This window comes from Pseudomonas sp. B3(2017) (assembly GCF_002113595.1).
Taxonomy (GTDB): domain Bacteria; phylum Pseudomonadota; class Gammaproteobacteria; order Pseudomonadales; family Pseudomonadaceae; genus Aquipseudomonas; species Aquipseudomonas ekonensis.
The window spans coordinates 114,168-171,522 of sequence record NZ_NEIU01000013.1 but is presented as its reverse complement, the minus strand read 5'-3'; the positions used below and the strand labels follow the sequence as shown (position 1 = coordinate 171,522).

Sequence of the window (57,355 nt, the reverse complement as noted above, 5' to 3'; positions counted from 1 at the left end):
AGCGCGGATGACGCCAACCGGGCGAAAACCACCTTCCTGGCGACCATGAGCCACGAGATCCGCACGCCGATGAATGCCGTGATCGGCATGCTCGAACTGGCGATGAAGAAGGCCGACCAAGGCGTCATGGACCGCTTCGCCATCGAGGTCGCCTCGGGGGCGGCGAGGGGCTTGCTGGACCTGATCGGCGATATCCTCGACATCGCGCGGATCGAGTCCGGCCGGCTGTCCCTGACCCCGCAACGGGCCAGCCTGCGCGAGCTGGTCGAGTCGGTGGTGCGCATGTTCGAAGGCGTGGCCCGGCAGAAGGGCTTGAGGCTGCTGCTGGACTTCGACCTCAAGGCCAGTCGCGACGTGCTGATCGACCCCCTGCGCTTCAAGCAGATCCTGTCCAACCTGCTGAGCAACGCCATCAAGTTCACCGACGAAGGCGAAGTGCGCCTGAGCGTTCAGGCGGTGCTGGGCGCGTGCGGCGAACGCCTGAGGATCCACGTTCAGGTGAAGGACTCCGGCATCGGCATTTCGCCCGAAGACCAGGCGCTGCTTTTCAACCCGTTCGGCCAGGCCCGCAACAATCATCAGTCGGCGCGGGGCGGTTCGGGCTTGGGCCTGGTCATCAGCCGCACCCTGTGCGAAATGATGGACGGGGAGCTGCACCTGACCAGTGCTCCCGGCAAGGGCACGCAGATCGACATCTGCCTCGATCTTTTGATCCTGCAACCGGTGCCGGCCACCGAGCTGCCGGCGGCCGAGCTCACGGACCAGGCAAGCGTGCTGAACATCCTGGTGATCGACGACTACCCGGCCAACCGCTTGTTGCTTTCCCAGCAGCTGTCTTACCTGGGCCACAGCGTCAGCGACGCCGAGGACGGCGCCCATGGCCTGCGCGCCTGGCGCAACGGCCGTTTCGATGTGGTGATCACCGACTGCAACATGCCGGTGATGAACGGCTATGAATTGACGCGGGCCATCCGCGACGAAGAGCGATCCACGGGGGCCGGGCCCTGCTTGATCCTCGGACTGACCGCCAATGCCCAGCCGGAGGAAAAAGACCGCTGCCTGGCGGAGGGGATGGACGACTGCCTCTTCAAACCGATCAGCCTGGGTGACCTGAGCACCCGGCTGGCGTCGGTGCAGTCCGCGGCGCAGTCACCCGCGCAGGGTGCCGTGAGCCCTGCGGCGGAAGGCGACATCAACCTGAACAGCCTGCAGCAGTTGACCCGGGGCGATCAGGGCGCCGTCAGGAAACTGTTGGGGGATCTGGCCAGCAGCAACGAAGAGGACATGTTGCGGCTCATCAAGCTGTTCGGCGAACACGACCTGTCGGGGCTTTCCGACCTGGCCCACCGGGTCAAGGGCGGGGCGCGGATCATCAAGGCGGGCGGCCTGATTCAGTGCTGCGAGCAACTGGAAGCCATCTGCATGGGCGCCGATGCGGCCGCCCTGACCGAGGCGGTGGATGCGTTGCAGCAGGCGATGGAGCGCCTGGCGCACACGCTGGAGCACCGGATCGGCGATCCGGGCACGGTGGAGTCTTGAGTCCTCTGTCGTGAGCAGTTTGGATGCCCTATCGGTTTTCGGAAATTTCCTACATTCAAAAGGACGTTTCCTAGAGATACCGGTGGATCAACGCCGGACAATGGGCTCATTCCTTCCAGAGTGAGCCTGCTTCCATGCCCATGCTCCCACTTCGCGTCTTGGTTATCGGCGACAACGCTTCCCGCACGTTGAGGGTGGCCAACAGGCTGCGCCAGGGCGGATGCCGGGAGGTTCTGGTGGTCGCGGATGACCGTCAGGCGTTCGCCGACCTCGAACAGTTCGGCCCGGTGGACGTGACGCTGTGCGTGCTGAGCCAGGGACGGCCGAATGTTCCGGGCCTGTTGCAGACCCTGGGACGTTCCGGGCAGGGAGGGGCGATCATCATCAGCGATGGCCTGGCGGCCGAGGCGGGCAGTGTGGCGGGGCAACTGATTTCGCTGCTGGGCATGGCGCTGCAGGAGGATGCCGGCAAGCTGTCGCAACCGCAGGCCTTGCAGCTGCTGCTGGCCAGGCACCTGAGCGACCTCGACAACGAAGCGGAGGCGCTGCCGGTCGTGCCGGCCTCCGAGGAAGAGGTTCGCCAGGCGCTCGCCGACCATCAGTTGCACACCTACTTTCAGCCCAAGTTCAATTTGCAGACCGGTGACGTGTGCAGCATCGAAGCGCTGGCCCGCTGGCACCATCCTTTCAAGGGGGTCTTGCCGCCGTCCGTGTTCATGCCGGTCATCGAGCGTTGCGGGCTGCTGGACGAATTGCTGTTCCTGCAACTGGAACAGGGGCTGAGGCTCCAGCGCCAGGCCCTCGATCAGGGCGTCGCCCTGAATGTCGCGTTCAACCTGCACGCCGGGCAACTGGTCAACCCGGCGCTGACCGGCCGGATTCAGGCGATGTTGGCGGCGCACGGCCTGCCCGGTTCCGGGCTGACCTTCGAACTGACCGAAACAGGCCTGCTCGAAGCCCCGGCGATCAGCCTGGAAAGCCTGGTGCGCCTGCGGATGATGGGCTGCAGTCTGTCCATCGACGACTTCGGCGCGGGGTTCTCTTCGCTGCAGCGGCTGTGTCAGTTGCCGTTCAACGAAATCAAACTGGACGGCGAGTTCGTGCGCGGGCTCAGGCATGAGCCGCGTCGCCGGGCCGTGATCAGCAGCACCCTCGCGTTGGGTGAGGCATTGGGCATGTCGGTGGTGGTCGAAGGGATCGAAACCGAAGAGCAACGCACCGTGCTGCTGGAACTGGGGTGTACCCAAGGGCAGGGTTATTTGTGCGCGCGGCCGATGTCGGCCGCCAGTCTGTTGAACTGGCTGGACCTTCAGCGGGGGATTGAGGCCAGTGGTTGAACTGTATGTGTAAATTCATTTGCAAGTGCAAAACGCCAAAGACAGTTATTCATGTTCTTTGGCGTTTTTTTATGGGCGTTTAAATGAGTTTATTGATGTTCGTTACTTGGGAAATTTCCTACAAACAGCAGGAAATTTCCTAACTGAATCCGCGAGGCAAGTCGAGACAATACATTCACTTGATTCCATTGTGATGCCTGTTCGCTATGTCAAACGAAGTTTGAATTCCCGTCGGTCAATGACGTGATTCGATGTTTGTCGGCAAAGCTCCGTATCCGCAATCGAGTTGAAGGCGGAAGTCATCACGCCATGGATGACGCGGGTTTCGGAGGCTGGCTTGAGGCCAGTTCAGTGATGAACAGAATATTTTCGGTGGTTTGGAATACCTCGTTGCGCTGCTGGGTAGTGGCGTCAGAACTGGCCGACAAGAAGACCCGAAGCGGTCCGGCGCCTCAGCGAGCGACAATGGCCGCTGTGGTGGTCGCATTGTCGTCGGGCACCCTCAGCCCTGGCGCAATGGCTGCCACCAACCTGGGTGGCGGTTCCAGTGCGGCCGACTTCTCCATTGCGATCAGCGGGGGATCAACCACCACCGCCAGTAACATCAGTATCGCGATAGGCGATGCCGCCGTGGCATCGGGCAGCAACTCCATTGCGCTTGGGCGGCAGATCAACGTCACGGGCAACAACGCCACCGGTATCGGTTACGGCGTTGGCGTGGCGGCCACGGACGCGACGGCATTGGGCGCCAACGCATCGATAACATCGGCGGGCACAGCCGGCCTGGCGCTGGGTTCCTCTGCCTCGGTGACTTCCGCCAACGGCGTGGCGCTGGGCTCCAACTCGTCCGCCACGGGCACGACACTCACCAATGCGGCTTACGGTGTCGGCGGCACGGCGACGGCGGGCGGCGAAGTGAACATCAACAACGGATCCAACGGCCGCCGCATCACCGGCCTGGCCGCCGGCTCCAGCGGAACGGATGCCGTCAACGTCAACCAACTGAACAAGGTCGGGCAGGATACGGCAACGGCCCTGGGCGGCGGTGCGGCACTCAATGCGACCACCGGTGCATGGACGGCGCCGAGCTACTCGACCAACAGCATCAGCGCCACGGGCGCCAATACCGGCCCGCTGGTCAGCACCAACGTCGGCGCAGCCCTGAGCAACCTCAACACCAGCGTGACCAACACCGCCGCCGTAGCGGTGAAGTACGACAATGTTGCGACCAAGACTCAGGTGACCTTCAACCCGGCGGGTGCGGCGGTCAAGTTGACCAACATCGCTATCGGTGCACTGAACGCCACCAGCACCGACGCGGTGAACGGTTCGCAGTTGTTCGCCAACAGCCAGAACACGGCGTCGGCCCTGGGTGGCGGCGCGGCGGTCAATGCGGCAACCGGTGCGTGGACAGCGCCGAGCTATTCCACCAACAGCATCAGCGTCACAGGGGCCAACACCGGCCCGCTGGTCAGCACCAACGTCGGCGCAGCCCTGACCAACCTCAACACCAGCGTGACCAACACCGCCGCCGTGGCGGTGAAGTACGACGATGCCGCGACCAAGACCCAGGTGACCTTCAACCCGGCGGGCACGGCGGTGAAGCTGACCAACGTCGCGGCCGGCGCGTTGAACGCCACCAGCACCGACGCCGTGAACGGTTCGCAGTTGTTGGCCAACAGTCAGAACATGGCGTCGGCATTGGGCGGCGGCGCGGCGGTCAATGCGGCAACCGGTGCGTGGACGGCGCCGAGCTATTCCACCAACAGCATCAGCACCACAGGGGCCAACACCGGCCCGCTGGTCAGCACCAACGTCGGCGCAGCGCTGACCAACCTCAACACCAGCGTGACCAACACCGCCGCCGTGGCCGTGAAGTACGACGATCCCGTGACCAAGACTCAGGTGACCTTCAACCCGGCGGGCACCTCTGTGAAGTTGACCAACGTCGCGGCCGGCGCCTTGAACGGCACCAGCACCGACGCCGTGAACGGCTCGCAGTTGTTCGCCAACAGCCAGAACACGGCGTCTGCCTTGGGCGGCGGGGCGGCGGTCAACGCGACCACCGGCGCGTGGACGGCGCCTAGCTATTCCACCAACAGCATCAGCGTGACGGGCGCCAATACCGGCCCGCTGGTCAGCAGTGATGTGGGCGCCGCGCTGAGCAACCTCAACACCAGCGTGACCAACACGGCCGCCGTAGCGGTGAAGTACGACGATGCTGCGACCAAGACCCAAGTGACGTTCAACCCGGCCGGAACTGCGGTGAAGCTGACCAACGTCGCGGCCGGTGTGTTGAACGCCACCAGCACCGATGCGGTCAACGGCTCGCAGTTGTTCGCGACCAACCAGACCGTCGACAACCTCGTCAGCAACGGCGCGGGCATCAAGTACTTCCACAGCAACTCGACTCTGGCTGACAGCAGCGCGACCGGCCCGGACAGCGTCGCCATCGGCCCGCTCGCGAGCGCGACCCTCGCCAATGGTGTGGCGCTGGGCTCCAACTCGTCCGCCACGGGCGCGACGTTGGGCAACGCCGCTTATGGCGTCGGCGGGACGGCAACGGCGGGCGGCGAAGTGAACATCGCCAATGGCGCCGACGGCCGCCGCATCACCGGCCTCGCCGCCGGCTCCAGCGCAACCGATGCCGTCAACGTCAGCCAACTGAACAAGGTAGGGCAGGACACCGCGACCGCGTTGGGCGGCGGCGCAACGCTGGATGCGAACACCGGAACCTGGACGGCGCCGAGCTACTCGACCAACAGCATCAGCGCCACGGGCGCCAACACCGGCCCGTTGCTCAGCAACAACGTCGGCGCAGCCCTGACCAACCTCAACACCAGCGTGACCAACACCGCCGCCGTGGCCGTTAAGTACGACGATGCCGCGACCAAGACCCAAGTGACGTTCAACCCGGCCGGAACTGCGGTGAAGCTGACCAACGTCGCAGCCGGCGCCCTGAACGCCACCAGCACCGATGCGGTGAACGGTTCGCAGTTGTTCGCCGACAGCCAGAACACGGCGTCGGCATTGGGCGGCGGCGCGGCGGTCAACGCGACTACCGGTGCGTGGACAGCGCCGAGTTACTCGACCAACAGCATCAGTGTGACGGGCGCCAATACCGGCCCGCTGACCAGCAGTGACGTGGGCGCAGCGCTGACCAACCTCAACACCAGCGTGACCAACACCGCCGCCGTGGCGGTGAAATACGACGATGCCGCAACCAAGACCCAAGTGACCTTCAACCCGGCCGGCACAGCGGTGAAGCTGACCAACGTCGCAGCCGGTGCCCTGAACGCCACCAGCACCGACGCGGTGAACGGCTCGCAGCTGTTCGCGACCAACCAAACCGTCGACAACCTCGTCAACAACGGCACAGGCATCAAGTACTTCCACAGCAACTCGACTCTGGCTGACAGCAGCGCGACCGGCCAGGACAGCGTGGCCATCGGGCCGCTGGCGAGTGCGACCCTTGCCAACGGTGTGGCACTGGGCTCCAACTCGTCCGCCACGGGCGCGACGTTGGGCAACGCGGCTTATGGCGTCGGTGGGACGGCGACGGCGGGCGGCGAAGTGAACATCGCCAATGGCGCCGACGACCGCCGCATCACCGGCCTCGCCGCCGGCTCCAGCGCAACCGATGCCGTCAACGTCAGCCAACTGAACAAGGTAGGGCAGGACACCGCGACCGCGTTGGGCGGCGGCGCAACGCTGGATGCGAACACCGGTGCATGGACGGCACCGAGCTACTCGACCAACAGCATCAGCGCCACGGGCGCCAACACCGGCCCGTTGCTCAGCAACAACGTCGGCGCAGCCCTGACCAACCTCAACACCAGCGTGACCAACACCGCCGCCGTGGCCGTTAAGTACGACGATGCCGCGACCAAGACCCAAGTGACGTTCAACCCGGCCGGAACTGCGGTGAAGCTGACCAACGTCGCAGCCGGTGCCCTGAACGCCACCAGCACAGACGCCGTTAACGGCTCGCAACTGTTCGCGACCAACCAGACCGTCGACAGCCTCGTCAACAACGGCGCCGGCATCAAATACTTCCACGGCAACTCGACCCTGGCCGACAGCAGCGCGACCGGCCAGGACAGCGTCGCCATCGGCCCGCTCGCGAGCGCGACGATTGCCAACGGTGTGGCCCTGGGCTCCAACTCGTCTGCCACGGGCGCGACGCTGGGCAATGCGGCTTACGGTGTCGGCGGGACGGCGACGGCGGGCGGCGAAGTGAACATCGCCAACGGTGCCGATGGCCGTCGCCTCACCGGCCTTGCCGCCGGCTCCAGCGCAACCGATGCTGTCAACGTCAGCCAACTGAACAAGGCAGGGCAGGACACCGCGACCGCACTGGGCGGCGGCGCAGCGTTGGATGCGAACACCGGTGCATGGACGGCACCGAGCTACTCCACCAACAGCATCAGCACCACGGGCGCCAACACCGGCCCATTGGTCAGCACCAACGTCGGTGCGGCCCTGACCAACCTCAACACCAGCGTGACCAACACCGCCGCCGTGGCGGTGAAGTACGACGATGCTGCAACCAAGACCCAAGTGACCTTCAACCCGGCCGGCACAGCGGTGAAATTGACCAACGTCGCAGCCGGTGCCCTGAACGCCACCAGCACAGACGCCGTGAACGGCTCGCAACTGTTCGCGACCAACCAGACCGTCGACAGCCTCGTCAACAACGGCGCCGGCATCAAATACTTCCACGGCAACTCGACCCTGGCCGACAGCAGCGCGACCGGCCAGGACAGCGTCGCCATCGGCCCGCTTGCGAGCGCGACGATTGCCAACGGTGTGGCGTTGGGTTCCAACTCGTCCGCCACCGGCGCCACGCTGGGTAACGCCGCTTACGGCGTCGGTGGCACGGCAACGGCGGGTGGCGAAGTGAACATCGCCAACGGCACCGACGGCCGTCGCATCACCGGCCTTGCCGCCGGCTCCAGCGCAACCGATGCTGTCAACGTCAGCCAACTGAACAAGGCAGGGCAGGACACCGCGACCGCACTGGGCGGCGGCGCAGCGTTGGATGCGAACACCGGTGCATGGACGGCACCGAGCTACTCCACCAACAGCATCAGCACCACGGGCGCCAACACTGGCCCATTGGTCAGCAACAACGTTGGCGCAGCGCTGACCAACCTCAACAACAGCCTGACCAACACCGCCGCCGTAGCGGTGAAGTACGACGATGCCGCGACCAAAACCCAGGTGACCTTCAACCCGGCCGGCACGGCGGTGAAGCTGACCAACGTCGCAGCCGGCGCCCTGAACGCCACCAGCACCGACGCGGTGAACGGCTCGCAACTGTTCGCGACCAATCAGACCGTCGACAACCTGGTGAACAACGGCGCCGGCATCAAGTACTTCCACAGCAACTCGACCCTGGCCGACGCGCAAGCCAACGGTCAGGACAGCATCGCGATCGGGCCGCAATCCATCGCCGCCGGCGTCAATTCATTCGCGGCCGGTTCCGGCGCCAGCGCGAGCGCGGACGGTGCTCTCGCGCTGGGCCGTCTGAGCCAGGCGCAGGTGGCGGGCGGTATCGCGCTGGGCGAAGGTTCGGTCGCCGACCGGGTCCTGGCACCGACCACCGGCTCGATTGCCGCCGGCGCCGGGACGATCATCTACGACACCTCGGATGCCACCTTGCTGGGCTCGGTGTCGGTGGGCAAGGCCGGCAGCTACCGGCAGATCACCAACGTGGCGGACGCCACCGAAGACCACGACGCCGTGACCCTGCGCCAGCTGACCGGCGCGATGGGCTCGCTGAGTTCGACCGGTACGCTGTACTTCCACGCCAATTCGACCAACCCCACGGACTCGCTCGCCAGCGGCGCGGAATCGGTCGCCGTCGGCCCCGGCACCGTGGTCAACGGCGACAACGGCATCGGGCTCGGCAACCAGGCCAACGTCAGTCAGGCCGCCGCCGGCGGCATCGCCATCGGCCGCAACACGCAGGTGCTGCTGGCGTCAGGCATTGCGGTGGGCAGCGCGGCGCAGGCGGCGGCGGAGCAGGCGGTCGCGCTGGGCGCTGGCGCCAATGCCAGCCATGCCATGAGCGTGGCGCTGGGTTCGAGCTCGCTCACCACGGTCGGTGCCGAGACGGGCTACAGCGCCTATCGGCTGGCCGGCCCGCAGACATCGGTCGGCGAGGTCGGCATCGGCACGGCCCTGGGCAGCCGCAAGATCACCGGGCTGGCGGCCGGCACGCAGGACAACGACGCGGTCAACGTGGCCCAACTCAAAGCGGTCGGCGACCAGGTCGACCAGAACACCACGGACATCACGAACCTGGGCGGACGAGTCGGCGGGCTTGAAACTCTGATCGGCGCGGGAGGCGGCATCAAGTACCTGCACGTCAACTCGACCCGGGCAGACTCCAGCGCCACGGGCACCGACGCCATGGCGTTGGGCGCCCAGGCCCAGGCGTCGGGCACCGGCTCGGTGGCGGCGGGCAGCGGCGCCACGGCGACCGCCGCCGGCAGCGTCGCGCTCGGCAGCGGCGCCAGTGATGGCGGACGCGGTGCCGAAACCTACAGCGGTCAGTATTCGGGGGCGAACAACGTGACGTCGGGCACCGTATCGGTGGGCAATGCCGCGACCGGCGAGACCCGCACGGTCAGCAACGTCGCCGACGGCAAGAACGCCAACGATGCGGTCAACGTGCGCCAGCTCGACGGCGCGGTGGCGGAAGCCAAGCAATACACCGACGACTCCATCGCCAACCTGGGGGCCAACGCCGGTCAGCAGGACGGCCGCATCACCTCGGTGGAGGGGGATGTCGCCAACATCAAGAACGGCACCGACGGCATGTTCCAGGTGAGCAACGGCAGTGCGGCGGCCAAGCCTAAAGCCACGGGCGCCGATTCTCTCGCCGGGGGCGCGGGGGCGGTGGCGTCCGGCAAGAACAGCGCGGCGGTCGGCACGCGGTCCCAAGCCAGCGGGGAGAACTCGGTGGCACTGGGCAACGGCGCCAAGGCGTCTGCCAGAAATGCCACGGCGCTGGGCGCCAACTCGGTGGCGGACCGCGACAACAGCGTTTCGCTCGGCAGCAGCGGCAACGAGCGCCAGCTCACCAACCTCGCGGCGGGCACCCGCGGCACGGATGCGGTGAACCTCGACCAGCTGAACAGCAGCGTGGCGGACATCACCGCCAACGCCAATGCCTACACCGACTCGCGCTACATGGAACTGAAGAACGACCTCAAGCAGCAGGACGAAATCCTCAGCGCGGGCATCGCCGGTGCGATGGCGATGGCCAGCCTGCCGCAGTCGTATTCGCCGGGTTCCAGCATGACGGTGGCCGCTGCGGGCACTTATCGCGGCCAGTCGTCGCTGGCCTTCGGCGTATCGCACATGTCCGCCAACGGCCGCTGGGTGACGAAGCTGCAGGGCAGCACCGACACCCAGCGCAAGGTCGGGGTGGCGGTGGGCATCGGTTATCAGTGGTGACCCGCAGATGGGTCTTGTGCAGGTCATGATCAAACTCTTGAGGCAACAACCATGAACATGAAATCCGTTTTCGTCGCCATTCTGATCCTGCTCGTGGCCCTGGCCGGCTACGACAAATTCCTCAGCGGCAAGCCGGCCGACGCGCCGCGCATCTGGTTGCGCACGCCGGCGCTGCCGGTGATCCAGGAGGCGGTCTTCCAGCTGTCGCCCAGGTTCGACGAGCCGCGCCAAACCCTCATGATGGAGCAGCTTTGCGGGCTGGCGCGCGGCGAGGCGAAACAGGAACAGGTCAACGCGTTCCTCACGCAGCAGGGGATCGACGCGCAGACGTTGCCCCGCCAGGGCAGCCCGCTCTCGTTGCTGATCAACGGCGACCGGGCCGGACAGGCCTCGGCTTGCGCGGCGTACCTGGCGACGACGGTGCTGTCGACCGTCAACGTGGCCGAGTTCATGCGCCCCGTCACCGTGCCGGCCGCCAACGGCCAGCCTGAGAAGTCGTCGCTGCAGATCGACAACGCGCTGCTGACCTCGACGCTGGCGGTGAAACTGGCAGTGGCGCGGGCCAATGCCGATGTCTTCGCCTTGATCGCCGTGGAGCTGCAGCGCAGCCCTGGCCTGACGATCCCGCAGTACCGCGAACAGGCCGGGCAGCTGTTTGTCCGCCTGGCCCCGACGTACCTGCAACGCATCAAGGAACAGCTGCCGCCGGCGAACACCCAGTACAAACTGCTGCAGATGGACGACAACCGCTTTGTGTTCAGCAGCTCGGTGGGCAGTGTCTTCGAGTTCGGCCGCAACGGTCTGATCCTGAGTCAGGGCGGCATCGTCTGGTACGGCAAGGGGCGGTTGATGGGGCAGGAATATCCGTTGCAGGTGGAGTGCTTTTCGGCCGCCGTCAAAGGGCTGCTGGCATCGCCCGCGGCGCCTCTGACCACGTCGATCCAGTGAGGGAAACATGACCCAGACGAACGATCCAAAGGCAGGTTTTGCGGAGGTGGCGGGTGGCTGAGACAGTCGACAGATTCGTGCTGCGCTTGCCCGAAGGCCTGCGCCAGACGCTGAAACGCATCGCGAAGCAGAACCAGCGGAGCCTGAACGCCGAAATCGTCTCCCGCATGGAGCGCTCCCTGGCGGGGCCGCGCGGCCACGATTCCGATGACGAAAAGAGACAGGCTTTGCTTCGTGCATTCTTTGATCACACGGACGAGGTCAATTAGGGAGCAGGGCAGGGACGGGCCCGCTCAAAGCGAGGCCTGATCCAGAAACCTGCTGATCTCGCGCGAGTAGGCGCCGGGGTGCGAGAACCTGAACATGTGGCCGCTGCGCGGCAGGATGACTTCCTGCGAGCCCTGTATGCCCTTGAGCAGGATCCCGGCGGCTTCCTCGCCGATCAGCTTGTCTTCCTCGGGCGTCAGGATCAGCGTGGGCACGTCGATGTTCTTCAGTTTGGCCGTGTAGTTCACCTGTTCGATGGAGCGTATGCGGTTGACGTAAGCCTTGTGGGGCGTCTCCTTGAGGAAGAACGCGCGGCTCTTTCGGGCCGACCAGGGGATCTCGCCCTCCTTGTCGAACGACGACGCCAGTTGAGCGGCGTGAATTCGCAGGGTCGTCTGCCGGTAAAAAGGGCCAGGGAAGAACGGCGCCAACGCCGCCAGCGCCTTGAGCAGGGGCGAGGTGATCGGGCTCTTGGCAAATCCGCCCGACAGCACCAGGCCCTTGAGGCCTTTCGGGCGGCGCGTCGCCACCGCAATCGAGGAGACCGCGCCGTAGGAATCGCCCACCAGCACGTAGCTCTTGAGATCCTTCACCTGGTCGATGATGAAGTCGGCCAGTGTCTCCAGCTCGCGCACGTCGTCCGGCAACCGAAGGGTGCGCATGGGGCGATCCTGCAAGCCGCTCAACTGGTCCAGTTGCCACGGAGCTCCGGCGAAGCAAGGGATCATGACCAGGGTAGGCGCGGTGTTCATGGGGTACTCCAGGCGGTTGAATGAACGGCAACCGGACTCTAGGAGAACCGAGGCCAGCGATCCAATGGCATCGGCGCAGCAACTCGATGCACGGGATGCATCGCGCCCATGAGGCTCAACCGGCGGTCAACAGCTCGGTCAGCCACTCGATGGCCGGCTCGTTGGCGCGCCCTTGCGCTCGAATCACGAACACCTCCCAGGCGGGCAGCGTCACAGGCAACTCGAACAGGCTCAGTTGCGCCGCCTCCTGCATCTGCAAGGCGACCTGCTCGGCCACCACGGCAATCGACTGCGAAGCACCGACCAAGAACGGCACCGCCAAAAAGTTCGGGCAGGTGACGCTCACGTGGCGGGTGTGGCCCAGAAGCTCCAGCGCCTCGTCGACCGCGCCCCGCGCATCGCCCCGTGGCGAGACCAAAATGTGCGGCAAGCGGACAAAGTCCTCCAGCGCCATCCGCAGCGCCTTGCCGCGCTTGACCAGCGCCGGGTGCCCCTGGCGCGCGATGCCGACGAAGCGCTCCTGACGGACCCGCCGGCAATCGAAGCGCTGCGGACGCTGGGCAAAGGAGCCCGAGCCCAGCACGATGTCGACCTCGCCGGCGTCCAGCAGGCGCAGGGCGGATTCGGCATCCGCCGACCGAAGCTTCAGCACGAGGTGCGGCGCCGCAGCCTGAATCCTCTCCAGGGCCGGGGCGATGACGGTCACGACCGCGTGATCGGTCGCCGCCACGGACAGGGTCGCCTGCAAACGGCCGGGATCGAACGGCCCCCGTGGGCTGGCCACCAGCCTGATCGATTCAAGCACCGCCAGCACCCTCGGCATCAGCTCGATGGTCAGCGGCGTCGGCGCCATGCCGCGGGGGTTGCGGATGAACAGCTGATCGTCAAACGCGCCGCGCAACCTCGACAAGGCGTGGCTGGTGGCGGACTGGGACAGGTTCAACCGTTCGGCTGCGCGGCCCACATGCCTTTCGGCCCACAGCGCCTCCAGCACGACCAGCAGGTTGAGATCGAAACGCGTCAGGTCCAAGGGCTTCATGCGGGGCGTCAACCTCTTCGTTATGGGTTACACGGACGGGGCAGCGACGGGCGCGTGCCGGGCCATCAGCTCGACGGCCCAGTCGATGAACACGCGCAGTTTGGTGCTCACGTGCCGGTTCGGCGGGAACGCTAGGTACAGCGGCATGGGGTCGAGTGTCCAGTCGGTGAACAGCTGGACCAACTCGCCGCGCGCGTGATACGCCTGGGACATGTAGTGCGGCAACCACAGCACGCCCATGCCGGCCAGCCCGGCCGCCAGATAGGCATTGCCGTCGTCGACCGCCAGCGCGTAGTGACCGTGCACCTCGACGGACTCGTCGCCACGGCGCAGCGCATAGGGCACGACCTTGCCCTTGCGGGCCCAGACGAACCCCACGATGCGGTGGCGGGCGTCTTCCAGCTCAAGCGGATGCCCCGGAACGCCGGTGCGCTCCAGATAGTCCGGTGCCGCGAACACCCCCAACTGCAGGTCGCCGACCCGCCGGGCAATCAGCGATTGATCGGTGAGTTCGCCGCCGCGTATCACGCAGTCCACGTTTTCATCGATCAGGTCGACGATCCGGTCGCTGACGCCCAAGTCGATCTGGATATCGGGGTACTGCGCGTGGAACTGCGGAAGCGCAGGCACCAGGATCATGCGGGCCAGGGGACTGGGGACGTCGATCCGCAGCCGGCCCCTGGGCGATGCGGAGGCGGTGGACAGGCTGGTTTCGGCGTCGTCCAGGTCGGCCAGCAACCGCACCGCGCGCTCGTAGTAGGCGGCGCCGTCGGCGGTCACGTTGAGCTTGCGCGTGGTGCGGTTGATCAGCCGGACGCGCAGCCGCGCCTCCAACTGCTGAACCAACTGCGTCACGCTGGTCCTGCTCATGTGCAGCGTTTCCGCAGCCTTGGTGAAGCTGCCGGTGTCCACCACGCGCACGAACGCTTGCATCGCATCAAAACGGTCCATGGGGGCTCCGGTGGATTGTTTGGAATCTGAAAACAGTGATGGTCAAGATTGCCCGTTTATCCGCCGAAGGCGCCACCGTAACGTTGCCCCATCGTTGAAAACAGGGTCGCTCAGGCCCTTGATGGAGAAAGTCGATGGCAACACGCAATGTAGTTTTCCCCGCCGGCCGCCAGGCGCTGTACGAGCGCAACCGCTACTCGCCGGCGATCCGCAGCAATGGCTTGCTGTTCGTCTCAGGGCAAGTGGGCAGCCGCGAGGACGGCACGCCGGAACCTGACCTGCAAGCCCAGGTCCACCGCGCGTTCGCCAACCTGAATGCGATTCTAGCAGCGGCAGGTTGCACCTTCGACGATGTGATCGACGTGATCGTCTTCATCGTCGACCCCGAACAAAAGTTCGAAGCCATCTGGGAAGTCGTGCCCGAGTACTGGGGCCAGGCACCCCATCCGACGCTGACGGCGGTGGGGGTGACGTGGCTTTATGGGTTTGATTTCGAAATCAAGGTGATCGCGAAGTTGCCGGAGGCTTCGACGTAGGCGTGAGGAAGGCGCTACAGTTCGCTCTTTCATAAGGAGTGAAACATGCGAATTCTGTTAGGAGTAGTGGGCGCGCTGTTGTTGACCGGTTGTTCGACGATGGAAGAAAAACGGGCAGAAGGGCCGGCGCGCAGTTTCACGAGCAACAAGGACGCAGCGACCGTCGCCGAATGCTCGCTTTTCGCCTGGCAGAGTCAGAAGTGGGCAGGGGTGATTCATGAGGTCACTATCCAGCCGCTTCAGGGTGGCGGTAAAACGATTGTCAGTGTCGGACAACCAGAGTTCGCTGATTTCATCCCGACGGCTTCGGGCTCCGAGGTTAAGGTTTACTTCGTGGCGAACATCTTCGAAACGCGGCGCGACCGGAGGGCTGAGGCTATTCGAGGGTGTTTGTGAGGGGGGCTGAGGAGGGTGACGAACTGTAGGTTTGCAGATTTGGCTAGGTGAGAGGTTTTCAGCGTGCCAGACAATACAAAGCCCTGAGTGATCAGGGCTTTGTTGTATTGAGGAGGATGGAGGCGAGGGGAGGCGGACTTGTGGGGGGGGGCGGTCTTGGGTCGATCTTGACTGGTAGCAAACGGCCAAAAGCGGTCAATCTTGTGTTTTATAAAGAGAGACAGTCGGTCATCAACGACCTGTAGCACTCTAGGAAATTGCGTTTTCTGCATACGTTCGAGTCGAGTTTTTCTGTTTGATTTTAGGCAGATTTTTTTGACAACCTGCAATTTAAGTCCACTCTTGATATACGAACGAGGCGATGGTTGCTTCACTCGTACAGGAGAGTCTAATGCCATCGTGCATCAGGTGATGTCCGTGGAACAATATATTGAGTACATAATTTACGGTGTCTCGCCCGAAAAGGATTGGACTGATTATGCGGCGACGGTAATTGCCTTGGCGGCGGTTTGCTTTACGATCTACCAAGTTATGCAGCAGCGAAGGCACAATAGATTGATGGTGACTCCAAATCTTGATGGGGTTACTCATGAGGATGTACAACAAAATTCCTATGTGTACACGATAACCAATAATGGCGTGGGGCCGGCGATACTTAAATCGGTTGAGTTGTATTTTGATGATGTTTTGATGGCCCCTGAAAAGTTGATTTCTGACATGGTTGTTGAGATTTTTCCCAGTCTTCCTCGTGGTAATTTTGGTCATCACGTAGTCGCAGTTGGGTCATTTATACCTGTTGGAGCTGTGATAAAAATTGTAACGATAAGCTGTATGGGGGACTTAACACCAGATGAGGTGAAAAAGACGCTGTCGAAGCGCACTAGGCTTGTGCTTCAGTATGAGTCGATCTACAAGGACGTTTTTTATTTTGACTCTAGTGTCGACTGATCTCGTAGTTTGAGTGCGTTTGGTTTTGACTTTAGGCCGACGGATGGATGCTCTAATCTGTAAAGGATGAGGGGGACGGATTTATTTTCTTCACTCCAAACGTCCGTTTCTAGCCGAAAGATGCCATTCACCCCTTATCAACAAACCCGCGAACCGCCCCAACCACCACCCCAGGCGCTTCCTCCATCAACCAATGCCCCGCACCCGGAACCACCAGTTCCTTCACATCTACAGCCGCATTGCGCATCACCATCGCTTCATTGGCCCCAAACGATTTCTCCCCGCCGATGGCCAACACCGGCATCGTCAGTTTCGCTTTCATCACCGGTTCGTTATCGACCGCGTCCTGGTGGATGGCGCGAAATTGGGCGAAGGCCGCGTGCATGGTGCCGGGGCGGGCGTACAGTTTGGCGTAGTGCTGGCGAATGCCTTCATCGACCTTGGCCGGGTCGCCGGCGAATTCGTTCCAGAAACGGTCGAGGTAGATGCGTTCGCGGCCGGCCACCAGGCGCTCGATGTCCGGGCCACCGAAGTCGAAGTGCCACAACATGGGCGAGCGCACGATGTCGTTCCACGGCGCGATGCCGGGGACGGGGGCGTCCATGACCACCAGTTTGTCGGTCAGTTGCGGATAACGCGCGGCATAGGCAAAGGCGACCATGGTGCCGATGTCGTGGCCGATGATTACAGCGTTCTTGATGCCGAGCGCGGTCAACACGGCATGCACATCGCCCGCCTGGGTTTTCTTGTCGTAGCCGCTCTCCGGCATCGACGACAAGCCCAGGCCGCGCAGGTCAGGCACGACGACGGTGTGATCCTTGGCCAGGTCGGCGGCCAGCGGCGCCCACATGTCGCCGGTGTCGCCGAACCCATGCAGCAGGACAACGGCCGGGCCCTTGCCACCCACGCGCACGTGGATCTTCGCGCCTTCGACCGCGATGTCCTGCGTCTTGAACGACGCCGGGAACGGCGTCACGTCGGCAAGCGCGAGACTGACGACAGACAGCAGGGATGCGATCAACAGGGCTCGGATCATCGCGGGTGCTCCAGGTTGGAATGGGAGGAGCGTAGACCTGTTTGCAACAAATGCATGGGTGAGGGACTTGTTCGTCAACAGCGGACGAATTGCAGTGGGAGTCCGCCGCGTTATGACTTCTGTGGGGACCGCCAGTGCACGAAAGGAATTTTCGGAGCGATTGCCGATCGTGAGGGCAAAAAAAAGGGCCTGCCTGTTCAGGCCGGCCCTTTCGGTGCACTAAAGCAGCAGATCAGCGATCGTTCTTGGAGGACGAATCGGCCGCGTTGTCCAGGCCCTTGATGTTGTGGGTTCCCGGCGTGGTATCGGAGATCGCCGTTGCCTTGGACAGGCCACGGGTATCCTTCGAATGGGCTACGGACGCAGTTGTCGCGCCATGCCCTTTACTGTCGTTCCTGGTAGTGCCGCTGTGCTTGCCGCTCACGCCGTGGTCGCGAGTGGACTTGCCAGCATGCTCGACACCTTCGACCTTGCCATTGCGCTTCGCACCACGGATGCCGGAGCTACCGTCGGACGGGGCACTCGTATGGCCAAGAGCGCCTTTGCCCTTGCCGTTGCCGTGACCATTGCCATCGCCGTCACCGCCGCCATTGTCGCCGCTGTGGCCGGCGCTGTTGCCGCCGCCATGACCACTGCCATTGCCGCCACCACCGTGGCCACCACCATTACCGCCACCGCCACCGCCACCGCCACCATTGCCCCCGGCATAAACCGAACCAATCGGCGAGAGGTCGGCGGGCAGCAAAGCCGTGGCGCCAAACGCGAAAGCACAGACTGCTGCAACAACCAGGGTTTTCTTCATGATCGATACGCCTCCAGGGGCGGGGGTTGAGATCCCGGTCTGACTGCACTAAAGCCTCTTTGTTCGGGGCTTTCCGACGAAGTGAACTCGCTCAGGTGCCCACTTCGCTACTGCTTACACAGTGTTGACTTGAAAGGGGACGGCTCCATTCTCAGAAAATAGAGCCGTCCCCTTTTTACCCATTACTTTTTTTGGACTGTTCCGCCCGATAGCGTCCTGACTGTCCTTTTACTCCCACGCCCTTTGCTGCGAACATTTTTGCACTGACCCAGCCCTGGATAAGAAAAAGATGGATCTTGCTGTCGAGTTTCCCGAGTTCTTCCTGACCAATTGCACGCTGCGGCGGATTTATCGCAATGACGTCGAGGCGATTTTTGCCGGGCTTTCCAACCCCCAGGTAGTTGCCCACTACGGCGTGTCTTACGACAACCTCGAAGCGACGGACGAGCAGATGCGCTGGTATGACGCGCTGCTGGAAGAGCACCGGGGCATTTGGTGGGGCATTACCTTGCCGGGGCGTAACGAACTGGTGGGCGCCTGCGGTTTCAATGATTGGTCACACTCCGATCGCAGCCTGGAAATCGGCTATTGGCTGATGCCGGAACACTGGGGACGGGGGCTGATGCGAGACTGTCTGTCCACCATCCTCCGCTTTGCTCTGAGTCGCCTCGGCGTACACCGCATCCACGCAGATGTTGAGCCGGAGAACCTCGCCAGCACACGTTTGCTGGAGCGGCTCGGCTTCGTGTTGGAGGGAACCCTGCGGGATGTGGAATACAAGAACGGGCGCTTCCTCAGCCTGCACCAGTACAGCCTGCTGGCCACTGACCCGGCGGGGCGAGCTTTGCTGGAGGACGACACACCGACCCTTCGCCCCTCCCGGGGCGCTGATGCGCGGGCGCTCAGTGCTTTGGCTCAGCGCAGCAAGGCCCATTGGGGATACCCCGAAGCCTGGATGAAGGCATGGGAGGCCGCGCTGACGTTCCACCCCGGGCAAATGACCGGCCACTACGCGGTGCTGGTCGCAGTGGATGGCCGGCTACTGGGCTTTTATGGGCTTGAGAACGGCGAGGACGGCTGGCAGTTGGAACATTGCTGGGTCGACCCGCAGTCTATGGGAGGTGGTCACGGACGGCGCCTGGTGGGGCATGCTCTGGCTGTAGTGCGAGGGCTGGGTGTGAGCACTCTGGCGGTAGAGTCGGATCCGTCGGCTCGGGGCTTCTACGAGCTGCTCGGTGCACGGTATGTGCGCGATGTGCCACGTCCAGTATGTGGCGAGCCCCGGTATCTGCCGATCCTTAAGTGGGAGTTCAGTGACTAGACCTCATTGAAGAGTAACGGGTGCAGGTCGATGGGTTGCTGGCAGGCCACTCGCCGTTTGCTGCACCTTATCAAACACAACCATCGTCTCAACCTCTCTCACCGCCGCGCAGACAACTGCTGCGGCGCCAAAAACGCATCATGGAAATAATTGCGAAACGCATGCATCGCCGGGCTGAACGCCTGTTCGCGGTGCCACGCCAGGCCGACGCTCATCGGGGTGACTTTGTCGGTGATGGTCAGGGTTTCGATGCGTTTGCCTTCCAGCGACCAGGGGCGGTGCACCAGATCCGACAGGATCGCCACGCCGCTGCCGTTGGCGACCATGCTGCGCACGGCTTCCACTGAGCTGGTGCGGACGCGCACGTTGGGTTGTTGGCGGGCATTTTCCCAGTAGCGCATGGCGCTTTGTTCGGCCTCGTCGACGGTCAGCAAAATGAAGGGTTCCTTCGCCACGTCGGCCAGGCTGACCGCCGAGCGCTCGCATAGTGGGTGGTGGCTGGGTAGCCATAACCGACGTTCGGAGTTGAAGAGTGTTTCCGAGACGATGTCCGGGTGGGTGAGGTTGGCGGTGAGCACCACGGCCATGTCAAAGCGGCCTTCGAGCAGGCCTTGTTCGATGGCTTGGCGTTCCTGTTCGTGGACTTCGATGGTGACGTCGGGATGCCAGTGTTCCAGCCGCTGCAGGTGGTGCGGCAGGAAGTAGCCGAACACCGTGTAGCTCGCCGCCAGGCGCAGCACGCCGCTGGCGCGGATGTCCGGCAGCGGGCTGTTCAAGGCGTCGTCGACGCTGCGCAGAATCACGTAGGCCCGGTTCAGAAAGTGCCGCCCGGCGTCGGTCAGGCTCATGCCTTGCGCCGAGCGCTGGAACAGCAACGTGCCGAGTAGGCCTTCCAGTTCCTTGATCGCCGTGGTCACCGCCGACTGGGAAATGTTCAGGTGAATCGCCGCCTGAGAGATCTGCCCGATCTCGGCGGTGGCGACGAAATAGCGCACTTGGCGCAAGGTCAGGGACATGGGCACTCCGGTCGACGAGGTCGCAGTTTCAGGCTATCTGTTTTTCAGAAGATGACCTATCTGATAATAGATCTTCCCAAGGGGTGATCGGGAATCTACTTTGACCTGCATGAAGTCACAAGCGTCAGGAGTAAGCGTCATGCAAGCAGTAGATTTCAACTCGGACATGGGTGAAGGCTTTGGCCCATGGACCATCGGCGACGGTGTCGACAACGAACTGATGGGCTTCATCAGCTCGGCCAACATCGCCACCGGTTTTCATGCCGGCGACCCGGGCACCATGCGCCGCACCGTCGAACAGGCCAAGCGCCTGGGCGTGGCCATCGGCGCGCATCCGGGGTTTCGCGATCTGGTCGGTTTCGGCCGTCGGCACATCAACGCACCGGCTCAGGAACTGGTCGACGACATGCTCTACCAGTTGGGCGCCCTGCGTGAACTGGCTCGGGTTCAAGGCGTGGCGCTGCAACACATCAAACCCCACGGCGCGCTCTACATGCACCTGGCGCGGGACGAGGAGGCGGCGCGTCTGCTGGTGGAAAACCTGCAGCGCCTGGAGCCGGACCTGCTGCTGTATTGCATGCCGGATTCGGTGATCTGGCGGGTCGCCACAGAACTCGGCCAACCGGTGATCCGCGAGTTCTACGCCGACCGCGAATACGACCTCAGCGGCTCCATCGTCTTCACCCGCAACGTGCGTGCCTACGACCCGGAGCACGTCGCCGCGCGCGTGTTGCGCGCCTGTCAGCAAGGCGTGGTGCGCACGGTGGAGGGTGAAGACCTGGCCATCGAATTCGATTCCATCTGCCTGCACAGCGACACCCCGGGTGCCCTGGCGCTGGTCGAGGCCACGCGCAAGGCGCTCGACAACGCCGGGATCGAGGTGCGCGCACCACGCTGATCGCCCGCGAAAACACCTGGCACACAGACGCCAGCGTTGCCCCATCCATGGATTTTTTGCCTGCCTTTCTACAACTATTCCAAAAGGAACAGACATGGCCGAACACACTGTAATCACCCCGTTGCCCGGGACCTTCTATCGCAAAGCCACGCCGGAATCGGCGAACTACGTCGAGCCGGGCGCGCAGGTCAGCGCCGACACGGTGATCGGCCTGATCGAGGTCATGAAGCAGTTTTCCGAACTGACCGCCGGGACGGCCGGTCGCCTCAGCGCATTTCTGGTGGAAGACGGCGATCCGGTGGAACCGGGTCAAGTCATCGCAACGCTCGACGACGAGTGAGGGCGTGATCATGACCCAAGGTATTCATAAATTGTTGATCGCCAACCGTGGCGAAATTGCGGTGCGGATTATTCGCGCCGCCAGGGAGCTGGGGATTCCCACTGTGGCCGCGTGCAGTGAAGCGGACGTCGATTCCCTCGCCGCGCGCATGGCCGATGAGGTACACGTCCTCGGCCCGGCGCGCGCCGATAAAAGCTATCTGAATGTCGAAGCCTTGCTCGGTGCTTTGAAAGCCACAGGCGCCAACGCGGTACACCCCGGTTACGGCTTTCTCTCGGAGAACGCCGATTTTGCCGAAGCAGTGGTGGCGGCCGGGGCGATTTTTGTCGGGCCGAGCGCCGAAACGATCCGACGTATGGGCGATAAAGCCGAAGCCCGGCGCACCGCGCAAGCGGCGGGGGTGCCGGTGGTGCCGGGCTCACCGGGTGAGCTGTTTGACGTCGAATCGGCACTCAAGGCTGCCGAAACCGTTGGCTTCCCGCTGCTGATCAAAGCCTCGGCCGGTGGCGGCGGGCGGGGCATTCGCCTGGCGGAAAACGCTGCGCAGCTTGCCGAAGAGTTTCCCCGTTCCCAGCGCGAAGCCCAGGCTGCGTTCGGCAACGGCGCGGTGTACCTTGAGCGGTTTATCGGTCAGGCCCGGCACATTGAAGTGCAGGTGTTGGGCGACGGTCAGCACGCGGTGCATTTGTTCGAGCGTGAGTGCTCACTGCAACGTCGCCGGCAGAAAATTTTCGAGGAAGCGCCGTCGCCAGTGCTCAGCCAACAGCAACGCGAGATCCTCTGCGCGAGCGCCGTGCGCCTGACCGAGTCCTTGGCCTACAAGGGCGCCGGCACTCTGGAATACCTGTATGACGATGCGACCGGCGAGTTCTTCTTTATCGAGATGAATACGCGGATTCAGGTCGAGCACCCGGTCAGCGAGTTGATCACCGGCATCGATCTGGTCCAGGCCATGTTGCGCATTGCTGGCGGCGAACCGCTGGGTTTCAAGCAGAGTGACATTCAACTCAACGGCGCCGCGCTGCAAATGCGCTTGAACGCCGAAGATCCGCAGCGCGACTTCTTCCCGAGTCCCGGTCTGGTCGAGGAACTGATCTGGCCGCAGGGCGAAGGCATTCGTGTCGACACTCACCTGTATCAATACTACCGCGTGCCGCCTTACTATGACTCGTTGCTGGCCAAGTTGATCGTGCACGGTGCTGACCGCGCCGAAGCATTGCGTCGGGCGAGGGCAGCGGTGGAACAGACCACACTGTCCGGCATGGCCAACACCCTGACGCTGCACAGCGAATTGCTCGAGCAAGCGTGGCTACACAGCGCCGACTTCCACACCGGCACCCTGGAAATCTGGCTGGCGGCGCGCCGCCGTGGAGGTCAAGCATGAGCACGCCAATCCGCTACAGCTTCGGTGCCGATGAGCATCTGTTTGCCGAAGTCAGCGACAGCATGTCCCTCGACGCGTTCTTCAAGGGGCTGGCCGTCACCCGCGCGGTGGAGCGTCTGGCGCTGGATGGCGTGCTTGATGTGTGCCTGGCCAACGCGTCGTTCCAGATCCGTTTCGACCCGGACCGCATCGCTCCGCACACCTTGCTGGAAGCGGTGAAAGGCGCCGAAGCCGAGGCCGTTTCCGAGCGTACGCTGCAGACACGGATCATCGAGGTTCCGGTGCTGTACAACGACCCCTGGACCCACGAAACCCTGATGCGTTTCCGCGACCGGCATCAGGACCCCAGCGCCACCGACCTTGAGTACGCCGCACGGATCAACGGTCTTGCGGATGTCGAGGCGTTCATCGCCGCCCACAGCGGCGCACCGTGGTTCGTCTCGATGGTCGGCTTCGTGGCCGGGCTGCCGTTCATGTTCCAGATGGTGGAGCGCGAGCGCCAGTTGCAGGTGCCGAAGTACCTGCGGCCACGCACCGACACACCGAAGCTGACCCTCGGCCATGGCGGATGCTTCGGCTGCATCTACTCGGTGCGCGGTGCCGGTGGTTATCAGATGTTCGGCGTCACGCCGGCACCGATCTACGACCCGCATCAGACCCTCGCGTACTTGAAGGAACACATGGTGTTTTTCCGCCCGGGGGACATCGTTCAGTTCAAGCCGATCGACCGTGACGCCTACGACCGCGCGGTCGCTGAAGTGGACGCCGGGCGCTTCGATCTGCGGATTCGTCCGGTGGAGTTTTCCCTGGACGCGTTCCTCGCCGACCCGATCGGCTATCCCAAGTCGTTGCAGGAGGTGCTGGCATGATCAAGGTACTCAAACCCGGCCTGGCGACTTCGGTGCAGGATCAGGGGCGCGAAGGCTATTACCACCTGGGCATCCCGCCTTCGGGGGCGCTCGATCAATACGCCTTGAGCGCGGCCAACCAACTGGTCGGCAACCCCGCGAGCCTGGCTGCGCTGGAGTGCACGTTGCTCGGGCCTGAGCTGGAGTTTCAGCAGGACGCGCTGGTGGCGGTCTGCGGTGCGCACATGACGGCGCGTGTCGACGGTGTGGAAATGCACCATGACACGGCGTTCGAGGTGAAGGCCGGGCAGGTGCTGCGTTTCGATTTTCCGAAGGCCGGCGCCCGGGCTTATCTGGCGGTGGCGGGCGGCATCGATGTGCCGGTGGTGCTCGGCAGTCGTTCGACCTATGCGTTGGGTGGGCTGGGTGGCTTTGCGGGACGCCGACTGGTCGCCGGCGACGAATTGCCGATCGGCACCGCCAGCGGCAAGGGCCGAGCCGGGGCCAGCCTGCCCATGGCGCTGCGCCAATCGCTGGGCGGCGAAATCACCCTGCGCGTCGTGCCGGGGCTGTATTACGAGCGCCTGAGTGACGCCGCGGCGAAGAGCTTTTTCGCCGAGCCATGGACGGTGGGCTCGGAGGCCGACCGCATCGGCTATCGCTTCAAGGGCGGCAGTGCGCTGAGCTTCCAGCCCCGCGAACAGCCGTTCGGCGCCGGCTCCGATCCGTCGAACATCGTCGACAGTTGCTACCCGATCGGTTCGATCCAGGTGCCGGCGGGGCTTGAGCCGATTGTCCTGCACCGCGACGCGGTGTCCGGTGGCGGCTACGCGATGATCGGCACGGTGATCAGCGCCGACCTCGACTTGATCGGCCAGATGCAACCCAACCAGAAGGCCCGCTTTGTCGCGGTGACCCTCGAAGAGGCGCTGGAAGCGCGACGTTCCTATAAGAAAAAACTCAGCTGCCTGAGCAAGCTGTTCCCTTCCTGATTCTGCCCGCCGCATCGCGCGGGCCCTGCCAAACGGTGAGCCAACGCCGCACTCCGGTGCGGTGACGGCTGCCCGCGCTTCAACCTTTGACTGGTTCTGGAGTTCACGCATATGGCTGCTTTATCGCAATCGAGTCAAACCGGGCAAGACCCGGCCCATCATCCCGTGCCGGCCGAAGCGCGCATGGGGCGACTGTCGCTGACCATGGCCTGGTGGGCGGTGTGCAGCGCGATGTTCTACATCGTCGTCGGCGCGTCGCTTGCGCTGTCGTTCGGTGCGCGCAATGCGCTGATCGGCATGGTGCTGTCGGTGATCAGCTACGGCTTGGTCAACAGCGTGCTCAGCCGTTTCGCGATTCGCAGCGGCTTGTCGGTGGCCTTGTTCTCGCGGCTGTTGTTCGGCAGCACCGGCGCCAGCCTGGCGACGCTGATCTTCTTTTCCACGGCGATCTACTACGCGGTGTTCGAAGGCTCGGTGATCGCCGTGGCGCTCAATCACCTGTATCCGCAACTGATCTACCCGCTGGCCGCCCTGGCCGTGGTGCTTTACAGCGTGCCGATGATCCTCGGCAGCGTGCAGCACTGGCTCGACAAGCTTAACGGCGTCTTGCTGCCCGTGTATCTCGGCGGTCTGCTGGTGGCGGTGGGGCTGTCGGTCAGCCGTTATGGCTACCAGCCGCAATGGCTGGATTTCGGCCCGGCCACCCCCGACGCGTTCGGCTGGTGGCACTGCTTCGTCGCCTACATGGGCGTCTGGATCCTGATGCTGTTCACCTTCGACTACGCGCGTTTCGGCCAACCTGAAGACGCCGACTACCACGGCCGCTGGAACTTCGGCATGCCGTTCTACGCGGTGACGTTCTTGCTCAACGGCGCGGCGGGGATCTACCTGGTCAGCAGCATTCCCCATGACGGCGCGCTGAACGAAGTCTCGGTGGTGATGGCGATCCTGCAGTTGATGGGCCTGTGGGGGTTGCTGTTCGTCTGGGCCACGCAAACCCGCATCAACACCGCCAACTACTACCTGGCTACCTTGAACATGCAGGCGTTCTTCGGCCGTTTCGGCGTGCGCGGTTCGTACCTGATGTGGGCATTGGTGGTCGGGGTGGTCGTCTACGGGCTGATGCTGGCGGACGTGTTCGCCTACCTTCTGAAGGCGTTGGCCTATCAGGGGATTTTCGTGGTGGCTTGGGTCGGTGTGGCACTGGCGCAGATTCTCTGCGGACGCAATGATGCGGCGGCGCTGGAGCGAGTGGCGGCATTCAATCCGGTCGGGTTGAGCGCCTGGTTCGGCGCGACGGCGCTGGGGCTGGCGTTGATGTTTGCCGGTGGTGGACTGAGCAGTTTTTCCGCGCCGGCGACGGTGGTGGTGGCGTTTGCTCTGCAGGTGGGGTTGGCCCGGCGAGGCCGATTGCGGCTAGGGCTGGCGGAGTAGTGTTTTGCAGTCAGTTATCGCTTAACCGCGTGTTCCAGAAACGAGAAGACGCAAGTCACTGGGCGCTGGCGCGACTTCACTTCACCGAGGGCAAAGGTGTCCAGTGGAAGTTTTTGTCCCGGTAGATTCTCTGGCATCCGGGGGAACGTAAGGGCGCCGGGTCACTCACAGATAATGTTGGTTTGCGATCGATAAAGGCAGAAGAAATGGCGCAACTGATTGATCTACTGCAATGGCCGGCCATGTTGCTCACCGTCGCAGCGGCCTGGTGCACCGGCTCGCGTCAGTCAGGATATCGGCGAATGGGCTTTTGCTTCTTCATCGGCAGCAATGTGTTGTGGGTGGTATGGGGCTGGCAGGTCGACGCATGGGCTTTGATCGTGCTGCAGTTCTGTCTATGCGCCATGAATCTGCGAGGCTGGAAAAAAAATACCCCAGGGAAGAACCCTGCCTGAGCCGGTTCAGCTCAGGCAGGCGCCGTGTCCGATGAACTACGGCGTGGGGTCGCCACCGGTGACGCCGAAGGTTTCACCTGTGATGTAGCTGGACTCCTGTGAGGCCAGCAATACGTACAAAGGTGCGCACTCGGCGGGTTGTCCTGGGCGTTTCATCGGTGTGTGTTCACCGAAATGCGGGATCTTTTCCGGAGGCTGGCCACCGCTCGGTTGCAGAACGGTCCAGATGGGCCCGGGCGCAACGGCGTTGACGCGTACGCCCTGATCGATCACTTGTTCGGACAGCGCTTTGGTGAAGGCAACGATAGCGGCCTTGGTCGTCGCATAATCGAGCAGGGTCGCCGACGGATCGTAGGACTGGATCGAGGCGGTATTGATGATGGTTGCGCCCGCAGGCAAAAGAGGCAATGCCGCTTGGCACAGCCAGAACAACGCGTAGACATTGGTCTTGAACGTTGCGTCGAACTGTTCGGTACTGATTTCGTTGATGTTTTTTCTAGCGACTTGCTTGCCGGCAATATTGACCAGGATATCCAGACCGCCGAGCTGTTCGTGCGCTTGGCGAACCAGGGAGCGACAGAATGCTTCCTCCGTGATGTCGCCAGGCAGGGCAATGGCCTTGCGCCCCTCGGCTTCGATCAGGCCGACTGCCTGTCGAGCATCCGGTTCTTCGACCGGTAGATAATTGAGGGCGATATCTGCACCTTCCCGGGCAAAGGCAATCGCCACCGCACGGCCGATGCCGGAGTCGGCCCCCGTGATCAGGGCCTTGCGGCCTTTCAGCCGGCCAAAGCCTACATAGCTTTTTTCGCCATGATCCGGCTCTGGACGCATGTCGCTGTCCAGCCCTGGGGCCTCTTGGGTCTGGGCCGCAAACCCCGGTCGCGGATATTGAGTTTGTGGATGCTGCATCTCGTATTGGTTCATGGGGCACTCCAAAAAGAACAGGAAGAATTCCCGCTACGTGAACGTTGGAAGGGGTGCCCCAAAGAAAGGTTTATTTTCATTGTTTTTTGATGCGACGAACGGGCGCACAGTTGACGGATGAATCGCGAAAGGCCCCGCGTTTGCGGCGCAACAGCGATAAAACTGACGGCTTGGACGGTCAAAATGTGAAGCAAGACGATGTATTCAAAATCTTTCTGTCCTGCGGGCCCCATGACTTTTACAATCCTTCCAATTGAGTGAGCACGTCGCCCAAACGCAAAGGAATACAAGATGAAGTCGACTCCGAAACGCCCCAGCTCCCTGCCGCAACGGGAAGGCGTTACACCTAGTCATTTGTCGTTCCCGGTCGTTGGAATCGGCGCTTCGGCGGGCGCCCTCAATGCATTGAAAATCTTCTTCGAACAGATGCCTGCCGACAGCGGTGGGTAGCCACGTGGCGATTGACCTGTTTTTCCGTGATCTGGCTGATGCGCACAAGGAACATGCCTTCTGCATCGTGCTGTCCGGGTCCGGCAGCGACGGTGCCGTCGGACTGTCGCGGATCAAGGAACAGGGTGGCGTGACCCTTGTGCAGACACCGTCGGACGCCGAGTTCGACGGCATGCCGCTGGCGGCCATCGCGACATCGATGGTGGACGTCGTGCTGCCCGTCGCCGAGATACCCCAGAAGATCCTCGAACTGTGGCGCAACTCGCAAACCATAACGCTGCCCGCACCGCATGACATGCCGACAGACACCCCCCGGAAAAGAGCAGGCGGTCGCCGAGCAAACGCTGCAGGATATCCTGCTGTTGCTGTGCAACCGCACGGGGCATGACTTCAAGCACTATAAGCGCGCCACAGTGCTGCGGCGCATCGAGCGGCGCCTGCAAGTGACCGCGCAACCGGACCTGCCGACGTATTTCAGTTAACGCCTCAACTACCCGCAGCTGGCGGACGACGCGACCTCGGTGTTCGAGTCGCTGAACATGATGGAGCGAGAGGTCAGCAGCATCGATCACCGTTGGTACATCGCGCGCCTGTTGCCTTACCGGTCCAGCGAAAACCACATCGACGGCACGGTGCTCACGTTCATCGATATCACCAAGCGCCGAGAGGCCGAAGAAGACCTGCGGCTGGGCCAGGAACGCATGAGGCTGGTGGCCGAGAGCACGCACGACTTCGCGATCATCATTCTCGATGAGCAGGGCCTGATCACTGACTGGAACACCGGTGCCGAGCTGATTTTCGGTTACAAGAGCACTGAGGTCATCGGCGTCTATTACGACCTGCTGTTTTCGTCGGAAGACCGCAAAGCCGGGGTTCCCGAGAATGAATTGCGTCAGGCCCGCGAGCACGGGCGATCCTACGCGGCTGGAGCAGATCATCTGGAATCTGCTGCACAATGCGCTGAAGTTCACCTCGCAGAACGCCCGTATCCAGATCATCCTGGGTGTCAACGACGGCCACGCGCGGCTGCAGATCATCGACAACGGCATCGGGCTCGCGCCGGCGGACATCGAACATGTCTTCGACCTGTTCAAGCAGGCCAAGCCGAGAACGGGCACCCATCAGCGCGATGGCTTGTGCATCGGCCTTTCGCTGGTTCGCCAACTCGTGCAGGCCCATGAAGGCTCGGTCAGCGTCAAATCGGCGGGGCTGGGCCACGGTTGCGCGTTCACCGTCTTGATTCCGCTGTCGGACCAGACGATGGATGTCGATCAGAATGAACCCAAGGCCGAGCAGAAAGGGCGGCTCAAGGGGCTCAAAGTGCTGCTGGTGGACGACTCCCCGGAAGTCGTCGATGTCATGCGCATGTTGCTTGAGATGGAGGATGCGCGGGTCAACTCTTTCAGCGAACCCTTGCTGGCCCTGCGCAACGCCACGGATGAGCACTATGACGTCGTTTTGTCCGACATCGGCATGCCGGTCATGGATGGGCATGAGTTGATCCAGGCGTTGCGTCAGACCAAATTGCACAAGTTCACCCCCGCGATCGCTTTGACCGGGTACGGCGTTGCGGCGCAAGTGCAGAAAGCCAAGACAGCGGGTTTCGATCGGCATTTGAGCAAGCCGGTGCAATATGAAGCGTTGGTGGAAGCCATCGAGGAACTGTGCAGCAGCATGTTGAAATGAGTGTGGCTGGCGTGTCTCTTCAGCGGCAAGGCTTGCGGGGGACGAGCGCCGATGCGCCCCTTGTCTCCTGGAGCAAGTGATCCACCACTTGCGCCAGCGCGAGCGGCGTCGGCAGCCTGTCGCTCAGCGCCTGTCGGAAGACCTTCCGTTGGCGGTCCGCACTCGTGCCGGCGGCGACCATCTCGCGCGCCTGATCGAAGAGGTCAGGCATCTGCAGGCGCTCAGCGGTCGCGCCCATGACGTGTTCGGCCTGTTCCAGCCACTGCCCGATGGAAACAGTCCGCTCGTGGCCTTCGACGAGAAACGCGCCCAGCAGGCCCGAGCGTTTTGCTCTCCAGCGGTTTTCCTCAAGCAGGATCCGTGAGGTCGGTGTGTACGAAGTGCCTGGTCGTTCCTGCTCCAGGGCGTGGGCGACCAGCAAACGATAGAGAGAGGCGAGTGTGAGGGCGTCGGCCAGGCAGGGGCACGCGTCGGTCATGCGCAACTCCAGCGTGGGGTACCTGGCGCACGGGCGTATCGCCCACCAGCACTCGCTGGGCCGTTCGATGACGCCTGTGCGCGAGAGCAAGGCGATGTGGGCATCGTAATCGTCCTGCCCGGCAAACAGCGGCGGGATGCCCATGCGCGGCCATTCATCGCACAGCGTCTGGCGGAAACTCATGTAGCCGCTGTCCGCGCCGTCCCAGAACGGTGACGAACAGCTCAAGGCCAGCAGCAGCGGCGTCCAAGGCAAGACTTCATTCATGACGCGTATCCGGTCGACGTGACCAGGCACCTCGACATGCACATGCAGCCCCGATAAAACGCTACGTCGCGCAACATGGGCGTATCGGCGGAAGATCTGCCGGAAGTGTTCTTCATCGGTCGCCGTTTGCCCGCGCCAATCGGCGAGCGGGTGACTGCCGGCGCTGATGGCGCCCAATCCATACGGCAACAGGCTGCTGATCAAGGTCTCGCGGGCGCCGGCAAGGTAATCCGTCGCCTGGCCCAACGTATTGAACGTCGGCGAGGCGACCTCGATTTGTCCCTGGAACATCTCGAACGCGAAGTGTTCGCCGAGCGCGTCCCGGCATGCCTGGACTGCCTCACGGCATGGCTGGCCCACCATGGCGCGGGACGCGAGGTCAGTGATGAAATACTCCTCTTCGATACCGAATCGCGGGCCTTCGCTCATGACCATGCTCCTCGCGGTACGCCAATCGGGTGCCTAGCGGTAATCGTCACCGGCGATCGCACGCAGGTACGCCTGATCGGCTTCGATGCGCAGGTCTCGCCATTCTTCCCAGCTCACGATTTGCCGACGGTGCATCTCATCGCACTGGCGCAACAACTCATCGTGGTAGTCATTCGGGCAGTCCATGCGCAATGCCTGGTTGTCCAGTGCGCGGTGCCAGCGGTCGAGTGCCTGAAGCTTCATCTCTTGTGTGGCGGTCAGCTGGTGGTTGAAGGCGTGCATGGCGAAGCTCTTCCACGGGGCGTTTCAACGTTGAGCACCGGCCTCGCCATGGGGTTCAGCGAATCCGACAAAGGGCTGCCGACCGTTCAGCCTTTGCTGTGTTCCGGTGAAGAAGGGCCTTTGGTGACACCTCGGGGGCCGGAGATGCCCCAGATGACCGCCCCCAAGATCGGCAGCAGCACAAGCGCCGACCACCAGACCTTGCTCAGCGTATGGCCGTCGCTTCTGAACACGCTATTGATGATCCACAGATCGAGCAGAAGGACGATCACTGCGCCGCCGATCAGAAAGTATGTGGTTTCCATGATGCACCTCCATCGGTTGTAGAGGTTTTGGGTGAGACGGCGAACAAAGGTTCAGCCGCAATGACTGCCGGACGCGATCGTTCGGTGTCCCGTTGCCGCTCATGCAAATAAAAGGAATTTTCCCTGTCGCATTTTCTCTTTTGTTTAAGACGTTCGATCTGCAGCCTTCACAGGGGAAACAGCTCCATGACATCGATAGAGTGCCTGAGCACCGTGCCTGCCGCGCTTCACGAGAGGCCGAACCGTCCGAACCATGAGATCTACGCAAGACTGCTCACGGACGACCCCGAGGCGGGCGCCATCGCCCAAGCCTTTTTGCAGCCGCATTTGGCGGCGGCCGGCGACATGGCCGATGAGTTGCCGGCCGATCCCGAGCAACTCCTTCACTGGTCGCAGGCCCGCTGCGCCGCCGTCGCGGCGCAGTACGCGAGTTATCTGGCGTCCCGGCAGGCCGGAGAAGGGCGCCGCTACTTTCGGAACACCGCCCATGCCTTGTACTTTCTGCAGCATGTCGGGCCGACCAAGGCCGTTGATGGCGCCTGGTTGGCGGGGGTGCTGCACCATTGGCAAGACGTCCGTTTCGATCACTTGCAAGCGATCTATCTTGAGGAACTGGGCGAGGGCGTGCCCAGGCAGAACCATGTGCTGATCTATCGCCAGCTGTTGGCTGAGCACGGTTGTGACGACCTGTCCGACCTTGGCGACGAATACTATCTGCAAGGTGCGATACAGCTGGCGTTGGGGCATGGCTGCGACGCGTTGTTGCCTGAGGTCATCGGTTACAACCTGGGTTACGAGCAATTGCCGCTGCATCTGTTGATCAGCGCTTATGAGCTGCGCGAGCTCGGTATCGACCCGCATTACTTTCGCCTGCATGTGACCATCGACAACGCCAGCACCGGGCACGCCCGCCGCGCCGTGAAGGCTCTGCAGGACTTGCTGCCGGCGGGGGAGCAGCGGGCCGCCTTCTATCGGCGCATGAAATCGGGCTATCGGCTGAACGACCTCGGGCCCGGTTCCACGGCGGTGATCCAGGCATTCGACTTGAAGCGCGAGGCCCTGGCGATGCTGGAGCGCAAAGCCGTGTTCGGGCGACACATGCATTCCGATTACTGTCGGATCGAAAACCGCACCATCAACCAATGGCTGGCGACGCCGGGCCAGATGGAAGCCTTTCTCGATGCGTTGATCCGCAAAGGTTGGATCAAGCGCGGCGAGGATCCGACCCAAAGCCGCTTCTGGCGACTCATCGACGGCAGCCCGGCGGTGATGTTCGGCGTGTTCAGCGTCTACGAAAAACAGCTGTTGCATGATTGGATCGCCGACGGCTGGCAGGACGGCAACCCGCGCGCCGGAGGGGCGCGCAACCCTACCGGTGAGGACATCGGCCAGGTCAGCGACAGCGAGACCCTTACCCTGCACAAGACCCTGCAAGCGCAATCGCCGCTTGAACAGATGAACACGTTGATCCCCTGGCTGGCGCCGCAACGTCACTGGCGCCCGGCAGGGCTATTCGCCACCCGCCGATTCATGCAGCTGCGCAAAGCCTTGCGCTGAACATTCAGGAGGTTCCATGACCGCGCAACAGCGGATCGATCGCGAATTGCTTGAGCTGGGCATGCACCTGCGCCAAAGCGGTTACCGGTTCATCACACCGACGCCCTTGACCCACGAGCGGGTCATGCAACGGGCGCAAAGGCCCTTGGCGAAGGATCAGCGCGACGTCTTCGGCTGGTCGATGCCCTTCGACAAAGGGTTGTTTGCGGCCGACCGGTTTCAAGCGCTGGAGCGCGCAGGCATTTTCGAACAGCAAGGCTCGCTATGGCGCAGCACCGTGCGCTGGTCGTCGTTGAATGACCTGCTGTTCGTGCATTCGGCCTATCCGACCCGCCAGACCGATGCCGTGTTTTTCGGTCCGGATACTTATCGGTTTGCCCGGGCCATCGAGGCGCACCTGCAACGGCGGACGGCACCGGTGACGCGCGCGGTGGACATCGGCTGCGGCGCCGGCGTCGGCGCGGTATTGATCGCCCGGGCGCGGCCGCAGGCCCAGGTGGTCGCGGTGGACATCAATCCGCGCGCGTTGCGCTTGACCGCCGTCAATGCCGGGCTGGCCGGCACCGACAACATTGCGATTTACCACAGCGACCTGCTGGCCAGTGTCGAAGGTCGGTTTGACCTGATAGTCGCCAACCCCCCTTACATGAACGACCCGCAGCAACGTGCGTACCGTCACGGCGGCGGAGCCCTGGGAGAGGCGCTGTCGGTGCGTATCGTGCGTGAGGCGCTAGCGCGCCTGAGCGCGGGCGGCACGCTGCTGCTGTACACCGGCGTGGCCATGGTGCGCGGTGCGGATCCTTTTCTGGACCGGATCGAAGCGTTGTTCGACAGTGGTTTCAGCTGGGCCTATGAAGAGCTGGATCCGGACGTCTTCGGTGAAGAGCTGCTCGAGCCCGGCTATGGGCAGGTCGAGCGCATTGCCGTGACGCTGCTCACGGTCACCCGCAACTAATCGAAACTTCGCCGGCCGCGGGGCTGTCGAGACCTTTACACCTTCCGGGTTCGCCTGCACTGCATGCGTGCCGGGGAAGCCATGCGCAAAGGGGACAGCGAGGGTGAACATGACAGTCACAGTGGGCGATTACCTGGTCGAGCGGCTCAGCCAATGGGGCGTGACACGAATTTTCGGTTATCCGGGGGACGGCATCAACGGGGTCTTCGGCGCGTTGAGCCGTGCGCGGGGCAAGATCGAATTCGTGCAGGCCCGACATGAAGAAATGGCCGCGTTCATGGCCTCGGCCCATGCCAAATTCACCGGAGAACTGGGCGTATGCATCGGCACCTCCGGCCCCGGCGCTTCGCACTTGATCACCGGCCTGTACGACGCCCGGCTCGATCACATGCCGGTGCTGGCGATTGTCGGGCAGCAAGCGCGTACGGCGCTGGGCAGCCACTATCAGCAAGAGCTGGATCTGGTGTCGATGTTCAAGGACGTCGCCGGTGCTTTTGTGCAGCAGGCCTCGGCACCTGCCCAAGTGCGGCATCTGCTGGATCGCGCGGTACGCACGGCGATCGGCGAGCGGCGCGTGACCGCACTAATCCTGCCGAACGATTTGCAGGACATCGAATACAAGGCGCCGGCGCGGGCGCACGGCACAGCGCATTCCGGGGTCGGCTACTGCAAGCCGAGAATATTGCCCTACGACGCGGATCTGCAGAACGCGGCCCAGGTGCTGAACGCGGGCGAGAAGGTCGCGATGTTGGTGGGCGCCGGAGCGCTGGGGGCAAGCGATGAAGTGTTCGCGGTTGCCGAAAGGCTCGGCGCCGGTGTGGCCAAGGCTCTGCTGGGCAAAGCCGTGTTGCCGGACGAGTTGCCGTGGGTCACCGGCAGCATCGGCTTGCTGGGCACCGAGCCGAGCTACCGGTTGATGATGGAATGCGACACCTTGCTGATGGTCGGCTCGGGGTTTCCGTATGCCGAGTTCCTGCCGAAGGAGGGGCAGGCGCGCGGGGTGCAGATCGACGTGCAGCCCGACATGCTCGGCCTGCGCTATCCGATGGAGGTCAATCTGGTGGGCGACGCTGGCGAGACGCTCGCCGCGCTTGCGCCGTTGCTCGAACACAAAACCCAGCGCAAATGGCGCAAGAAGATTGAGGGCTGGCGCGCCGCTTGGGAGAAAACGCTCGAGAAGCGCGCCATGGCCAAGGCCGATCCGGTCAATCCGCAGCGGGTGGTGTACGAGTTGTCCCCGCGCCTGCCCGAGCAAGCCATTGTCACCAGCGATTCCGGCTCCTGCGCCAACTGGTTCGCCCGCGACCTGAAAATCCGCAGAGGCATGAAGTGTTCGCTTTCCGGCGGCCTGGCCTCCATGGGCGCGGCCGTGCCCTATGCGATCGCGGCAAAGTTCGCCTTCCCGCAACGCCCGGTGATTGCCCTGGTGGGCGACGGTGCGATGCAGATGAACAACATGGCCGAGCTGATCACGGTCGCCAAGTACTGGCGGCAATGGGAAAGCCCGCAATGGATCTGCGCCGTGTTCAACAACGAGGACTTGAACCAGGTCACTTGGGAGCAACGGGTGATGGAAGGCGATCCGAAGTTCGAGGCTTCGCAGGACATTCCCGATGTGCCGTATCACCTGTTTGCGATTTCCATCGGCCTCAAAGGCATTTTCGTCGATCGCGAAGAGGACGTGGCGGCAGCCTGGGAGCAGGCGTTGGCGTCGGACGTGCCGGTGCTGATCGAGTTCAAGACCGATCCGGACGTGCCGCCGCTGCCGCCGCACATCAAGTTGGAGCAGGCGAAGAAATTTGCTGCCACCTTGCTCAAGGGGGATGCCGACGAAGCCGGCGTCATCGTGCAAACGGCCAAGCAGGTACTGGGCGCGGTATTGCCCGGCAAAGCCAGATAGCGAGGTCGACCTCGGCCCATGGACACCCTCGGTTCCGCTCTCATGGCCGCGCGAATCCAGTTCGCGGTCACCATCGGTTTCCATATCGTGCTGGCGGCCTTCACCATTGGCCTGGCGAACTGGTTGATGGTGCTGGAGGCGTTGTGGCTCAAGAGCGGGCGCGAGACCTATCTGGACATCTACCGCTACTGGCTCAAGGTGTTTGCCTTGACCGTGGCGGTCGGCACTGCCTCCGGCCTGATTCTGGAGTATCAGTTCGGTCTCAACTGGTCGCGGCTGTCGGTCAAGGCCGGCGATGTTCTCGGGCCGTTGATGTTCTACGAAGTCCTCGCGGCGTTTTTTCTCGAGGCCGGCTTCCTCGGCATCATGCTGTTCGGCTTGAAGAAGGTCGGCCCGCGTCTGCATTTTTTCGCCACGTGCGCGGTGGCGGCGGGGTCGTTGATCAGTGCGTTCTGGATTCTCTCGGCCAACTCGTGGATGCACACCCCGGCGGGTTTTTCCCATGGCCCGGACGGTCGGTTCATTGCCCAGGACTGGTGGGCGATCATCTTCAATCCTTCGTTTCCCTATCGCCTGACGCACATGACGCTGGCCGCCTGCTTGGGCACCGCGACGCTGGTGGCGGGGTGCAGCGCCTGGCAGTTGCTCAAGGCCGCCGGCAACCCGCGGGTGCGCGTGCAGTTATCCATGGCGATGTGGGTGTTGACGGTGCTGACGCCGGTGCAAATCGTCGTCGGCGACTTGCATGGCCAGCACAGTCTGCAGGTGCAGCCGCAGAAAGTGGCGGCGATCGAAGGTTCATGGACGCGTCCCGCCGAGGGCGCCGGCGAGCCGCTGCGGCTCTTCGCCTGGCCCGACATGAGTGAACGACGCAATCGCTGGGAGCTGGCGATCCCGCGCATCGGTTCGCTGTACCTGACGCATGACCTGAGCGGAACCATCGCTGCGCTCGACGAGTTCGCGCCACAGGACATTCCGCCGGTGGCGCCGGTGTTCTTTGCGTTTCGGCTGATGGTCGGCCTCGGGCTGTTGATGCTCGGGCAGGGGCTGGCCAGTCTGCTGCTGCGCCGGAACAAGCGCTTGTACCGTTCTCGCCGCTGGCTAGGGGCTTGCGTGCTGATGGCGCCGGCAGGTTTCCTGGCCATGCTCAGCGGCTGGACGGTGACCGAAGTGGGGCGTCAGCCGTTCACCGTGTATGGGCTGCTGCGCACCGCCGACAGCCTGTCATCGGTGTCGCGGGCGCAAGTGGTCGGGTCGACCTGGCTGATCCTCGGGTTTTATCTGGTGGTGTTCGCGATCGGGCTTTGGGTGTTGCTGCGCCTGTTGCGTGATCCCCCGGACCGCGGCGAGCCCGGGCCGCAGCCGACGCTGCCCGACGAAACCGGGCACTCCTGAGGACGTGTGGCCATGGACACTGACGTGATGACACTGTTGTGCGCGGTGGCTCTGGCCTTTTCGATCTTGAACTACGTGCTGCTCGATGGCACCGACCTGGGCGTCGGCGTGCTGCTGGGGTTGACCCGCCGAAGCGACCACCGACGGACGATGGCCGTCAGCATCCTGCCGATCTGGGACGCCAATGAAACCTGGCTGGTGCTCGGTGGCGGCGGGTTGCTGGCGCTGTTTCCGCTGGCCTACGCGATCCTGCTGCCGGCTCTGTATCTGCCGTTCATCCTGATGTTCCTGGCCTTGATCCTGCGCGCGGTGGCCCTGGAGTTCCGGGATCATGCGCCGAGCGAGCGGCTCAAGCGCGCGGTGGACGGCGTGCTGCTGGTCGGGTCGCTGTCGGCGAGCGTGGGGCAGGGCGTGGTGCTCGGCGCGCTGGTGCAGGGCGTGCCGCATCAGGGCGGGCAGTACAGCGGCAATGGCTGGGAATGGCTCGGGCCGTTTCCGTTGTTTTGCGGCCTGGTGCTGGCGTGCGGCTATACGTGGCTGGGGGCGTGCTGGCTGTACTGGCGCACTGTCGATGAACTGCAGCAGCGTTGCGCGCATCAAGCGCGCGTGCTGGCGCTGGTGACGGTCGGGCTGTTGGGGGGACTGGTGGCCTGGACGACCACGTTGCACGGGCAGTATGCCCAGCGTCTCGAATCGCCGCTGATCGCGCTGCCGGCGGCGTCGGTGCTCGCCGGTCTGCTGGTGGGCTTCGCCGCGGGCTTTCGCAGCCGGTTTCAAGGCATGCCGTTGTTCGCGGCGCTGGGTGTCTTTGTCCTCGCGTTCGGATTGATGCTCGTCGCGCTGTACCCGCTGATCATCCCGCCCGGGTTGACCCTGCAAGCGGCCACGTCGAGCACCGGGAGTCAGGCGTTCATGCTGGTGGGGTTCGCCGTGCTGGTGCCGGTCACCCTGATCTACAACACCTATGGTTTCCGGGTTTTCAGCGGAAAAATCCATGGGGCCTCGCCACGTTGAGCACGTTCGTCGAGTCGTTGACTTCACGCTCAACGTGAAAAATTGTACGTAAGAATTTTATATGTACAGCTTTTTCCAGTGCCTTTTAGCTTTCCGGCAAACTTTCTGAATTTTTCCACACGAGCCCTCTCACTTGTTATGAGCGCAGGGAGAACCTCAGGAGCCAGGCAAGGGGCTCAGTAACCCTGCACGCGCCTTATGGCGGCCGAACACCGCCCTGACGTAGAAAAGGGAGGCAAGCGATGAGCGAGGAAATCCTGCGGCCGAGCACCAGCCATGCGTGGGACGATGAGATTGCGCGCAACACCGAAATGTTTCGCGACGCGGATCTTCTGGAGGAGCAAGCCTACCGGATCATCGACGCCGGAATGGATGAGCCGCAAGTGTGGAGCCGCTTCTCCGAAGCCAAGGCCAGGGCCGATGCCAAGCGCACGGAAGCTTACCGGGACTGGATGCGCATCAAGCGGGCGATGATGAACAAACCGGATCACCGCTGACGCCAGGGGGGCGCTGGCGGGGTGCTGTCCCGGACCGCCAGCGTGAGGCGATCATCGGACGGTGCAGGTCAGCGATGAAGGTCTCGCGAACCCACTGGCTTGCGCTCCGCTGATCCGGAATGCGCAGTGCCGAGTGAACTCGCTGGGGCTGAGTCCTTCGGAATCTGAAGAGGCACTTCTTCAATTCCAACGCCAGAGGATTCCACCATGCGAGCAATGACGTACCACGGCGCTCATGACGTCAGAGTCGAAACAGTACCGGATCCGATCATCGAGGCACCGGATGACATCATCCTTCGGGTGACGGCCACTGCGATCTGCGGTTCGGATCTGCACCTGTACCGGGGCAAGATCCCGACCGTCGAACACGGCGATATCTTTGGGCATGAGTTCATGGGCATCGTGGAGGACACCGGCCCCGCCGTCACCGCCGTGCAGCGTGGGGATCGGGTGGTGATCCCGTTCGTGATTGCCTGCGGCGACTGTTTTTTCTGCCGGCAAACGCTCTACGCAGCGTGCGAGACGACCAACACCGGTGCAGGTGCGGCCATGAACAAAAAACGGATTCCGCCGCCGGCAGCGTTGTTCGGTTACAGCCGGATGTACGGTGGCATTCCCGGCGGGCAGGCGGAGCTGGTGCGGGTGCCGAAGGCCAACACCGGACCGTTCAAGGTGCCGGGAACCCTGACGGACGAGAAGGTCCTGTTCCTGTCCGACATACTTCCGACCGCGTGGCAGGCCGTGATCAATGCGGATCTGGGGCAGGGGGCGAGCGTTGCGATCCACGGGGCAGGACCGGTGGGATTGCTCAGCGCGGCCTGCGCACGGATGCTGGGCGTCGAACGCATTTTCATGGTCGATCACCATCAGTACCGACTGGACTACGCGCGACGCACCTACGGCGTTATCCCGATCAACTTCGATGACGACGATGACCCGGCGGATACGATCATCAGCCAGACGCCCGGCAACCGGGGTGTGGACGCCGCAATCGATGCAGTGGGGTTCGAGGCCAAGGGCAGCGCCACCGAAACCATGCTGGCCACGCTCAAGCTCGAAGGCAGCAGCGGCAAGGCGCTGCGGCAGTGCATCGCGGCGGTGCGTCGGGGCGGCGTGGTCAGCGTGCCGGGCGTGTATGCCGGGTTTATCCATGGTTTCCTGTTCGGCGACGCCTTCGACAAGGGCCTGACCTTCAAGATGGGCCAGACCCACGTGCAGCGCTATCTCCCCGAGTTGCTGGGGCATATCGAAACGGGCCGGCTGCAGCCGGACGCGATCATCAGCCACCGGCTCTCCCTCGAGCAGGCGGCGGAGGGCTACAGGATTTTCGACAAGAAACAGGAAGACTGCCGCAAAGTCATCCTGACGCCGGGCGCCGGCGATGTGCCGCCGGCCGTCTGATCAAGCAGACCCGTGGCGAAAACCCTCGCCACGGGACAACTCAGCGGGAGAAGGTCATGAAAACAATCTGTGTCTGGGTAGGTCTTTGCTCGGTTTTGCTCTTGCAGGGCTGTTTTGAAGGTTCGAACGATGCGCCGAACAAGGACGGCGACAAAAGCAAGGCTTCCTTGCAGATCCAGAAGGACAAGGCCGCCGAACAGGATCGGTGATTGATTTCGCGGATACGCGGGCGCAACTCAAGCGTACCTGCGAAGGTCAACCGGACAGCACTCTCTTCGGGAAACCGCCATGTCGATTGCCAAAGACACTGTCGATTATCTGCGTACGCATTCGCTGATCCTGACCACCGCCGAGTCCTGTACGGCCGGCATGATCGTGATGGTGTTGTCCGAAGTGCAGGGCAGCGGCGACCTCATCGAATGCGGTTACGTCGTGTACTCGCCCCAGGCCAAGCGACGCCTGCTGCATGTCCGCGCGGCAACCATCTCCCGGTTCAATCTGACCAGCGTCGAGGTCGCCCGCGAAATGGCCGTGGGGGCCTTGCGCGACAGCACGGCGAATGTGGCGGTGGCGACCACCGGCATTTTGGGGCCGGACGACGTCGACGGCATTCCCGCCGGTACGGTGTGTTTCGCCTGGGCCTTTCAGGCGGCGGACAGACAATGGGTCTTCAGCCGCGAGATGCACTTCTCGGGCAGCCGTTGCGAGGTGCAGGCCGCGGCCACGGAGTTCGCGCTGATGGGGGTGCGGCGATTTCACCGCTGTATGGCGCAAGACGACGAGGCGGCTGCTCATGAGTGACGACGGCGACCATCCGGATCTGCGTAGCCGGCAGGCGCCGATCCGTGAGGACATGGCCTATCAACTGAAGGTTTGGCGCTTCGAGCGCTGCGGCTGGTATGTCCTGGTGCTGTTGGTGCTGCTGGGCCTGGCGGGACTGTTTTCCCGAGGGATGATCAGCTCCCGGGAGGTGCGCTCGGCGGACGGCAATGTCCGGGTGGGGTACGAGATGTTCCATCGCAACGGCTCGACCAACTCGATGAAGATCAGCATGGCGGCGGCGCCGGAAGCAACCGTAGAGCTGGAGCTGACCGGTGACCTGCTCGAGGGGTTCAGCATCGAGACCCTGCAGCCGGAACCGGTACGCAGCCGCAGTTCGGCCAACGGTCTGCACCTTTGGTTGCAGGCGGATACGCAAGGGGAGCTCAGCCTTTACCTGACCCTGCGCGGTGACGGTCTGGGCTTGTTCCGCAGCCATATCACTACGCCGGGTTCCGACGGTGTGACGCTCGTCCAATTCATTTTTCCATAGGTGCCCCATGGACTCGGTCTTGCGTGCGGCGGCGATGTATGTGGCCCTGATGGTGCTGTTCAAGATTGCCGGCAGGCGTTCGCTGGCGGAGCTGACGACATTCGATTTCGTGTTGCTGATGATCATTGGTGAGGCCACTCAGCAGGCCTTGCTGGGGGACGATTTCTCTCTGACCAATGCGATGCTGGTGATCGTGACGCTGATCGCCATCGATGTGGGCTTTTCCCTGCTGAAACAGCGCTCGGCTCGGGTGTCACGGCTGATTGACGGCGAACCGACGATCATCGTCGAGCACGGCAAACTGTTGCACCGCCGCCTGCGGCATGCGCGGCTGGTGGAAGCGGACGTCATGGAAGCGGCCCGTTCCAGTCAGGGCATCGAGAGGATCGAACAGATCAAGTTTGCGATCATCGAGCGTAACGGCAAGATCTCCGTCATTCCTCAAGAGTCCGGCACGACATGAGCACGTTTTCCTTCGCCCGTTCATCTGTTCGGCCGCACTCGGCAAGCCTCGCGGCTTCGAACCTGTACGGCCCGGATTATCCGGGGCTTCATGGGTGAGGTGGTTATGTCTACCGATTCGAGTTTCGAAGACCAAGCGCAAGGTTCTGTTCCCTCCAAACCTGAACCCGGTACGGAGGAGCCGACACTGGATCCTGAGGATCCCGACAAGTACGACCCGTTGAAGAATCCACCGGATGATCGTCCGCAGGACTGGCGGGATCCGGCTGAAAGGGTCACGCCGGAAGCGGATGAGCCGACGCCGCTTTCGGATGACAGACGATAAGCGAAACCCGGCCTCTGGCCGGGTTCTTGTGTGCGCCATTCGTCCATTGCGCTGCACTTGCGGCGCCCCGTGGCTTCTCACCTCTATGCACGGAATTCCCGCGCCGCAGCCGGAGAGGCATGATGGACATTGACGAGAACGCACCAGGCAATCAATCGCAGCAGGCCGTTACCCGCACAACGGACAACGAGACCGGGCACGATCCGGGACGGAGTGAACCGCAACCGCCGTTGCCGCCGGATGACGAAGCTCCGGTCGACGAAGACATGGCCGACGTCGATGCCGCAAACGCGGTAGCGACAGAGCATCCCGAACCGGGAAGCACGGGCGCTCTCGGCGGTGCCGGCAAGCCTCACCGGAACCCCGAGCGCAGCGGCGACGTAGAGACACCCCGCGGCATGCCTGCCAGCGATCCTGAATCGGGTGCCTGAAGCCCAGGGGGAGGAGGGAACACCCTGCCGATCACCGATGAAAGGGGTGATCGGCATTTCAAGCCAATTGCACTGAGCCGTTCGCCTTTCACAACAAGGCCCTCGTCTATGCTTGACGGGTGTCAGAGATCCCGCAGTCGCCATTTCAGAACAAATAGGAATAAATGACTCGACCGAGTTTGCCTTCCACGCCATCCTCGTTGCGGTCAACAGCTTCCCCATAGGTCAGCTTGATCGAGGCGTTCCTGGAGAGCGTAAGACCGGCCGTCACCCCCAGTGATAAGGATCGCTGCGCATTGTCGTCATTTTCTCCGTCCGTGCGGGTTTCGCCGCCACGCCAGAACAGCATGTCCGCCGACATCCAGAATGGGCTGGCGAAGTTGTGGGTGATGTGAGCCTCACCACCGTACAACGGTGCTTGGGACTTGCGCCTGGCACCGTAGGGCGAATGATTGTCGCTGTAGAAAATCACGGCCGGAAGCAGTTCGAAGGTGGTCAGCGATGGATCCAGCCAGGAGTTGCCCAGCGCATAGGACATGGGTGCCCCCAACTGCCAAGCGTAGCGGTGGGTGCCCAAGTTGACGGCTTTGTTCGAGTCGTACTCACCGGTGGGCAAGAATACTTTGCCGAGAATGCCGAGGGAAAATCCCGGGCGATACTTCACGTACTCCTCGACGGACAATGCCGGCGACCCGATCAAGCCGAACGCCACCCCCAGTTGCGCATCGCCAAGACCCGAGCTGGACGTCGAAAGCGATTGCCTTGGCAACTCCACCGTCGCCTCGACCTCTCCGAACGGCAGCACACCGAAAACAGCGGTGGCATGCCCTGCAAGATCCACGACCTCGGTGTACTGCAGAACGCCGACATTGACATCGACTTCGCTGCCGCGGATGACCGACCCAGGCGCAGCCGACTGGTTACCGCGGGTGGCAATGCCGTGAACGGTCAGCATCTTCGTGCCGACAGGCGCCAATTGATAGGCACGAGCGCCGTCATCGGCGGCTTGTCCTTCACATGACATGCCCAGCAACAGGGAAAAAAAGACGCAATGTTTGTTTGGGTACAGAGACATGGAATGGTCCGGGCGACGGTTGTGCATCACTGGGCAGGTTGCGCTTCAGGAAACTTCCATTGCCCATCGAGGACTTCAGGGCGAGGCCGATACAGGCGCACGACGTAGTTCCAGCCGGCGGTGACGGGCAAGCAATTGGGCGTCGTGGCCTGGCATGCGCCGAACTGAATGGTGTAGGCGCCGTCCCTGTCGGGCTTGGCGGTGAGGTTGTTGAGCGAGTACGCGCCCAGCGCATTTTTTTCGAAGTAGCCATTGCGGTCGTAGACGCTCAATGACCAGAAACCGTCCACGGGGACATTCTTGACCGTCAGCTTGTAGGGCGTGCGGCCGTCATTGTGCTCCGGGAACACGCTGACGTATTTGGCCGCGTAATCCGGGTTGCCTCCCCAGCCCGCGGCCGTGCCCATCAGATGCGCGATCGGGTTGACCTCCTCGCGGGTGCCGAACATGTGCGGTCCGCCGCCGAACGAGGACAATGTCTCCAGGGTCTGGCGGACTTTTGTCTGTGAAGCCGCATCCCAGGCCACGGTTTCGTATCGGCCTTTGTTGGCCTGTTCGACACCAATGGCGTCTTGTAAGCGCTGAGCGGCCTTGACGTCGTCCGGCTGCCCTGCGTTGACCAGCGTGCGCACGACGATAAATACGTATCGGGTGCCAACCTTGTCCCGGTCATAGGTATGACGCCCTGGGGTGTAGGTCACCTCGGTGGTGTAGTGATCCTGGGAAATCACCTGCAGTGACATGAAGCGCTTTGCGGCCTCGGGCAAGGTGATGCTGACGGGCCCTGCGTCCAGATCGAAAACCCCTGAGGTGTACAGGGTGTCGCGGTTCATCCTCACCACGGTCTGCTTTTCGATTGCGGTCGGTTCGCGTTCATGTATCAGGGCACCGAACCCGCCTTTCTCGACGGTTCTCTTAAAGTACAGATCGGTTTCTGCACGGATGAAGTTGAACGCGTCGACTCGCACGGCAGGACTGTCGTCCGCCGATACGGCCAGTGAACACAAGCAGAGCGCCATGCAGGTGAGGGCGCGGGGGGAAACAGGTTTGCGCATGGATCTTTCCTTGAGAGCGGAGGGGCGTTCTTATCGGATTGCGATGGTCGCAATTGCTCGATCCGGAGCATCGGCGCTGCCGGTGCCTGACCACCAATCCTCAACTGACAAAAAATGTACCGCCCGCAGGATTGCCTCCATCCGAGGTTCAATCCGTCGTACGGACAAAAAGTGCCGGCCTTGCCGGGAGGCAATGCCGGTTGTCTGCAGAGGGCAGAGCGATCAGCCGAGCCTGATCAGCGTCGGACCGTCCCAGCGCAGCTCCTTCATCAAGCCGCGTGGCTCGTAGGCCCTCACCATCAACCAGAAAAGATCGCCCTTCTTGACCGGCAACCAGTTGGCGCGCTTGTCCGCGCCCGGATCCTCGGCCTGGACATAAATATCCAGGCTGCCGTCGCTGCCGTATTTCAAACCGGCTGTGCGATCTCCGATGGCATAGCGGTGGATCGGGTTATCGATGACCGTGTATTTGGCGGTATAGGCGTGCAGCGACCAAAAGGCTTCGGCATCGGGTATCTGGTCGGCGGAAAAATGCAACGTGTAACGCACATCACCGTTGAGCAGGGCGCCGGAGCCATCCTTCTGCAAGACGTGGTAAGGGTTTTCGGTCACGGGCAACGCCACTGTACCGGCCAAAGCCACTGAAGCCCGATACAGGTAGTCGTTGTCATGGAAGTAGCCCAGGGTCCGTTTGGGCAGCGTCCAGCCGTTGGCGGTATGCATTCCGGCCAGCGCCCGCGATGCCTGAATCACCGTCTGGCGTCCATCCTGCTCGGCGCGCTTGAGGCCTCTCTGGACTTCGGGGGAGAGGTGCTCGAAACCATGCTGCCCCTGGGCCAATGCAAGGCTGGCAAAACGGTTGACGAGGGTGGCGTCTTCCATGGGTGGTGGGCATTCCTGCCACATGTCCTGCAGGATCTTGAAATCGGCCAGCGGGTCTTCCGTCGGCAATGGCGGGCGAGGTAGCTCGGCTTCGACCCCGGGAACGGAGTCCGTGCCGGCCAGAAAGTCTGACAGCGGCGCGACGACGAAGCGCTGTTGAAAGTCGATGACCTTCAGACGGTCTTGTTCGTTCGCAAAGAAGATGCGCATGACATTGAACGTTTGCGGGATCTTCGCACGGACAACCAGATCGATATCGACAGGCAGCATGCCGTTCCAGTCAGGGCCGACCACCGCTACACGTCCGCCCTGGGGCAGGCTGCGCCGGCTCGGAAGACCGAAGGTCGACCCGAACAGATCGCAGAACTGAACGCTCCAGTAGCGATCGTCCATGCGGGGAATGGTGACGATGTAAGGCTGCGCACGCAGGTCCAGCCATAGACTGGAATACAACGTATCCGTTTGCGGCGCACCGGCGATGTCCGGTGTCACGGGCACATTGCGGTGCAGCCATTGCCCCCAGGTCTGGCGAACCCGCATCATCGGGTCGCCATCCATCATGCGCGAATAGCGCAGGCGTGCGAAATAGATCAACGGATAGCCATAGACATAGGCTTGCATGCCCAGTTTGTAGGCTGCCTCTTCGTCCAGTGCCGCCGGGCTGGTCCAGAGCGGTCCGGCCGCGAGACCGGTCGACAGGCCGGTGGCCCCCAACACAGCCAGTGCCTTGAGCATGTCGCGTCTGCAGTACATCCCCGTGTGGGTGTCGGTCCAGTCATTCAGGCCCCAATGGCCTTCGGCTCGATTCGTGTTGTCCTGGGGGGCGCTGGCTGATTTATGCTTCATTTCTTTGATTCACCTGTTATTTTTGTTCTCGCATGAGGGGGATCCCCTGAGGCCGCGCAACGACGTGGCCCTGAAGAAACTTGCAGGCAACCGGTGAGCAGAGATGAATCCTTGGCTGACAAATAATTACCCCAATCACCGCGACCGCCTTTCGCTTTCGCCTTCGACGGTCATGGCGGGGATTCGCTTGTTGGAGTCGCGGGGAACATCGATGCAGGCGCTGCAGCAGCGCTGGAATTTCCCGTTGTCGGCATTGCGCCAACCGTATCTGCGGCTGCCGGCGTTTCTTTCGCGACACTTCTGGGAGTGCGCGCGAGCGTTGGACGATGACCCTGCCATTGGCGTGGCCGCCGCAAGGCCTGCGGATCTGGGCCAGTTGCTCGGCTTGAATTATCTGATGCAGCTGGCGCCTACACGCTTGGAGGCCCTGCACATGATGCAGCGCTTCTGGCCGCTGGTGGCCAGTCACCTCCAACTTCACTTCGATCAGCAACCCGGCACGCTGCGCTTCGAGTTGCAGGCCCCTGCAAAACTGCGACCGGCGGTGGAGGAGGTCGACTACTGGTGCGCCAGGCAGATCCATCATTTGCGCAGCTGGATATGCGCGCCGAACCCGATCATTGAGATCCACCTGCGGCGTCCGCCCCCCGTCGACGCCGGCCCTTGGCAGCGCCTGGCCGACAGACCGGTGTATTTCGCCGCACCACGCGATGAAATGGTGCTGGACGTCGAGGCGCTGCAGTTCGAACGACCGGCAGGCCCGCTCAGCGTGCGCAAGGCCCTGGAAGAGTCCATGGATGACTACGCCTGCCAGACCGCCAAAGGCAGCTTGCTGGAAATGGCCAGCAGTGCCGTACTGCAGGAGCTGCGCACAGGCATCAATCTGGAAGACATGGCCGAACGGCTGCACATGACCGCTCGCACCCTGCACAGGGCATTGCTGCGCGATGGCTGGAGTTTCAGCGAGCTGATCGATATCCATCGACGCTACCTGGCCCATGACCTCTTGCTGGACAGCCCTCTGTCAATCGCCGAAGTTGCCGATCAACTGGGATACAGTGAAGTCAGCAGTTTCACCCGTGCGATTCGCCGCTGGTATGGCTCCACACCCAGCGAGTTGCGTGAAGGAAAGGGCGGGCAGGGTTAATTTTTTGTCAGCGGGTGCCTCACATGAGTGCGTTCGCGGGTGCCAAACTTGGGGCTCGAGTATGGCAGTGAGTGTGTGATCGAGCGTCGCTGAGCAGCACCCTGTCATTGACCTTGAACACCACTCTTATTGAGCGTCCCGTCGATCAGGCGGGACGCTTTTTTTTCGACCGCCAAGCCCGTGCCCATGAGTTCCAGCCCTTCAGCCGATGTATCCCACACCACGCTGGCGACGGTGGCTCGCTGCATTGCCAGAGGACTGGAAGCCGAGTACGGCATCGACGCCAGCGCCGTGTTGCAGAGTGCCGGTTTCGCATCCGGCGCGCTGTCGACCGATGAGCAACGCATCCCTCTGCCCGATTTCAGCCAGCTGTGGGCGCTGTGCGTCAAACTCACCGCAGAGGAACAGTTCGGCCTGCGTATCGCCCGGCACATCGCGCCGGCGGATTTGTATGGCATCGATCTGGCGCTCTATGCGAGCGCAACGCTGGGCGAGGCGGTCCAGCGCTTCGCCCAGCTCCTCGTGCTGCTCACCACCGCCACCGAAGGCAGGGTGCAGCGCGATTGCAACGGTGACTGGGTGCTCAGTTATCACCTCAAAAGCGGTGGCGAACCCTCGGCGCCCGCCAGGGATTTTTTCATCTATGCGCAAATCCACCTGTTCGAGCGGCAGTGCCAAATGACGGCAAGGCGCTTCTTGCGTCGGATTGAACTGACCCGTGCGCACCCCGTCGACCCGACGCCATGGCAGGCCTTGGGCGTACCGATCCATTTTGGTCGCGGCCATGCTTCGATGGTTTTTCACGCCGACATCTGGGACAGGCCGATACTGGGGACGAACGCGAAATTGCTGGCGCAAGTCGAGCAGCCGATCCTGCGCCAACTTGCGCGACTGGGGGCACCTCTGCCGTTGAGTGCATTGCGCACTCGCTTGATTGATCGACTGGACCGGCCCTTGAGCCTGGAACAGTTCGCCGCCGATCTGGGTATCTCTCCACAGAGCCTGGAACAGTCGCTGGGACAACAGCACGTCACGTTCAGCCAGCTACTGGATCAAACACGCGAAGCGCAAACGCTGCATCTGCTGGCCATGCCGGGGTTGAGCCTGGCGCAGATTGCTTCGCGGGTCGGCTACAGCAAGGTAAGCAGCCTGATCAGGGCTTTTCGGCGCTGGAAAGCAATGACCCCTTTGGCTTACCGCAAGGCGCTGTTCAAACACTGACTTTTCGAACGGCCCGGGGCCGGCGCAGGCCCGGGCAGCTCACAGGACGCAGGCGGTCACTGATGCGCCCGTTGCCCAGCGACCAGATCCAGGCGCGGCTTGAGTGGGTCGGTCCCGACGACAGGGCCCTCATTAGTGAAATGCATCAGTCGATCGATCGCCGGATCGTGCCGGGGCCATTGCAGCCTGCCTGCACCATTGGGGTCGCCGCTTTTGCCGAATGCCGTCCAGTAGGCACTGGCAAGACGGCCCATGGCCTTGTCGTCGGCAGTGACGCCCTTGCCGACCAACGCAGCCGGCAAGTCAAAGGTGTAAGGAATCTCCAGGGCATGCAACGTACCCTTTTGTTTGCCGCGCAGGACTTCGGCGACATAGCCGAAGCGATACAACCAGACCGGTTGCCCTGACCTGGCCACTTCGTCCGCCAAGTGCCTGGCGGGTTCAATCAGCGTCTCGTCGGCCAGGACATCGCTCTTCAGTTCCTCCAGCGCTTGTTCACCGCTCGGGTCGTACAGCCGCCTGGCTTCATCGGAAGCCTCACCGAAACGCGCGAACAGTTCGTCCTTGCTCTTGGCATCGCCGATCCCCAGGTCTCGACTGTTGGCGCCGACCAGTACAGGCATCTTGGCCTGATGCCCCGCAGCCAGTGCTTGTTCCGGCGACTCGATGATCATGCGTCCATCGAGGATGGCGCCAGCGACGCCGCTGACGGGGACACCACGGGAAAGCCCGGCCATCACTTCAGACGCCGAGGTGCCTTGCACCAGTTTTTCTGCGGGCAGTTTGCGCAGCGCCGCCAGCGCTTGCGCACCGTCGCCGTGGATGCCTTGCGAGCGGGCGTAGTCCAGCGCGCGCTGCCTGGCCTGTTCAAGTGAGGTCAACGGCAGGGCCGTCATGCGGGCGGTCGGAATGCCGGGCGATTGCAGAATGGCGCGCTGAAACAGCCCTTTGGACAAAGGGGAGGTGAGATGCACCAGAACCGAACCACCCCCGGCCGACTCGCCGAAAAGTGTCACTTGCCCGGGGTCGCCGCCGAATGCGGCAATGTTGCGCTGCACCCATTGAAGCGCTGCCTGCTGATCGAGGAAGCCATAGTTGCCGTGCACTTCATCCGGCGCGTCCTTTTCTTGAGCGGGGTGCGCAAAGAACCCCAGGCGTCCCATGCGGTAATTCATGCTGACGACAATAACGCCCTGCGCGGCCAAGGCATCCGCCGGGTAGAGGGATGTCGCGCCATGAACCAGTACGCCGCCGTAGATCCATACCATCACCGGCAGTGGTTGGGTGCTGGCGGCGGCCGGTCGCCAGATGTTCAGGGTCAGGCAATCTTCCGACATGGCCACCTTGTCGACTTGCATGCACTCTGGACCGAAAGCGTCTGCGCTTCTCACGCCGTCCCACGCCTTGGGCGGTTGCGGCGCCCGCCAGCGCAATTCACCGATGGGGGGCGTGGCATAGGGAATGCCCTTGAAGCTGAGTACCTCTTGTTTGGCGACACCTTGCAGCAACCCGGTATCGACGCGCACCTGTTCAGGAAACGGTGGCTTGCCGGTTGCCGCCGTTGCCAGCAGGGGCAGCCAACTGCCCAGCAGCACCGGTGCGACCCAGAATGGAACTTTCATTTCCCTGTCTCCCTTGATTCAACCCGTTACTCAACTGCAGGTAGCGCAGTCGGCATCACGCATGCCTGGACGATAACGATCGAAATTCTGTAGGGCCTCAGACGCATACGCATGTCTTCAACTGACAAAAAGAATACTGAGAGCCGAATCGGCTGCCGTTAACCGATCTGTTTTCGGTAACTGAGCGGGGTGATACCTTTCCACCGTCGAAACGCCCGGATCAAGCTGCTTTTGGAGCTGAAACCCACACGACTGGCGACCTGGTCCAGCGTCAGGTCGGGCAAGGCCAGAAGGTTGAGCGTCTGCGTCTCTCGGGTTTGATCAAGCAGTTTTGCAAAGGTGGTCTTTTGCTGGGCCAGGGAAAGGTTCACGCATTCGAAGGGCAGCGTCAGCGCGTCGGCCAGATGTTGCGGGCTGACTTCCTGCCCGAGTATTTCGGCCAGGCCTGCCCGCAATGCGCTGAGCGGTACAGGTGCACCAAGCCGGGCAAGGTGCTGCAGAATCGGCTGTTCAACTCGAACCAGCCAGTGCGCGTTGGCACCTGGCAGGGCTTTATCCCATGCCTCACGCTTGAAGACCAACGTTGAGCAAGATTGCCCGAACAGCACCTCAACGCCCAACTTCAGCCAGGGTGTCGGGTCGGCCGGCCGGGAGCGGGGGAGTTCCAGTCTGCGCAGAAAGTCCGGGGCCTTTGAGGAGCATTGGCGTTCAAACATCTTCACGTTGTGATAGTTGAAACAATCCCGTGCTGCATCGGCCGGCACTCGCACACCGGTGAGGCGGGTTTCCATCCGCCAGTCCCCCCTGTCGTCCTGCGACAGGTGTAGTCGGGTGACAGTGGTGATCAATGGAAGGAAGAGCACGAAACGTCGCACGGCGTCGCCGAGCGTGGCGCTGGTATAGAGCGCCAGATCAATGCCGTACAGATCGGAGGGGGCAAGGCGCCTGGCAATCCGAATGCCGACGTTCGGGTCGCCGCTGAGTTCGGTTGCGCGCAGCCACAAGGGTGTGATGTCGGTCAGATCCATGCGCAGTTCGTTATCCTGCAGGATGGCCGGGTCGAGTCCCAGATCGATCAGTACGGGCAACGGATCGATGCCGTAGTCCGTCTCCAGGGTTTTGGTAATGGCGCGTGCGACCGACGCCAGGGTGGTTCTGGCACCTGGAGTCGGGGGTGGCGGGGTGGTCTCCATCACTGCGTCTACTGCCAGGGGAAAAAGGATCTCCAGCATGACGCGCCGCGCCTGTACGCGCAATCGGCAGGGGCTGCGGCCCGATTTCCGGCCAGCACCGGCTGCGTGCACGGATCAGCCCCACAGCAATGTCCCGGTATGCCGAGAGCGCCATCCCACTCCGGGGAAACTATTTGTCAGCCAATGACTCATGCCTGCGCGTTGTTTGCTCGCATGGTTACAGCGGGGCATTCGCTTTTTGCGTTATTAGGACTATCGCCAGCACCTGCAAGTGACTGGCGGACGCTTGAGTGCCTCATCGCCAATAAAAAAATAACAGGTGAGTCAACACATGAAGCAAGTCTCAATCACCCGCAGAGCCCGCCGTCAAACATCGCTTCCTTATCCGCACCTGCTTGCATTGGGCGTTGCCATCGGCAGCCAGTCTGTCAATGCAACAACCTGGCAGGTCAACGATGATTGGGGGCTGACCACTAACACCACACTCAGTCTGGGCACCAGTTGGGCGCTGAAAAATGCCGACAAGTTCCAGATGACGGCCGCGGATGCCGCCACTATCGGGAAAACCGGCACCGGCGTTAACTACAACGCCGATAACGGCAAGCTCAACTTCAGCAAGGGCGACACCCTCTCGACGGTGTTCAAAGGGTTGACCGACTTCGATCTGAACGATGGTTCGCAGGGCGCCTTCGTTCGATTCAAATACTGGTATGACCATGCCCTGGAGACAGGCAACGGTGACTACGAGAAATTCAATGATTCCGGCTGGCAGGACCTCGCCCGATTCAAAGGATTCGAAGTACTGGATGCTTATGTCTGGAAGGACTTCAACATTGCCGACCATTCGTTGAACGTCAAATTCGGCAATCAAGTGCTGAGTTGGGGCGAGGCATTGTTCATTCAGAACGGTGTCAACGCGATCAACCCCCTCGACGTCTCGGCCTTCAACCGGCCGGGGGTGGAGCTCAAGGAAGGGCAGTTGCCCGTCGAGATGATCAGCTTCAACTTTGACTTGAGCGACTCGGTCAGCCTGGAAGGGTTCTGGCAGTACAACTTCCGTCCTTCGGTATTCGATGGTTGCGGCACCTTTTTCAGTATTGCCGACAACCTGCAGGAAGGCTGCCAGAACAACTACATGATCGCCGGCGGCACCGGCACCACGGCCCAATCCCTGCAGGACTTCAATCCCGCAGCGGGTGCCGCCAACGCGCAGCGTGAACGCTATCTGCGACGCACGTCCACGGACTACCCCAGTGATACCGGCCAGTACGGCCTTGCCATGCACTACACCATCGAGTCGTTGCATGATGCCGATCTGGGGCTGTACTACATCAACTACCACAGCAGGACTCCACAGCTTCAGGGCGTCATTGCCCGCCAGGCGCCGGCGGGGGCCAACGTCAACATCAATACCGGCGACTACTCAAACGTCTACCCCGAGGACATCCGTCTCTTCGGCGCCAGCCTGAGCGGCATCATCGGCACCACCGCCACCTTCGGTGAGCTGAGCTATCGGCCCAACATGCCGCTGGCCTACAACGGCGCGGATTTCGTCGGACTGCTGGCGGGTTCGAACACCACGCCGATCCTGCCGTTGACGCCTGCGCAACTGGCGGCGGCCCGAGGTTCCGAAGTCGACGGTTATGCGCGCAAACCGCTTTGGCAGTTCAGCCTTGGCGCGGTCGACACCCTTTCCAACGTCATGGGGGCCAACCGCCTTTCACTGGCGGGAGAGGTGGGGTTCAACTGGATCGATGACATGGATGGGGAGCGTTTCGGTCGCGCCGGCGGCTACGGACGTACCTTGCCCACCACCGGTGTCGCCACTTCCTGCGTCGGTGCCGGCGCTGGCGGTCTGAACGCCGCGCAAGTCGCGCAGATGAATGCCGACTACTGCAACACCGATGGCATCTATACCAACTTCTCTTGGGGGTATCGCCTGCGCGCAGGTCTTTCCTATGAGGAGTTTCTGCCGGCAACGGTCATCACCCCCGCCATCAACTGGCGACATGACGTCGAGGGCTATGGCCCCAATTTCCAGGAAGGTCAACAAGCCGTGGGTCTGACATTGACCTTCGACTACCGCAACGATTACTCGCTGGAATTTGCCTACAACGAATTCCTTGGAAACAACAAATTCTCCACCATCGATGACCGCGATTTCGCCTCGGTGAATCTCAAGGTGAGCTTCTAATGAAAAACATCACACAGAAATTGCCGCTCGTTCTGGCCTTGATGGCCGCCTGCGCCATTGTCCAAGCCAAACAGAACGACCCTGGGTTGATCGGTGCGAAACTGACACCCATGGGGTCGGAGAAAGCAGGGAATAGCGATGGCAGCATTCCGGCCTGGACGGGGGGCATCGCCGCCAACGCGGCTCACGTCAGCGCGAACGGCGACTACGCCGATCCGTTCGCTGCGGAGAAACCGCTCTATACCGTGACCAAGGATAATGTCGGTCAATACAAGAGTGTCCTGACGCCGGGCCAGGTGGCCATGTTCACGCGGTTCCCCGACTATCGCATGCCGGTGTATCCGACCCATCGTACCGCCACGATTCCCAAGACCGATCAGGATGAAGCGAAGGCTAACCTGGGTAAGGTCGAGTTGGCCGACAGCGGGTACGGCCTGAAAAACTACAATTTCGGGATTCCCTTTGCAGAGCCCACTGAACCTTTGGAAGTGCTCTGGAACCATTTGACCCGTTATCGCGGTGGCTCTTTCGTTCGAGAGATCGCGTCGGCCACCGTTCAGGACCAAGGACAATCCACCGTTGTGACCTACAACCAGGTGGCTGCATTCCGCGACCGGATCAAGGATCTCGATCCCCAAGATAACCTGCTCTATTTCTATCGCGCGCAGACCTTGACGCCTTCGCGCTACGCAGGCGAAGTGACCCTGATTCACGAACCGATGAACCAGGTCACAGAGGCGCGTTCGGCCTGGCAGTACCTGCCGGGGCAACGCCGCGTACGCCGCGCGCCCACCGTCTCCTATGACAGCAGCGCGCGCTACAGCTTTGGCCAGATCACCAGCGACGGGACCGACGGCTTCAACGGAGCACCGGACCGGTACGACTGGAAGCTGATCGGAAAGCAGGAGTTGCTGGTGGGGTACAACGCCTACAAGTTGAACAGCAAATCCCTGAAGTACGCCGATCTGCTCAAGCCCGGGCATCTGAGTGCGGATCCGCTGCGTTATGAGAAACACCGCGTATGGGTCATCGAGGCAACACTCAAACCCGATGCGCGCCATGTCTACGGCAAACGCCGCTTCTACATCGACGAAGACTCGTGGCAGATCCTGGCTTCGGACATGTATGACACCCGCGGCGAGTTGTGGCGCCTGTTCGAAGCGCACTACGCGATGTTGTACGACGTACAGGTCCCGACCACTGTTGCCGAAACCACTTACGACCTGATTTCGGGACGCTACGGGGTTTCCCAGATGACCAACGAGGTCAATCAGAAGGTCGCCTACGGTGCGCCGATGGTCAAAGCCGATTTCACGCCTGCGGAAATCCGGCGCCTGGGTAAATGAGTCGGCGCGAGCCCACCTGAGTGGGTTCGCCCATCTGTTGCTGGCATAGGGCGCGCGGGGCCGGTTTCCATGGATCAATTCCCGGAACTCCGAACCCGTGCTTCGATGCACGGCACCCACGACTTCGTGATCAAAGCCATGCAAGACGGTGCTGGGCCTATGTGCTCAGGGCGCTGTCGACATTCTGAAATGGAGTCTTATGCAATGAGAGCGATGTTACTCAATGGACTATTGTGGGCGGCAACTGTAGGCCTGACGGGTTGCGCAGGTTCGCAAGTGGAGCCTGGCCAATACTCGGGATTTCTGCGGGATTACAGTCATCTGCAACCTGGCGATAGCGCTTCGGGCAAGCCCGTGATGCGCTGGGTCGATGCCCAGGCAGACTTTTCGACCTACACCCGGATCTACATTGAACCCAGCCAGCTTTATCCCGCGCCCATAACCACCGCTGTCATTTCCGGCCAGACACTGCAATCGATCACTCAGTATTTCGATGAAGCCCTCAAGCGCGAGTTCGGCAAAAAACTGAAGCTGGTCAACGCTCCGGGGCCCGACACCATCGTTATGCGTCCGGCCATCACCGCCGTGTCAACACATAACGAAGGCCTGAAGCCTTATGAGTTCCTGCCGCTGTGGTTTCTCGCCGCCACCGTGAACACCGCCGCCGGGGGGCGTGATCAGACAGTGGAAATCGCTACTGAGGCTGAGTTTCTCGACGGGAACAGCCACAGACTGCTGGCACAGGTGGTACGCAAAAGTACCGCGCACGAACTCGAGAATGACAAGCAGCGGCTAACCGTCAATGACGTCAAGTCAGCCATCGATGGGTGGGCCGGCGACATGCGTCAGGGTTACGAAAAGCTCAGGAGCGCAAGCCGCTAAGCGCGCTTGCGCTCGGATGGTCATTCGCCGTCCGCATTTTCTTATGAGCAATCCAATGAAAGAACGGGAGCCCTTGATCAGGCGAACTCCCTCTGCCCATCAAGCACAAGAGGATGTTTCTGTGCCATTTCGTTTTTATTTGAGCTCGCTCGCCATCGCATTGAGCACTTGCTCTGTGCAGGCCGCAGACCCAGATGTCACTCAACAGATCAATGCGCTGGTCTCCCAGGACGAGCCGCATCTGATCGAAGTGTTCAAACACCTGCACCAGAATCCGGAACTCGCTTTTCAGGAGAAAGAAACCTCGGCGTTGGTGGCCAATGAGTTCAAGGCACGAGGTTTTGAAGTCAAGAGCGGCATCGGCAAGACCGGTGTGGTGGGCATTTTTCGCAATGGGCCAGGGCCTGTGGTGATGTATCGGGCCGACATGGATGCACTGCCTGTGAAAGAGACAACGGGGCTGCCTTACCAAAGCACCAAAAGCGCAAATTGGCTTGGGGATCCCAACCAGCCGGTGATGCACGCCTGTGGTCATGATGCCCATACCACCTGGCTGTTGGAGGTGGCGAAAGTCATGACCCAGCTCAAGGATCAATGGTCCGGAACCCTCGTGCTGGTGGCCGAACCTGCCGAGGAGATCATCGAAGGGGCCAACGCCATGGTGCAGAACGGCCTCTACGACTTCGCTCCCAAACCCGATGTCCTGCTGGCGGCCCATGTGTTCCCGGTTTATCCCGCTGGCAGTGTCGCGGTCCGTGAGGGCAAGCGACTGGCGGGCACCGATCAGCTCGACGTTGTGTTGCCTGGGGTGGGCGGGCATGGTTCGGCGCCGCACACGGCAAAAGACCCCGTCGTAATGGGGGCCATGGCGGTGATGGGTTATCAGACCATCGTCAGTCGCATGGTCAATCAGGCCGAGCCGGCCGTGTTGACGGTGGGCGCCTTTCAGGCGGGAACCAGCAACAACATCATTCCCGACAGCGCTTCACTCAAGCTCAATTTGCGTTGGTACGACGAGCGTGTCCGCGAGCGGATGATCACGGGTATCAAGTCGGTCAACACCGGTGTGTTGGACATGAACGATATGCCCACCGAACGCAAGCCTGTGTACAC

Annotated in this window: 49 protein-coding genes and 2 pseudogenes (2 of these 51 only partly in view); 36 read left to right on the top strand and 15 right to left on the bottom strand. The window is 62.3% G+C overall.

The window, feature by feature from the left end; genetic code table 11:
- From CAG33_RS19425 to CAG33_RS19370, 5 genes are all read left to right on the top strand, one after another.
- On the top strand, positions 1 to 1,539 hold the final stretch of the coding sequence (locus CAG33_RS19425) for a transporter substrate-binding domain-containing protein (protein ID WP_085640159.1). Its footprint begins 2,121 nt before the window's first position; the window shows 1,539 of its 3,660 coding nt (coding positions 2,122-3,660); its start codon lies off the left edge, out of view; its stop codon occupies positions 1,537 to 1,539.
- A 134-nt stretch (positions 1,540 to 1,673) separates the two neighbouring features.
- Positions 1,674 to 2,876, top strand: coding sequence for an EAL domain-containing protein (locus tag CAG33_RS19420; RefSeq protein ID WP_085640155.1), 1,203 nt, complete (start codon positions 1,674 to 1,676; stop codon positions 2,874 to 2,876).
- A 309-nt stretch (positions 2,877 to 3,185) separates the two neighbouring features.
- A complete protein-coding gene (locus CAG33_RS28805) occupies positions 3,186 to 10,343 on the top strand; it encodes a YadA-like family protein (protein ID WP_139835918.1) in 7,158 nt (2,385 codons plus the stop codon).
- A gap of 51 nt (positions 10,344 to 10,394) precedes the next feature.
- Entirely contained in the window at positions 10,395 to 11,291 is an 897-nt protein-coding gene (locus tag CAG33_RS19375; protein WP_085582316.1) for a hypothetical protein, read from the top strand.
- Between the two features lie 53 nt (positions 11,292 to 11,344).
- The gene (locus CAG33_RS19370; RefSeq protein ID WP_170930033.1) at positions 11,345 to 11,560 is read left to right on the top strand and encodes an Arc family DNA-binding protein; all 216 of its coding nucleotides are present in this window, start codon (positions 11,345 to 11,347) and stop codon (positions 11,558 to 11,560) included.
- A 24-nt stretch (positions 11,561 to 11,584) separates the two neighbouring features.
- Here CAG33_RS19370 and CAG33_RS19365 read toward each other — a convergent pair whose 3' ends face one another.
- The 3 genes from CAG33_RS19365 to CAG33_RS19355 all read right to left on the bottom strand — a co-directional run bounded on the left by CAG33_RS19365 (position 11,585) and on the right by CAG33_RS19355 (position 14,300).
- Positions 11,585 to 12,310 carry an alpha/beta fold hydrolase gene (locus tag CAG33_RS19365; protein ID WP_085640152.1) on the bottom strand — a complete coding sequence of 242 codons (726 nt, stop codon included), beginning with the start codon at positions 12,308 to 12,310 and terminating at the stop codon, positions 11,585 to 11,587.
- Positions 12,311 to 12,425: 115 nt separating this feature from the next.
- A complete protein-coding gene (locus CAG33_RS19360) occupies positions 12,426 to 13,349 on the bottom strand; it encodes a LysR family transcriptional regulator (protein WP_085640149.1) in 924 nt (307 codons plus the stop codon).
- A 27-nt stretch (positions 13,350 to 13,376) separates the two neighbouring features.
- Positions 13,377 to 14,300, bottom strand: a complete 924-nt coding sequence (locus CAG33_RS19355) for a LysR family transcriptional regulator (protein WP_085640146.1) — start codon at positions 14,298 to 14,300, stop codon at positions 13,377 to 13,379.
- A 134-nt stretch (positions 14,301 to 14,434) separates the two neighbouring features.
- Between CAG33_RS19355 and CAG33_RS19350 the strand changes: the two genes are divergently transcribed.
- From CAG33_RS19350 to CAG33_RS19340, 3 genes are all read left to right on the top strand, one after another.
- A complete protein-coding gene (locus tag CAG33_RS19350; RefSeq protein ID WP_085640143.1) occupies positions 14,435 to 14,836 on the top strand; it encodes a RidA family protein in 402 nt (133 codons plus the stop codon).
- 45 nt (positions 14,837 to 14,881) lie between these two features.
- The gene (locus CAG33_RS19345) at positions 14,882 to 15,232 is read left to right on the top strand and encodes a hypothetical protein (RefSeq protein ID WP_085640140.1); all 351 of its coding nucleotides are present in this window, start codon (positions 14,882 to 14,884) and stop codon (positions 15,230 to 15,232) included.
- Between the two features lie 417 nt (positions 15,233 to 15,649).
- The gene (locus CAG33_RS19340; protein ID WP_139831431.1) at positions 15,650 to 16,180 is read left to right on the top strand and encodes a hypothetical protein; all 531 of its coding nucleotides are present in this window, start codon (positions 15,650 to 15,652) and stop codon (positions 16,178 to 16,180) included.
- A gap of 127 nt (positions 16,181 to 16,307) precedes the next feature.
- Here CAG33_RS19340 and CAG33_RS19335 read toward each other — a convergent pair whose 3' ends face one another.
- Entirely contained in the window at positions 16,308 to 17,216 is a 909-nt protein-coding gene (locus CAG33_RS19335) for an alpha/beta fold hydrolase (RefSeq protein WP_085640135.1), read from the bottom strand.
- Positions 17,217 to 17,448: 232 nt separating this feature from the next.
- Entirely contained in the window at positions 17,449 to 18,018 is a 570-nt protein-coding gene (locus tag CAG33_RS28680) for a hypothetical protein (protein ID WP_218189705.1), read from the bottom strand.
- Between the two features lie 289 nt (positions 18,019 to 18,307).
- On the opposite strand from CAG33_RS28680, the gene CAG33_RS19325 reads away from it, so the two are divergent.
- The gene (locus tag CAG33_RS19325; RefSeq protein ID WP_085582334.1) at positions 18,308 to 19,339 is read left to right on the top strand and encodes a GNAT family N-acetyltransferase; all 1,032 of its coding nucleotides are present in this window, start codon (positions 18,308 to 18,310) and stop codon (positions 19,337 to 19,339) included.
- A gap of 98 nt (positions 19,340 to 19,437) precedes the next feature.
- On the opposite strand, the gene CAG33_RS19320 is transcribed toward CAG33_RS19325, so the two are convergent.
- The gene (locus tag CAG33_RS19320; RefSeq protein ID WP_085582336.1) at positions 19,438 to 20,355 is read right to left on the bottom strand and encodes a LysR family transcriptional regulator; all 918 of its coding nucleotides are present in this window, start codon (positions 20,353 to 20,355) and stop codon (positions 19,438 to 19,440) included.
- Between the two features lie 139 nt (positions 20,356 to 20,494).
- Here CAG33_RS19320 and CAG33_RS19315 point away from each other — a divergent pair, with 139 nt between their 5' ends.
- The 7 genes from CAG33_RS19315 (at position 20,495) to CAG33_RS19285 (ending at position 26,706) form a co-directional block, all read left to right on the top strand.
- Positions 20,495 to 21,253: a 5-oxoprolinase subunit PxpA gene (locus CAG33_RS19315; protein WP_085582338.1), complete on the top strand. Its 759-nt coding sequence runs from the start codon at positions 20,495 to 20,497 to the stop codon at positions 21,251 to 21,253.
- 94 nt (positions 21,254 to 21,347) lie between these two features.
- Positions 21,348 to 21,593, top strand: a complete 246-nt coding sequence (locus CAG33_RS19310) for an acetyl-CoA carboxylase (RefSeq protein WP_085582340.1) — start codon at positions 21,348 to 21,350, stop codon at positions 21,591 to 21,593.
- Positions 21,594 to 21,603: 10 nt separating this feature from the next.
- Positions 21,604 to 22,977, top strand: a complete 1,374-nt coding sequence (locus CAG33_RS19305) for an acetyl-CoA carboxylase biotin carboxylase subunit (RefSeq protein ID WP_085640129.1) — start codon at positions 21,604 to 21,606, stop codon at positions 22,975 to 22,977.
- Complete coding sequence (locus CAG33_RS19300) at positions 22,974 to 23,846, top strand: allophanate hydrolase subunit 1 (RefSeq protein ID WP_085582344.1); 873 nt, start codon at positions 22,974 to 22,976, stop codon at positions 23,844 to 23,846. Before CAG33_RS19305 ends, CAG33_RS19300 begins: the two co-directional genes overlap by 4 nt.
- A complete protein-coding gene (locus CAG33_RS19295) occupies positions 23,843 to 24,817 on the top strand; it encodes a biotin-dependent carboxyltransferase family protein (protein WP_085582346.1) in 975 nt (324 codons plus the stop codon). The genes CAG33_RS19300 and CAG33_RS19295 overlap by 4 nt, the downstream gene beginning before the upstream one ends.
- Positions 24,818 to 24,928: 111 nt before the next feature.
- Positions 24,929 to 26,251 carry a cytosine permease gene (locus CAG33_RS19290; RefSeq protein WP_085640126.1) on the top strand — a complete coding sequence of 441 codons (1,323 nt, stop codon included), beginning with the start codon at positions 24,929 to 24,931 and terminating at the stop codon, positions 26,249 to 26,251.
- A gap of 206 nt (positions 26,252 to 26,457) precedes the next feature.
- On the top strand, positions 26,458 to 26,706 hold the full coding sequence (locus CAG33_RS19285) for a hypothetical protein (RefSeq protein WP_085582350.1): 249 nt from the start codon (positions 26,458 to 26,460) through the stop codon (positions 26,704 to 26,706).
- A 36-nt stretch (positions 26,707 to 26,742) separates the two neighbouring features.
- Here the strand turns inward: CAG33_RS19285 and CAG33_RS19280 are convergent, their stop codons facing one another.
- Positions 26,743 to 27,633, bottom strand: coding sequence for an SDR family oxidoreductase (locus CAG33_RS19280; RefSeq protein ID WP_085582352.1), 891 nt, complete (start codon positions 27,631 to 27,633; stop codon positions 26,743 to 26,745).
- Positions 27,634 to 27,924: 291 nt separating this feature from the next.
- Between CAG33_RS19280 and CAG33_RS28795 the strand changes: the two are divergent.
- A pseudogene (locus CAG33_RS28795) lies at positions 27,925 to 29,769 on the top strand (chemotaxis protein CheB).
- Positions 29,770 to 29,788: 19 nt separating this feature from the next.
- Here the strand turns inward: CAG33_RS28795 and CAG33_RS19270 are convergent.
- From CAG33_RS19270 to CAG33_RS19260, 3 genes are all read right to left on the bottom strand, one after another.
- Positions 29,789 to 30,943 (bottom strand): carboxylate-amine ligase, encoded by a 1,155-nt coding sequence (locus tag CAG33_RS19270; RefSeq protein ID WP_085582358.1) that lies wholly within the window; start codon positions 30,941 to 30,943, stop codon positions 29,789 to 29,791.
- A 33-nt stretch (positions 30,944 to 30,976) separates the two neighbouring features.
- Positions 30,977 to 31,225 carry a hypothetical protein gene (locus CAG33_RS19265; RefSeq protein ID WP_085582360.1) on the bottom strand — a complete coding sequence of 83 codons (249 nt, stop codon included), beginning with the start codon at positions 31,223 to 31,225 and terminating at the stop codon, positions 30,977 to 30,979.
- 86 nt (positions 31,226 to 31,311) lie between these two features.
- Positions 31,312 to 31,530, bottom strand: coding sequence for a hypothetical protein (locus CAG33_RS19260; protein WP_085582362.1), 219 nt, complete (start codon positions 31,528 to 31,530; stop codon positions 31,312 to 31,314).
- A gap of 186 nt (positions 31,531 to 31,716) precedes the next feature.
- On the opposite strand from CAG33_RS19260, the gene CAG33_RS19255 reads away from it, so the two are divergent.
- From CAG33_RS19255 to CAG33_RS28790, 13 genes and pseudogenes are all read left to right on the top strand, one after another.
- Positions 31,717 to 33,087 (top strand): iron-containing redox enzyme family protein, encoded by a 1,371-nt coding sequence (locus tag CAG33_RS19255; RefSeq protein ID WP_085582364.1) that lies wholly within the window; start codon positions 31,717 to 31,719, stop codon positions 33,085 to 33,087.
- Positions 33,088 to 33,103: 16 nt separating this feature from the next.
- A complete protein-coding gene (locus tag CAG33_RS19250) occupies positions 33,104 to 34,042 on the top strand; it encodes a class I SAM-dependent methyltransferase (RefSeq protein ID WP_085582366.1) in 939 nt (312 codons plus the stop codon).
- A 109-nt stretch (positions 34,043 to 34,151) separates the two neighbouring features.
- Complete coding sequence (locus CAG33_RS19245; protein WP_085640123.1) at positions 34,152 to 35,942, top strand: thiamine pyrophosphate-requiring protein; 1,791 nt, start codon at positions 34,152 to 34,154, stop codon at positions 35,940 to 35,942.
- Positions 35,943 to 35,984: 42 nt separating this feature from the next.
- Positions 35,985 to 37,337, top strand: a complete 1,353-nt coding sequence (locus CAG33_RS19240) for a cytochrome ubiquinol oxidase subunit I (RefSeq protein ID WP_256575733.1) — start codon at positions 35,985 to 35,987, stop codon at positions 37,335 to 37,337.
- Between the two features lie 12 nt (positions 37,338 to 37,349).
- Positions 37,350 to 38,351 carry a cytochrome d ubiquinol oxidase subunit II gene (gene cydB, locus CAG33_RS19235; protein WP_085632818.1) on the top strand — a complete coding sequence of 334 codons (1,002 nt, stop codon included), beginning with the start codon at positions 37,350 to 37,352 and terminating at the stop codon, positions 38,349 to 38,351.
- Between the two features lie 242 nt (positions 38,352 to 38,593).
- A complete protein-coding gene (locus CAG33_RS19230) occupies positions 38,594 to 38,848 on the top strand; it encodes a hypothetical protein (protein WP_085582374.1) in 255 nt (84 codons plus the stop codon).
- Positions 38,849 to 39,055: 207 nt separating this feature from the next.
- Positions 39,056 to 40,249 carry a zinc-dependent alcohol dehydrogenase gene (locus tag CAG33_RS19225; RefSeq protein ID WP_085582376.1) on the top strand — a complete coding sequence of 398 codons (1,194 nt, stop codon included), beginning with the start codon at positions 39,056 to 39,058 and terminating at the stop codon, positions 40,247 to 40,249.
- Between the two features lie 56 nt (positions 40,250 to 40,305).
- A complete protein-coding gene (locus CAG33_RS28550) occupies positions 40,306 to 40,458 on the top strand; it encodes a hypothetical protein (protein ID WP_170930031.1) in 153 nt (50 codons plus the stop codon).
- 79 nt (positions 40,459 to 40,537) lie between these two features.
- On the top strand, positions 40,538 to 41,050 hold the full coding sequence (locus CAG33_RS19220; RefSeq protein WP_085640120.1) for a CinA family protein: 513 nt from the start codon (positions 40,538 to 40,540) through the stop codon (positions 41,048 to 41,050).
- Complete coding sequence (locus CAG33_RS19215) at positions 41,043 to 41,561, top strand: hypothetical protein (RefSeq protein ID WP_085582380.1); 519 nt, start codon at positions 41,043 to 41,045, stop codon at positions 41,559 to 41,561. Before CAG33_RS19220 ends, CAG33_RS19215 begins: the two co-directional genes overlap by 8 nt.
- A gap of 7 nt (positions 41,562 to 41,568) precedes the next feature.
- The gene (locus CAG33_RS19210; RefSeq protein WP_085582382.1) at positions 41,569 to 42,024 is read left to right on the top strand and encodes a DUF421 domain-containing protein; all 456 of its coding nucleotides are present in this window, start codon (positions 41,569 to 41,571) and stop codon (positions 42,022 to 42,024) included.
- Positions 42,025 to 42,129: 105 nt separating this feature from the next.
- Entirely contained in the window at positions 42,130 to 42,348 is a 219-nt protein-coding gene (locus CAG33_RS19205) for a hypothetical protein (protein ID WP_085582582.1), read from the top strand.
- 122 nt (positions 42,349 to 42,470) lie between these two features.
- A pseudogene (locus CAG33_RS28790) lies at positions 42,471 to 42,662 on the top strand (hypothetical protein); the annotation flags it as partial.
- 262 nt (positions 42,663 to 42,924) lie between these two features.
- On the opposite strand, the gene CAG33_RS19195 reads toward CAG33_RS28790, so the two are convergent.
- The 3 genes from CAG33_RS19195 to CAG33_RS19185 all read right to left on the bottom strand — a co-directional run bounded on the left by CAG33_RS19195 (position 42,925) and on the right by CAG33_RS19185 (position 46,637).
- Entirely contained in the window at positions 42,925 to 43,854 is a 930-nt protein-coding gene (locus CAG33_RS19195; protein WP_170930030.1) for a transporter, read from the bottom strand.
- Positions 43,855 to 43,880: 26 nt separating this feature from the next.
- Complete coding sequence (locus CAG33_RS19190; RefSeq protein WP_085582386.1) at positions 43,881 to 44,909, bottom strand: DUF1254 domain-containing protein; 1,029 nt, start codon at positions 44,907 to 44,909, stop codon at positions 43,881 to 43,883.
- Between the two features lie 222 nt (positions 44,910 to 45,131).
- Complete coding sequence (locus CAG33_RS19185) at positions 45,132 to 46,637, bottom strand: DUF1254 domain-containing protein (protein ID WP_085582388.1); 1,506 nt, start codon at positions 46,635 to 46,637, stop codon at positions 45,132 to 45,134.
- A gap of 103 nt (positions 46,638 to 46,740) precedes the next feature.
- Between CAG33_RS19185 and CAG33_RS19180 the strand changes: the two genes are divergently transcribed.
- A complete protein-coding gene (locus CAG33_RS19180) occupies positions 46,741 to 47,784 on the top strand; it encodes an AraC family transcriptional regulator (protein WP_085632814.1) in 1,044 nt (347 codons plus the stop codon).
- A gap of 186 nt (positions 47,785 to 47,970) precedes the next feature.
- Entirely contained in the window at positions 47,971 to 49,005 is a 1,035-nt protein-coding gene (locus tag CAG33_RS19175; protein ID WP_085656516.1) for an AraC family transcriptional regulator, read from the top strand.
- A gap of 56 nt (positions 49,006 to 49,061) precedes the next feature.
- Here the strand turns inward: CAG33_RS19175 and CAG33_RS19170 are convergent, their stop codons facing one another.
- Positions 49,062 to 50,627, bottom strand: coding sequence for a carboxylesterase/lipase family protein (locus tag CAG33_RS19170; RefSeq protein WP_085640118.1), 1,566 nt, complete (start codon positions 50,625 to 50,627; stop codon positions 49,062 to 49,064).
- A 158-nt stretch (positions 50,628 to 50,785) separates the two neighbouring features.
- Complete coding sequence (locus tag CAG33_RS19165; protein ID WP_170930029.1) at positions 50,786 to 51,859, bottom strand: AraC family transcriptional regulator; 1,074 nt, start codon at positions 51,857 to 51,859, stop codon at positions 50,786 to 50,788.
- 292 nt (positions 51,860 to 52,151) lie between these two features.
- On the opposite strand from CAG33_RS19165, the gene CAG33_RS19160 reads away from it, so the two are divergent.
- The 4 genes from CAG33_RS19160 to CAG33_RS19145 all read left to right on the top strand — a co-directional run.
- Entirely contained in the window at positions 52,152 to 54,014 is a 1,863-nt protein-coding gene (locus CAG33_RS19160; protein WP_085582396.1) for a DUF1302 domain-containing protein, read from the top strand.
- Positions 54,014 to 55,360 (top strand): DUF1329 domain-containing protein, encoded by a 1,347-nt coding sequence (locus CAG33_RS19155; protein ID WP_085640115.1) that lies wholly within the window; start codon positions 54,014 to 54,016, stop codon positions 55,358 to 55,360. Before CAG33_RS19160 ends, CAG33_RS19155 begins: the two co-directional genes overlap by 1 nt.
- Positions 55,361 to 55,564: 204 nt before the next feature.
- On the top strand, positions 55,565 to 56,242 hold the full coding sequence (locus tag CAG33_RS19150) for a DUF3313 domain-containing protein (protein WP_085640112.1): 678 nt from the start codon (positions 55,565 to 55,567) through the stop codon (positions 56,240 to 56,242).
- 121 nt (positions 56,243 to 56,363) lie between these two features.
- A protein-coding gene (locus CAG33_RS19145; protein ID WP_218189700.1) for an amidohydrolase crosses the window boundary here: on the top strand, positions 56,364 to 57,355 show its 5' portion. The gene runs 343 nt beyond the window's last position; only the first 992 of its 1,335 coding nucleotides appear in the window; its start codon is at positions 56,364 to 56,366; the stop codon falls past the right edge of the window.

What these genes read in the sequence shown, in the direction of transcription:
- CAG33_RS19375 (WP_085582316.1), top strand. Translation starts at nt 10,395, where the DNA reads ATGAACATGAAATCCGTTTTCGTCGCCATTCTGATCCTGCTCGTGGCC.
- CAG33_RS19325 (WP_085582334.1), top strand. Translation starts at nt 18,308, where the DNA reads ATGGATCTTGCTGTCGAGTTTCCCGAGTTCTTCCTGACCAATTGCACG.
- CAG33_RS19245 (WP_085640123.1), top strand. Translation starts at nt 34,152, where the DNA reads ATGACAGTCACAGTGGGCGATTACCTGGTCGAGCGGCTCAGCCAATGG.
- CAG33_RS19290 (WP_085640126.1), top strand. Translation starts at nt 24,929, where the DNA reads ATGGCTGCTTTATCGCAATCGAGTCAAACCGGGCAAGACCCGGCCCAT.
- CAG33_RS19265 (WP_085582360.1), bottom strand. Translation starts at nt 31,225, where the DNA reads ATGCACGCCTTCAACCACCAGCTGACCGCCACACAAGAGATGAAGCTT.
- CAG33_RS19240 (WP_256575733.1), top strand. Translation starts at nt 35,985, where the DNA reads ATGGCCGCGCGAATCCAGTTCGCGGTCACCATCGGTTTCCATATCGTG.
- CAG33_RS19310 (WP_085582340.1), top strand. Translation starts at nt 21,348, where the DNA reads ATGGCCGAACACACTGTAATCACCCCGTTGCCCGGGACCTTCTATCGC.
- CAG33_RS19205 (WP_085582582.1), top strand. Translation starts at nt 42,130, where the DNA reads ATGTCTACCGATTCGAGTTTCGAAGACCAAGCGCAAGGTTCTGTTCCC.
- CAG33_RS19175 (WP_085656516.1), top strand. Translation starts at nt 47,971, where the DNA reads ATGAGTTCCAGCCCTTCAGCCGATGTATCCCACACCACGCTGGCGACG.
- CAG33_RS19335 (WP_085640135.1), bottom strand. Translation starts at nt 17,216, where the DNA reads ATGATCCGAGCCCTGTTGATCGCATCCCTGCTGTCTGTCGTCAGTCTC.
- CAG33_RS19185 (WP_085582388.1), bottom strand. Translation starts at nt 46,637, where the DNA reads ATGAAGCATAAATCAGCCAGCGCCCCCCAGGACAACACGAATCGAGCC.
- CAG33_RS19420 (WP_085640155.1), top strand. Translation starts at nt 1,674, where the DNA reads ATGCCCATGCTCCCACTTCGCGTCTTGGTTATCGGCGACAACGCTTCC.
- CAG33_RS28805 (WP_139835918.1), top strand. Translation starts at nt 3,186, where the DNA reads ATGGATGACGCGGGTTTCGGAGGCTGGCTTGAGGCCAGTTCAGTGATG.
- CAG33_RS19220 (WP_085640120.1), top strand. Translation starts at nt 40,538, where the DNA reads ATGTCGATTGCCAAAGACACTGTCGATTATCTGCGTACGCATTCGCTG.
- CAG33_RS19345 (WP_085640140.1), top strand. Translation starts at nt 14,882, where the DNA reads ATGCGAATTCTGTTAGGAGTAGTGGGCGCGCTGTTGTTGACCGGTTGT.
- CAG33_RS19180 (WP_085632814.1), top strand. Translation starts at nt 46,741, where the DNA reads ATGAATCCTTGGCTGACAAATAATTACCCCAATCACCGCGACCGCCTT.
- CAG33_RS19350 (WP_085640143.1), top strand. Translation starts at nt 14,435, where the DNA reads ATGGCAACACGCAATGTAGTTTTCCCCGCCGGCCGCCAGGCGCTGTAC.
- CAG33_RS19155 (WP_085640115.1), top strand. Translation starts at nt 54,014, where the DNA reads ATGAAAAACATCACACAGAAATTGCCGCTCGTTCTGGCCTTGATGGCC.
- CAG33_RS19160 (WP_085582396.1), top strand. Translation starts at nt 52,152, where the DNA reads ATGAAGCAAGTCTCAATCACCCGCAGAGCCCGCCGTCAAACATCGCTT.
- CAG33_RS19230 (WP_085582374.1), top strand. Translation starts at nt 38,594, where the DNA reads ATGAGCGAGGAAATCCTGCGGCCGAGCACCAGCCATGCGTGGGACGAT.
- CAG33_RS19360 (WP_085640149.1), bottom strand. Translation starts at nt 13,349, where the DNA reads ATGAAGCCCTTGGACCTGACGCGTTTCGATCTCAACCTGCTGGTCGTG.
- CAG33_RS19195 (WP_170930030.1), bottom strand. Translation starts at nt 43,854, where the DNA reads ATGTCTCTGTACCCAAACAAACATTGCGTCTTTTTTTCCCTGTTGCTG.
- CAG33_RS19280 (WP_085582352.1), bottom strand. Translation starts at nt 27,633, where the DNA reads ATGAACCAATACGAGATGCAGCATCCACAAACTCAATATCCGCGACCG.
- CAG33_RS19215 (WP_085582380.1), top strand. Translation starts at nt 41,043, where the DNA reads ATGAGTGACGACGGCGACCATCCGGATCTGCGTAGCCGGCAGGCGCCG.
- CAG33_RS19305 (WP_085640129.1), top strand. Translation starts at nt 21,604, where the DNA reads ATGACCCAAGGTATTCATAAATTGTTGATCGCCAACCGTGGCGAAATT.
- CAG33_RS28550 (WP_170930031.1), top strand. Translation starts at nt 40,306, where the DNA reads ATGAAAACAATCTGTGTCTGGGTAGGTCTTTGCTCGGTTTTGCTCTTG.
- CAG33_RS19270 (WP_085582358.1), bottom strand. Translation starts at nt 30,943, where the DNA reads ATGAGCGAAGGCCCGCGATTCGGTATCGAAGAGGAGTATTTCATCACT.
- CAG33_RS19170 (WP_085640118.1), bottom strand. Translation starts at nt 50,627, where the DNA reads ATGAAAGTTCCATTCTGGGTCGCACCGGTGCTGCTGGGCAGTTGGCTG.
- CAG33_RS19320 (WP_085582336.1), bottom strand. Translation starts at nt 20,355, where the DNA reads ATGTCCCTGACCTTGCGCCAAGTGCGCTATTTCGTCGCCACCGCCGAG.
- CAG33_RS19365 (WP_085640152.1), bottom strand. Translation starts at nt 12,310, where the DNA reads ATGAACACCGCGCCTACCCTGGTCATGATCCCTTGCTTCGCCGGAGCT.
- CAG33_RS19165 (WP_170930029.1), bottom strand. Translation starts at nt 51,859, where the DNA reads ATGCTGGAGATCCTTTTTCCCCTGGCAGTAGACGCAGTGATGGAGACC.
- CAG33_RS19315 (WP_085582338.1), top strand. Translation starts at nt 20,495, where the DNA reads ATGCAAGCAGTAGATTTCAACTCGGACATGGGTGAAGGCTTTGGCCCA.
- CAG33_RS19260 (WP_085582362.1), bottom strand. Translation starts at nt 31,530, where the DNA reads ATGGAAACCACATACTTTCTGATCGGCGGCGCAGTGATCGTCCTTCTG.
- CAG33_RS19190 (WP_085582386.1), bottom strand. Translation starts at nt 44,909, where the DNA reads ATGCGCAAACCTGTTTCCCCCCGCGCCCTCACCTGCATGGCGCTCTGC.
- CAG33_RS19210 (WP_085582382.1), top strand. Translation starts at nt 41,569, where the DNA reads ATGGACTCGGTCTTGCGTGCGGCGGCGATGTATGTGGCCCTGATGGTG.
- CAG33_RS19150 (WP_085640112.1), top strand. Translation starts at nt 55,565, where the DNA reads ATGAGAGCGATGTTACTCAATGGACTATTGTGGGCGGCAACTGTAGGC.
- CAG33_RS28680 (WP_218189705.1), bottom strand. Translation starts at nt 18,018, where the DNA reads ATGAAGAAAACCCTGGTTGTTGCAGCAGTCTGTGCTTTCGCGTTTGGC.
- CAG33_RS19225 (WP_085582376.1), top strand. Translation starts at nt 39,056, where the DNA reads ATGCGAGCAATGACGTACCACGGCGCTCATGACGTCAGAGTCGAAACA.
- CAG33_RS19300 (WP_085582344.1), top strand. Translation starts at nt 22,974, where the DNA reads ATGAGCACGCCAATCCGCTACAGCTTCGGTGCCGATGAGCATCTGTTT.
- CAG33_RS19355 (WP_085640146.1), bottom strand. Translation starts at nt 14,300, where the DNA reads ATGGACCGTTTTGATGCGATGCAAGCGTTCGTGCGCGTGGTGGACACC.
- CAG33_RS19285 (WP_085582350.1), top strand. Translation starts at nt 26,458, where the DNA reads ATGGCGCAACTGATTGATCTACTGCAATGGCCGGCCATGTTGCTCACC.
- CAG33_RS19255 (WP_085582364.1), top strand. Translation starts at nt 31,717, where the DNA reads ATGACATCGATAGAGTGCCTGAGCACCGTGCCTGCCGCGCTTCACGAG.
- CAG33_RS19250 (WP_085582366.1), top strand. Translation starts at nt 33,104, where the DNA reads ATGACCGCGCAACAGCGGATCGATCGCGAATTGCTTGAGCTGGGCATG.
- cydB (WP_085632818.1), top strand. Translation starts at nt 37,350, where the DNA reads ATGGACACTGACGTGATGACACTGTTGTGCGCGGTGGCTCTGGCCTTT.
- CAG33_RS19295 (WP_085582346.1), top strand. Translation starts at nt 23,843, where the DNA reads ATGATCAAGGTACTCAAACCCGGCCTGGCGACTTCGGTGCAGGATCAG.